This is a genomic window from Gemmatimonadota bacterium (assembly GCA_041390125.1).
Taxonomy (GTDB): domain Bacteria; phylum Gemmatimonadota; class Gemmatimonadetes; order Longimicrobiales; family Gaopeijiaceae; genus JAGQIF01.
The window spans coordinates 286275-339098 of the sequence record JAWKQN010000006.1; the positions used below are offsets into that span (position 1 = coordinate 286275).

Annotated in this window: 44 protein-coding genes (1 of these 44 cut by a window edge); 2 read left to right on the forward strand and 42 right to left on the reverse strand. The window is 71.9% G+C overall.

Features of this window, described 5'->3' with window-relative positions:
* The 6 genes in view from R3E98_07800 to R3E98_07825 are tightly spaced (at most 7 nt apart) and all read right to left on the reverse strand, a layout consistent with a single transcriptional unit that may run on beyond the window.
* Positions 1–39: the 5' portion of a hypothetical protein gene (locus tag R3E98_07800; GenBank protein MEZ4423294.1), read on the reverse strand. The gene continues 1833 nt to the left of window position 1, outside the view; only the first 39 of its 1872 coding nucleotides appear in the window; the start codon lies at positions 37–39; its stop codon lies beyond the left edge, outside the window.
* Positions 36–1052: an NAD-dependent epimerase/dehydratase family protein gene (locus tag R3E98_07805; GenBank protein MEZ4423295.1), complete on the reverse strand. Its 1017-nt coding sequence runs from the start codon at positions 1050–1052 to the stop codon at positions 36–38. The genes R3E98_07800 and R3E98_07805 overlap by 4 nt, the downstream gene beginning before the upstream one ends.
* Positions 1053–1059: 7 nt before the next feature.
* Positions 1060–2214, reverse strand: a complete 1155-nt coding sequence (locus tag R3E98_07810; GenBank protein ID MEZ4423296.1) for a DegT/DnrJ/EryC1/StrS family aminotransferase — start codon at positions 2212–2214, stop codon at positions 1060–1062.
* Positions 2211–2873 (reverse strand): acetyltransferase, encoded by a 663-nt coding sequence (locus R3E98_07815; GenBank protein MEZ4423297.1) that lies wholly within the window; start codon positions 2871–2873, stop codon positions 2211–2213. Before R3E98_07815 ends, R3E98_07810 begins: the two co-directional genes overlap by 4 nt.
* Positions 2870–4033 carry a glycosyltransferase gene (locus R3E98_07820; GenBank protein MEZ4423298.1) on the reverse strand — a complete coding sequence of 388 codons (1164 nt, stop codon included), beginning with the start codon at positions 4031–4033 and terminating at the stop codon, positions 2870–2872. Before R3E98_07820 ends, R3E98_07815 begins: the two co-directional genes overlap by 4 nt.
* Positions 4030–5301, reverse strand: coding sequence for an O-antigen polymerase (locus R3E98_07825; protein MEZ4423299.1), 1272 nt, complete (start codon positions 5299–5301; stop codon positions 4030–4032). The genes R3E98_07820 and R3E98_07825 overlap by 4 nt, the downstream gene beginning before the upstream one ends.
* 291 nt (positions 5302–5592) lie before the next feature.
* Here R3E98_07825 and R3E98_07830 point away from each other — a divergent pair, with 291 nt between their 5' ends.
* Both R3E98_07830 and R3E98_07835 read left to right on the forward strand, forming a co-directional pair.
* Positions 5593–6228, forward strand: a complete 636-nt coding sequence (locus tag R3E98_07830) for a polysaccharide biosynthesis/export family protein (GenBank protein ID MEZ4423300.1) — start codon at positions 5593–5595, stop codon at positions 6226–6228.
* A 16-nt stretch (positions 6229–6244) separates the two neighbouring features.
* Entirely contained in the window at positions 6245–8596 is a 2352-nt protein-coding gene (locus R3E98_07835) for a polysaccharide biosynthesis tyrosine autokinase (protein MEZ4423301.1), read from the forward strand.
* 6 nt (positions 8597–8602) lie between these two features.
* Here R3E98_07835 and R3E98_07840 read toward each other — a convergent pair whose 3' ends face one another.
* The 36 genes from R3E98_07840 to R3E98_08015 all read right to left on the reverse strand — a co-directional run.
* Complete coding sequence (locus R3E98_07840; protein ID MEZ4423302.1) at positions 8603–9646, reverse strand: glycosyltransferase; 1044 nt, start codon at positions 9644–9646, stop codon at positions 8603–8605.
* Positions 9643–11094 (reverse strand): CDP-glycerol glycerophosphotransferase family protein, encoded by a 1452-nt coding sequence (locus R3E98_07845; protein ID MEZ4423303.1) that lies wholly within the window; start codon positions 11092–11094, stop codon positions 9643–9645. Before R3E98_07845 ends, R3E98_07840 begins: the two co-directional genes overlap by 4 nt.
* Positions 11091–12296 (reverse strand): NAD-dependent epimerase/dehydratase family protein, encoded by a 1206-nt coding sequence (locus R3E98_07850; GenBank protein ID MEZ4423304.1) that lies wholly within the window; start codon positions 12294–12296, stop codon positions 11091–11093. The genes R3E98_07845 and R3E98_07850 overlap by 4 nt, the downstream gene beginning before the upstream one ends.
* 33 nt (positions 12297–12329) lie before the next feature.
* On the reverse strand, positions 12330–13574 hold the full coding sequence (locus R3E98_07855; GenBank protein ID MEZ4423305.1) for a glycosyltransferase family 4 protein: 1245 nt from the start codon (positions 13572–13574) through the stop codon (positions 12330–12332).
* A complete protein-coding gene (locus R3E98_07860; GenBank protein ID MEZ4423306.1) occupies positions 13571–15346 on the reverse strand; it encodes a hypothetical protein in 1776 nt (591 codons plus the stop codon). Before R3E98_07860 ends, R3E98_07855 begins: the two co-directional genes overlap by 4 nt.
* Before the next feature lie 14 nt (positions 15347–15360).
* Positions 15361–16401: a D-glucuronyl C5-epimerase family protein gene (locus tag R3E98_07865; protein MEZ4423307.1), complete on the reverse strand. Its 1041-nt coding sequence runs from the start codon at positions 16399–16401 to the stop codon at positions 15361–15363.
* Positions 16398–18563, reverse strand: coding sequence for a bi-domain-containing oxidoreductase (locus tag R3E98_07870; GenBank protein ID MEZ4423308.1), 2166 nt, complete (start codon positions 18561–18563; stop codon positions 16398–16400). Before R3E98_07870 ends, R3E98_07865 begins: the two co-directional genes overlap by 4 nt.
* The gene (gene asnB, locus R3E98_07875) at positions 18560–20593 is read right to left on the reverse strand and encodes an asparagine synthase (glutamine-hydrolyzing) (protein MEZ4423309.1); all 2034 of its coding nucleotides are present in this window, start codon (positions 20591–20593) and stop codon (positions 18560–18562) included. Before asnB (R3E98_07875) ends, R3E98_07870 begins: the two co-directional genes overlap by 4 nt.
* A gap of 69 nt (positions 20594–20662) precedes the next feature.
* Entirely contained in the window at positions 20663–21670 is a 1008-nt protein-coding gene (locus R3E98_07880; GenBank protein MEZ4423310.1) for a class I SAM-dependent methyltransferase, read from the reverse strand.
* The gene (locus R3E98_07885) at positions 21667–22377 is read right to left on the reverse strand and encodes an acylneuraminate cytidylyltransferase family protein (GenBank protein MEZ4423311.1); all 711 of its coding nucleotides are present in this window, start codon (positions 22375–22377) and stop codon (positions 21667–21669) included. Before R3E98_07885 ends, R3E98_07880 begins: the two co-directional genes overlap by 4 nt.
* A complete protein-coding gene (locus tag R3E98_07890) occupies positions 22374–24866 on the reverse strand; it encodes a zinc-dependent metalloprotease (GenBank protein ID MEZ4423312.1) in 2493 nt (830 codons plus the stop codon). Before R3E98_07890 ends, R3E98_07885 begins: the two co-directional genes overlap by 4 nt.
* Positions 24863–26728 (reverse strand): asparagine synthase (glutamine-hydrolyzing), encoded by a 1866-nt coding sequence (gene asnB / locus R3E98_07895; GenBank protein ID MEZ4423313.1) that lies wholly within the window; start codon positions 26726–26728, stop codon positions 24863–24865. The genes R3E98_07890 and asnB (R3E98_07895) overlap by 4 nt, the downstream gene beginning before the upstream one ends.
* Before the next feature lie 7 nt (positions 26729–26735).
* The gene (gene neuC, locus R3E98_07900; GenBank protein ID MEZ4423314.1) at positions 26736–27923 is read right to left on the reverse strand and encodes a UDP-N-acetylglucosamine 2-epimerase; all 1188 of its coding nucleotides are present in this window, start codon (positions 27921–27923) and stop codon (positions 26736–26738) included.
* On the reverse strand, positions 27920–28897 hold the full coding sequence (locus R3E98_07905; protein MEZ4423315.1) for an NAD(P)-dependent oxidoreductase: 978 nt from the start codon (positions 28895–28897) through the stop codon (positions 27920–27922). Before R3E98_07905 ends, neuC begins: the two co-directional genes overlap by 4 nt.
* The gene (locus R3E98_07910; protein MEZ4423316.1) at positions 28894–29901 is read right to left on the reverse strand and encodes an N-acetylneuraminate synthase family protein; all 1008 of its coding nucleotides are present in this window, start codon (positions 29899–29901) and stop codon (positions 28894–28896) included. Before R3E98_07910 ends, R3E98_07905 begins: the two co-directional genes overlap by 4 nt.
* Before the next feature lie 28 nt (positions 29902–29929).
* Positions 29930–30394 (reverse strand): ribosomal protein S18-alanine N-acetyltransferase, encoded by a 465-nt coding sequence (gene rimI / locus R3E98_07915; protein MEZ4423317.1) that lies wholly within the window; start codon positions 30392–30394, stop codon positions 29930–29932.
* Between the two features lie 32 nt (positions 30395–30426).
* Positions 30427–31131: a tRNA (adenosine(37)-N6)-threonylcarbamoyltransferase complex dimerization subunit type 1 TsaB gene (gene tsaB / locus R3E98_07920; protein MEZ4423318.1), complete on the reverse strand. Its 705-nt coding sequence runs from the start codon at positions 31129–31131 to the stop codon at positions 30427–30429.
* Positions 31128–31574 carry a tRNA (adenosine(37)-N6)-threonylcarbamoyltransferase complex ATPase subunit type 1 TsaE gene (gene tsaE, locus R3E98_07925; protein ID MEZ4423319.1) on the reverse strand — a complete coding sequence of 149 codons (447 nt, stop codon included), beginning with the start codon at positions 31572–31574 and terminating at the stop codon, positions 31128–31130. The genes tsaB and tsaE overlap by 4 nt, the downstream gene beginning before the upstream one ends.
* Positions 31571–33559 carry an excinuclease ABC subunit UvrB gene (uvrB, locus tag R3E98_07930; GenBank protein MEZ4423320.1) on the reverse strand — a complete coding sequence of 663 codons (1989 nt, stop codon included), beginning with the start codon at positions 33557–33559 and terminating at the stop codon, positions 31571–31573. The genes tsaE and uvrB overlap by 4 nt, the downstream gene beginning before the upstream one ends.
* An 8-nt stretch (positions 33560–33567) precedes the next feature.
* Entirely contained in the window at positions 33568–35775 is a 2208-nt protein-coding gene (locus R3E98_07935) for a bifunctional (p)ppGpp synthetase/guanosine-3',5'-bis(diphosphate) 3'-pyrophosphohydrolase (protein ID MEZ4423321.1), read from the reverse strand.
* A gap of 113 nt (positions 35776–35888) precedes the next feature.
* On the reverse strand, positions 35889–36653 hold the full coding sequence (gene radC, locus R3E98_07940; GenBank protein MEZ4423322.1) for a DNA repair protein RadC: 765 nt from the start codon (positions 36651–36653) through the stop codon (positions 35889–35891).
* Positions 36605–39925: a preprotein translocase subunit SecA gene (gene secA / locus R3E98_07945; GenBank protein ID MEZ4423323.1), complete on the reverse strand. Its 3321-nt coding sequence runs from the start codon at positions 39923–39925 to the stop codon at positions 36605–36607. The genes radC and secA overlap by 49 nt, the downstream gene beginning before the upstream one ends.
* Before the next feature lie 93 nt (positions 39926–40018).
* On the reverse strand, positions 40019–40606 hold the full coding sequence (gene nadD / locus R3E98_07950; protein ID MEZ4423324.1) for a nicotinate-nucleotide adenylyltransferase: 588 nt from the start codon (positions 40604–40606) through the stop codon (positions 40019–40021).
* A complete protein-coding gene (gene bamD, locus R3E98_07955) occupies positions 40603–41340 on the reverse strand; it encodes an outer membrane protein assembly factor BamD (GenBank protein ID MEZ4423325.1) in 738 nt (245 codons plus the stop codon). Before bamD ends, nadD begins: the two co-directional genes overlap by 4 nt.
* 100 nt (positions 41341–41440) lie before the next feature.
* Entirely contained in the window at positions 41441–42565 is a 1125-nt protein-coding gene (locus tag R3E98_07960; protein MEZ4423326.1) for a DegT/DnrJ/EryC1/StrS family aminotransferase, read from the reverse strand.
* The gene (locus R3E98_07965; protein ID MEZ4423327.1) at positions 42565–43488 is read right to left on the reverse strand and encodes a tetratricopeptide repeat protein; all 924 of its coding nucleotides are present in this window, start codon (positions 43486–43488) and stop codon (positions 42565–42567) included. Before R3E98_07965 ends, R3E98_07960 begins: the two co-directional genes overlap by 1 nt.
* The gene (locus tag R3E98_07970) at positions 43485–44183 is read right to left on the reverse strand and encodes a tetratricopeptide repeat protein (GenBank protein MEZ4423328.1); all 699 of its coding nucleotides are present in this window, start codon (positions 44181–44183) and stop codon (positions 43485–43487) included. The genes R3E98_07965 and R3E98_07970 overlap by 4 nt, the downstream gene beginning before the upstream one ends.
* 61 nt (positions 44184–44244) lie before the next feature.
* On the reverse strand, positions 44245–45198 hold the full coding sequence (locus tag R3E98_07975) for an SDR family oxidoreductase (protein MEZ4423329.1): 954 nt from the start codon (positions 45196–45198) through the stop codon (positions 44245–44247).
* Positions 45199–45235: 37 nt separating this feature from the next.
* Positions 45236–46198, reverse strand: coding sequence for a UDP-glucuronic acid decarboxylase family protein (locus R3E98_07980; GenBank protein MEZ4423330.1), 963 nt, complete (start codon positions 46196–46198; stop codon positions 45236–45238).
* Positions 46198–47514 carry a UDP-glucose/GDP-mannose dehydrogenase family protein gene (locus R3E98_07985; GenBank protein MEZ4423331.1) on the reverse strand — a complete coding sequence of 439 codons (1317 nt, stop codon included), beginning with the start codon at positions 47512–47514 and terminating at the stop codon, positions 46198–46200. Before R3E98_07985 ends, R3E98_07980 begins: the two co-directional genes overlap by 1 nt.
* A gap of 162 nt (positions 47515–47676) precedes the next feature.
* Positions 47677–48726 carry a dTDP-glucose 4,6-dehydratase gene (gene rfbB / locus R3E98_07990; protein ID MEZ4423332.1) on the reverse strand — a complete coding sequence of 350 codons (1050 nt, stop codon included), beginning with the start codon at positions 48724–48726 and terminating at the stop codon, positions 47677–47679.
* The gene (locus R3E98_07995) at positions 48723–49490 is read right to left on the reverse strand and encodes a sugar phosphate nucleotidyltransferase (GenBank protein MEZ4423333.1); all 768 of its coding nucleotides are present in this window, start codon (positions 49488–49490) and stop codon (positions 48723–48725) included. The genes rfbB and R3E98_07995 overlap by 4 nt, the downstream gene beginning before the upstream one ends.
* A complete protein-coding gene (gene rfbD, locus R3E98_08000; protein MEZ4423334.1) occupies positions 49487–50383 on the reverse strand; it encodes a dTDP-4-dehydrorhamnose reductase in 897 nt (298 codons plus the stop codon). The genes R3E98_07995 and rfbD overlap by 4 nt, the downstream gene beginning before the upstream one ends.
* Positions 50384–50567: 184 nt before the next feature.
* A complete protein-coding gene (locus R3E98_08005; GenBank protein MEZ4423335.1) occupies positions 50568–51842 on the reverse strand; it encodes a nucleotide sugar dehydrogenase in 1275 nt (424 codons plus the stop codon).
* Between the two features lie 544 nt (positions 51843–52386).
* On the reverse strand, positions 52387–52602 hold the full coding sequence (gene rpmB / locus R3E98_08010; protein ID MEZ4423336.1) for a 50S ribosomal protein L28: 216 nt from the start codon (positions 52600–52602) through the stop codon (positions 52387–52389).
* 16 nt (positions 52603–52618) lie between these two features.
* On the reverse strand, positions 52619–52824 hold a 206-nt coding region (locus R3E98_08015), incomplete at its 5' end, for a hypothetical protein (protein MEZ4423337.1).

Below are 52824 nucleotides of genomic sequence, written 5' to 3' on the forward strand. Positions count from 1 at the left end.
CGTGGCGGCGATGGCCGTCTCGACCCAGGCCCCGGTCACGTCTTGGCCACCTCCGCTCCCTCCAGCGTCGGATCGAGCACGTCCCGGTGCTCCCGCACCCAATCCGCCGTCAAGCGAACGGCGTCGTCCAGCTCGACGCGCGGACGATAGCCGAGCAGCGTCGTGGCGTTGCGCAGGCGCGGGACCCGCACGTCGATGTCCGAGAAGTCGATCTCGATGAAGCGCACCCGCGACGGGGAGTCCAGCAGACGCACCACGCGCTGGGCCAGGTCGTAGATGGTCAGCGTGTTGCGCGGGTTGCCCAGGTTGAACGTCTCCCCCACCGCCTCCGGCATGTGCATCACACGGATGAGGCCGTCGACGAAGTCGTCGATGTAGCACCAGGACCGGATCTGCGTGCCGTCGCCATGCACCTCCAGGTCCTCGCCGCGCAGCGCCGCGAGGATGAACCGCAGCATGGCGTGGTCGCCCAGGCGCAGGCGACCGAACACGTTGAACGGCCGCACGATGGCGGTGGGCATCCCGAGCTCGCGATGGTAGGTGTGCACGAGATGCTCACCCGCCAGCTTGGCGATCGAGTACGTCCAGCGCGCTTCGCTCACGGGACCGATGGTGGAGGGCGTGTCCTCCCCGGCCCGGAAGGCGCTCATCCCGAAGACCTCGCTGGTGGAGAAGTAGACGACCCGGTCCAGGTCGCGTCGCCCCTCCAACGCGCGTAGCAGGTTGGACGTGCCGGTGAAGTTGATCTCGATGGTATCGCGTCCGCGCGAGAGCACGTTCTTCACGCCCACGACGGCCGCCAGGTGCACGACCAGCGTGGCCCCTTCGGTGGCGCGCACCAGCGCGTCGGCGTCCATCACGTTGCCCTCGACCACCTCCAGGTTGGGGTGGCCCCACGCACGGCTGAGCGAGACGCTGCTCCCGTCGAAGCCGAGGTCGAAGAGACGGACCTGATTGTGCTCGACGAGCCGTTCGGCCAACGCGGCACCGATGAATCCGGCCCCGCCGGTGATCAGGATGCGGCGGCCTTGGATGGAGGGCGTGGGGGTCACGACGGTCTCAGTCCTCGAGCGAAGAGATGAAGGCGTCGACGACGAACGCCTGCTCGTCGTCGGTGAGCTCCGGGAAGATCGGGAGCGAGAGGGCCGTCTCGGCGAATTCCACCGCCCCGGGAAAGTCCACGTCCTCCCCACCCCGCCCGCCGAACACCCCCTGGCGGTGGAGCGGCGGATAGTACAGGCGATTGCCCACGCCCCGGCGCGTCAATCCGGTGCGCACGGCGTCGCGGCGGCCGGCTCCCTCGACGCGCAACGTGTAGAGCTGGTAGTTCGCGTCCAACGGCTGGCGCTCGGCGGGGACGACCACGCCGTCCAGCTCACGGAAGGCCTCGGTGTAGCGCCCCGCGATCGCGCGCCGCCGTTCGACCGCGTCGGGGAGGCGCTCGAGCTGCGCGAGCCCGATGGCGCCCATGACCTCCGGCAGGCGGAAGTTGAAGCCCAGCTCGGTCCACTCGAACTTGCCGGTGTCCCCGAAGTTGCGGAACCGGCGGCAGCGCTCGGCGAGCGTGTCGTCGTCGGTCACGACCATCCCTCCCTCGCCCGTGGTCATGGGCTTGGAGGGCGTGAACGAGAAGATGCCGATCTGCCCGAGCGTGCCGGTGGCGGCCCCGCCTCGGTAGCGGGCCAGGTGCGACTCGGCGGCGTCTTCCAGGACGGGGATGCCGTGGCGTTCGGCGATCTCCAGGATCGGCTCCATCTCGGCGCTGTGTCCCGCGTAGTGCACGGGCACGATGGCGCGGGTGCGCGGTCCGATCCTCCGCTCCAGGTCGGACGGATCCATCCCGTACCAGCGCATCTCGATGTCGGTGAACACGGGTCGGGCACCGAGGAACAGCGCGGCCGACGCGGTCGACACGAAGGTCATGTCCGGGCAGACCACCTCGTCGTCGGTGCCGATCCCCAGCGCGCCCATGGCCACCAGGAGCGCGGACGATCCCGAGTTGACCGCGATGGCGTGGCGGGCCCCGATCAGGGCGGCGAAGCGCTCCTCGAACTCGGCGACGCGGGCGCCCTGGATGAGCCAGCGCGAGGCCACCACGGCGCGGGCGGCGTCGGCCTCCTCCTCGCCGATCCACGGGCGCGCCAGGGGGACGCGCATCCCGCGCGCCCCCTCCACGTCGGGCCCGGCTGCGGCCCGGCCGGGCGCCGCGCTCACCGCGCCTCCCGGGATCGGGCGGGCACGCCCACCGCCGTCACACCGGCGGGGATGTCCCGCACCACCACCGCACCCGCGCCGATCACGGCGCCCTGCCCCACGGTCCGCCCGGGGATCACGACCGCACCCGTTCCCAGATAGGCCTCCGGCTCGAGGACGACACGCCCGGCCAGGTCCACGCCGGGCGACAGGTAACAAAACTCGCCGATCCGGACGTCGTGCGCGACGGTGCAGCCCGGATTGACCACGACGTGGCGCCCGAGACGGACCTCCACCGTGAAGGTGGAGCGCGCCATCACCAGGCTGCCCTCGCCGATCTCCACCCAGGGCGTGACCACGACCGTGGGGTGCACCCAGGTGGCCCAGGGGACCCCGAGCGCGTCCACCCGGGCCGCGAGGGTCCGGCGGGCCGCCGGCGCTCCCACGGTCAGGAGGGCCTGGACGTCCGCCGGGGCGCGCCGCTCCAACCAGTCCGTGCCGCCCAGGACCGGCACGCCCAGGACGGTGGTGCCCGCACGCCCGGGTCCGTCGTCGAGGAAGCCCACCACCTCCCAGCGCGGATCCTCGGCGTGCAGGGCGTGATGGACGGACAGGGCGTCCCTGCCCAGGTCGCCCGCGCCGATCAGCACCACCGGGCCCGGTCGGGACTCCCCCCTCACGACGCCCCCACGGCCACCGTGGCCTCGGGCGCGCCGACCGCAGCGGCGCAGGCGTCCACATAGCGCTGGAGGCGCGCCCGCCAGTCGGGCAGGGCGGCCACGGTGGCGAAGCCTTCGGCACGCAGCGTGGACCGGACCTGGGCGTCGGTGAGGGCACGCGCGAGGCGCTCCGCGAGCGCATCGGGGTCGAGGGGGTCCGCGTACAGGGCAGCGCGCCCGCAGATGTCGCGCGCGAAGTCGAGGTCGGAGGTGACCAGCGGAACACCGAAGTGCATCGCCTCCACGTACGTGGCGGAGAAGGACTCCAGCAGCGACGGCAGCAGCACCACGGCCGCGCCACGGTACAGCTCGCCCAGCTCCGCGTGCGGGACGGGCCCGACGCGGCGGATGTGGCGCTCCGCGTCCGGCGCGGCGGTGAGCGCAGCGTCGAACGGCGCCAGCCAGGGCCCGCCCGGGGGGCCCACGGTCACGATCATCTCCCACGGCGGCAACGAGCGTCGGCTCAAGGCGGCCGCGACGCGCGGGAGGATCTCCAGGTTCTTGGACGGCTTGGGCTCGCCGATCACCAGGATGCGGAGCGGATCCGCGCGCGGCGGCTCCGCTGCGGGCGCCTCGCCCACCAGGAAGGCGGACGGCCCGTTGGGGACGACATGGAAGCGCTCCGGCTCGATGCCCCACACCCGGCCCAGCCGCCGCGCCATGGTCGCGGTCTGCACGCAGATCCGGGCGGCGCCCTGCGCCGCGGCGGCCGCGTAGCGCTGACGGAGCGGCTCGACGGCGCGGAACCCCAGCGAGGCCTGACGCCACAGCGCCGATTCGGGATAGGCCACGGTGGAGTCGTGCCAGCCGATCACGCGGGGCACCGGGGCACGCAGCGGACCCGCACCCATGGGGGTGAACACCACGTCGGCGCCGAAGCTGCGCGCACGGTCGGGGATCCGCACGTTCTCCACGCGCAGGCGCGCCGGCAGGCCGCGGGCCTCCACGACCTCGAGGGTCTGGTGCGACCCCGTAGGCAGATGGTCGAATCCCACGCCCGGCCGCACGAAGGCGTGCCACTGGTGGTCGCTCCCGCTGCGTCCGATCTCGCGCCACAGGTTGAGCGCGTTCTGCAGCCCGCCGCCCCGGCTGACCGGCACCAGGTCCACCAGGATCCTCATACGGGCGAGGGCTCCCAGGCCCGCCGCTCCGCCGGGATGCCGCGACGGGCCGGCGCGGCGAGCACCTGGACCAGGAGCGCGACAGCCGCGAAGAAGATCAGGCTGTTGCCGAAGAAGCGATGGGTCCGGAACGCGAGGGCGGTCGCGAGCAGGAAATCGATGTGCACGATGATCCAGAACACCGAAGGCCGCTGGCGGAAACGGTCGTAGACGTAGGCCACGACGGCCCCGTAGAGCGCGGGGATCAGCAGCAGACCACCCCAGCCGAAGTCGAAGTACAGGAAGGACAGGAAGGTCGGCGTGTTGTGCGTGCCGAAGAGGTAGCTGAACTCCCGATCGATCTCCCGCGCCGGCGGATGGATCGTCTTGGGCAGGTCGTAGCTGGTGATGCCCATGTAGAGGGGCGAGGGACGCTCGAGCGTGAACTGCAGGTTCTTGAAGCTGGCGGCGGAGTGCGCCCAGGCGGTGGCCTGGGGGCTCAGGTCCAGCCGCGGGTTGGCCAGGGTCGGATCGAGGCGGATGGTGGAGCGCCGGTACTGCTCGATCACGCCGAAGACCAGCAGCACGGCCACCGCGGCGAACACGATGCGACGCACGCGCAGGCGACCGGGGCGGTACGTGAGGAAGATCACGACCCATGCGAGAGCCGTCAGGGGCGAGACCCGCACCGCGCCCGCCATGAGCAGGAGCGTGGATGCGATCGCCAGCCCGGACCAGGCGAGCCGCGCACCGCGTCGGCTCCATGCCGCGAGCATGGTCGCGAAGAGCGCCACGGCGTAGTGCAGGTCGTAGAGGTAGCCCCACAGCGGCAGCTTGAATTCCAGGCGCAGCTCGTTGATCCGCGGAGAGAACAGCGGCACCTCCCCCAGGCGGGCGACGAACCACACCGTGGTGGCGGTCGCCACGCCGAACAGGGCGAGGGTCACCAGACCGAGGCGCCGCGGATCCAGCGTGGCCTCGAGGCGGTCCTCCCAGGCGTTCCGCTCGGCGGGCGTGGGGCGCACGAGCCCGGGTCGCGCCAGGAAGAACCCGGCCGTGAACGAGAGCAGACCCGCGAAGACCGCCAGGTAGGCCACGGCGCCGAACGGCTGGGCGTAGTACGGCTCGTCGTAGGCGCGGGGGACGTTGAAGTGCGCGAAGGCGAAGACCCCGAGCCAGGCCGCCCAGAACACCGCCAGCGGGTGCAGGGCGTCGCCGGAACGGTGGGCGATGACACCGTAGCCGACGAGCCCGAGCGCGAGGACCCAGAGTCCGACGAATCCGTCCACGTGAATCGAAGCGTTGCCTTGCCGAAGTCCGGCGTGTGGGCAGGCCGGCGCCCCGCCCGCCGTCCGGCGATGCGGGAGGCCCTGCGAGCCCCAGGCCGACGAGAAACGGCACGAGACGTGCGGCGCGCGAGGCCTCGGCAATGTGGACGACCCCGTACGGAGCGTCAACGGCCGGGCTGCCGGATTCCTTGATCGGACTCCCGGTGGCCTGTAGCTTCCCGGCGGCTCGCACCCCTCGTGCGCGCACACCCCTTCGGACCCGACCGCGGAGGTCCAGGCACACGCCGGATCGTGAACCCGAGAACGCTCTTCTTCGTTTGCGCGGCCCTCCTGACCGGGGCCTCCGGCGCGAGCGCCCAGACCCAGGCCGGAGGCGGCCCCTCCTCCCCCACCATCTCGCTCCTCCCCGGCGACGTGATCAACGTCGAGATCTGGCGTGAGGAGGACCTGTCCGGACAGTTCCAGGTCGGAGAGGACGGCAGCGTCGTGCTCCCGCTGCTCGGGCGGGTGAACGTCCTGGGGATCTCCACCGAGCGTCTGCGCGAGCAGCTCACCGAGGACTACGACGAATACCTCGTGAATCCCTCGGTCAACGTCACCCTGCTCCGCCGTATCACGGTGCTGGGGGAGGTCCGGCTCCCGGGCAACTACCTCGTGGACGCGACGGTCAGCGTGGCCCAGCTCATCGCCCAGGCGCAGGGGGTCACCCCGGACGGCGACATCGGCAAGCTGAGCCTGCAGCGCGACGGTCGCGTGATCATCGGGGACCTGTCGAGCACGCAGCTCCTCACGGAAGCCGGGATCCGCAGCGGCGACCAGGTCTCCGTGGGCAAGCGCAGCTGGCTGGCCCGCAACCTGACGAGCATGGTGGGGCTCCTCTCCATCGTCTCGAACGTCGTCTCCGTCATCATCATCACCAGCTCCTGAGGGCCCCGCCCCCGTCATGAACACGAACGGCACGCACGGGCACGGCGAGCAGGAGCTCCACCTGCGTGACTTCCTCAACCTGGTGCGCCGGAACCTGGGGCTGATCGCCGTCGTGGCCGCGCTGGTCATCGGGGGCACGGCCTGGTACACCTGGCGCTCGGCGCCCGTCTTCGAGTCGCGCGCCACCATCCACGTCGAGCAGGACCGGCCCACGGCCATGCCCGACCTGGAGCTCCTGACCAACGTGCTCCGCGGGGGGAACGTGGAGACGGAGATGGCGCTGCTTCGCGCCCGCCACATCGCCGAGGCGGTCGTGGACTCGCTCGCGCTGCAGGTCCGGCTCGAGCGCCCCCACGGCATCCCGCGCGACTCGCTGTTCTCGTTCGTCAGCGCCAGCGAGATCACCGAACCGGCGGCGTACCGTCTCGAGCTGCGGGACGGCGCCTACGCCGTCCTGGACGACGACGGCGGCGAGGTGACCACGCTGGTGCCGGGGCAGGCCATGGTGTTCAACGGGCTGCGCCTCGTGGTCCGCCCGGACCCGCCCGGTGGAGAGCTGCTCCCCTCCCTGCGCCTGCGCGTGAGCAGCCGCTTCGACGCCGTGCAGGACCTGACGCAGCGGCTCACGGTCGGACGTCCCTTCCGCGACGCCGACCTGATCGCGGTCGGCTTCCAGGGCACCGACGCGGCGCTCGTACAGGCCATCCCCAACACGGCGGCCACGCTGTTCATCGCCCAGCGCCGCGAGGCCAAGAAGACGGAAGCCATCAGCATGGTGGACTTCCTGAACGAGCAGATCGCCACGTACTCCGAGCAGCTGCAGGAAGCCGAGAACGCGGTCCTGGCGTTCGAGACCGGCCAGCAGGTCGTGAACCTGGAGGCGGAGGGCGCCGCCCAGGTGGAGCGGCTCGTGCGCCTGCAGGCGGACCGCGACGAGCTGGCCTCGGAGCTCCAGACCCTCACCGGCATCCTGGACGAGATCGAGCGCAACCCGGAAGGCGGGGACGGTCGTCCCTCGGCCTTCAACCGGTTGGCGGGCTTCTCCACGTTCCTGCAGAACCAGGCGGTGACCCAGCTCCTGACCGAGCTCAACACGTTCCAGAACCGACTCAACGACGAGCTGCAGCTGCGCGAGCGCACGCACCCGGACGTGGTCGTGCTGGAGCGTCAGATCCGGCAGATCGAATCGCAGCTCGAGGAGCTGGCGAGCAGCTATCGGTCCAACCTGCAGAACCAGGTCGCCTCGCTCGATACCCGCCTGGCGTCGTTCGGGGCGGAGCTGGAGCGCATCCCCCAGAAGGAGGTGCAGCGGCAGCGCCTGACCCGGCGCAAGACGACGCTGGAGACCCTGTTCAACCAGCTGCAGACGCGGCTCAAGGAGGCCGAGATCGCGCGGGCCGTCGAGCCCGGGGACGTGCGCATCTCCGACCTGGCCATCTACCCGCGCGATCCCATCCGGCCCCGCAAGCTCCGGAGCCTCATCCTGGCCACGTTGCTCGGGCTGTCGCTGGGTCTCGGTCTCGCAGCGCTGCGCGACTACCTGGACGAGACCGTCCACACGCGGGAAGACCTGTCGCGCGTCACCGGTCTGCCCGTCCTCGCGCTCATCCCGCGCATCGAGGGCGCCGCCAACGGCAACGGGCGCGTGTCGCGGACGGTGAAGAACCGATTGGTCACCCGCTTCGACGCCCACAACCCCGCGTCGGAGGCGTACCGGGCCTTCCGCACCAACATCACCTTCCTCGACCTCGAGCGTCGGGCCCAGGTGCTGGTGCTGACCAGCCCGGGGCCGTCGGAGGGCAAGTCCACCAGCGCGGCCAACCTCGCCATCACCCTCGCCCAACAGGGCAAGCGGGTGCTGCTCGTGGATTGCGACCTGCGGCGTGGGATCGTGCACAAGGTGTTCGAGGGCCGGAAGGAGCCGGGGCTGACGAACGTGCTCCTCGGCGGCGCCTCCCTGGAGGAGGCGGTGCACGTGGTGGAGCTCGAGGAGGGCAAGGCGCTGCACGTGCTGTCCACCGGGACGCTGCCGCCCAACCCCTCCGAGCTGCTGGGCTCCACGCCCATGGCCACCGTCATGAAGACCCTGCGTGAGCGGTACGACCTCGTGCTGCTCGATTCGCCGCCGTTGAACGTGGTCACGGACGCGGCCGTGCTGGGCACGCTCGCGGACGGGGTGATCCTCATCGCGCGGGCCGGCGCCACCGCGCGCGAGTCGCTGCGGTTCGCCACGGATCAGCTGCGCGCCGTCCAGGCCCCCGTGAGTGGCGTGGTGCTCAACGACGTCGACCTGAGCGGGCGGGATCGCTACTACGGGTCGGGTGCGGGCTACCGCTACACGTACCGGTACGACCGGGTGGACGCGTAGCGGAGCTCACCACTCCGGGAACAGGATCGCCCGCAACCGCGGGTACTGCACGTCCGCCCAGATCGACGCATCCACCACCGCGCGCGCCTCCCTGCCCCGCTCCGTGCGCAGCACGGGATCGTCGAGCAGGGCTTCGATCTCCTGCCGCCACTCCTCGGGCTCCTCCGCGAAGCGCACGCCGCGCGTCCCGCAGAGGGTCTCCAGCCCGCCTCCGGGCGCCGCCACGACGGGCACGCCGGCGGCCATGGAGCGCAGCACCGACACCCGACCACCGCGGGCCCGGCTCCACACAGCGCCGTCCATCGGAGAGATGGCCACGTCGAAGCGCGCCGTCGCCTCGCGCTCGGCCGCCTCCGACCACGGAACGAACTCCAACCGCTGCGCGAGCGGCCCCGGCAGCTCGGGCGGACGGGACGAGCAGACGCACAGGCGCAGCCCGGGACGGCGGGCGAAGATCGGCGTCAGGACCGGGACGAGGGCCAGCAGGTAGCGCTGGCTCTGGTCGTTGCCGATCCAGCCCACGCGCAGCGTACCGTCGTCGGCGCGGGGGGCGGGGGTCCCGACGGCCTCGCGATCCAGGCTGGGATACAGCACCTCCACCGCGCGAGCGTGCGCGCGGGCGTAGTCCGCGAGCGGCGGCGAGCCGGCGATGACGTGGTCGGCGGCGAGCAGCATGCGGTCCAGCCGCGCGCGGCGGCGTGCCACGGCCGCCTCGTCCTCCCCCCACGGCACGGGCGCGAAGAGCGCGTCATCGAAGTCGTAGACGATGCGGTGCCGATCGGCGCGCCAGCGCTCCAGGAGCGGCCCGGGCAAGAGGACCTTCTGCACGAGCACCGTCGCGCCCGGAGGGACGGGCAGGAGCAGGCGCCCGAGGAAGGCGGCACGCTCGCGTGCCGCGCGCAACGGGCTCTCGGTGCGTCCCCCCTCGTATTCCGTCCACCGGAGCTCGACCCCGTCCGCCTCCAGGAAGGGCCGGTAGTTCCAGAGGCGGTGGCGCGTGGACGCGGTGGTGCGCGTCCCGCCGGCCACGACCCACAACCGACGGGTCAAGCGGAGCGGCTCGCCAGGGCGGGCGCGCCCGTCGGCAGGGGGAGGCCGATCTCGCCGAGGATGGCTTCCGCCACCCGCCGGCCGGACCGTCCGTCCAGACGGTGGCACAAACGCTCGACCAGGCGGGCCCGGCCTTCGGCATCCCGGTCGGGATCGTCGAGATAGGCGCGCACGGCGGCTGCCATGGCATCCAGGTCCGGGGCCATCGCCACACCGCCCGAGCGCACGACGTTCTGCTGGTGCGTGAAGTCGAAGTAGCGCCGCACCGAGCGGTCGTACGGGACACCCTCCTCGGCATCGAAGGCGATGGCGACCACCGGCGTGCCGACCGCGGCCGCGTCGATGGAGATCGACGAGGCGGCATTCAACACCACGTCGGCGTGGTAGAGCGTATCCGCCAGCCGCCGGAGCTCGGCGTGGTCGAAGTCGCGATCGCGATACGCTCCCACCGCCTGCCGCCCCGCCGTATCGAACACCAGACCGGGTCGGTCGCGCAGGAAGGCATAGCGCTCCAGGCGATCGAGCTGATGGAGGCGCACCAGCAGCTGGGTGTCGGGCAGATCGTTCTGCAGGCGGTCGTGGATCCGCGCCACCAGATCCGGCTCGGCCGGGATGGTGCCTGCGGTCTGCGTCGTGTAGACGATCAAGCGACGTGCGGGGTCCAGGCCCAGATCCCGGAAGAAGCGGTCGCGCGCGCGGTGGGGCGCGCCCGCGTAGACGTCGTGCTGCGGCGCGCCGGTCACGGTGATCCGCTCTTCCGGGATGTCGTGCAGGTCGACCGCCTCCTGACGCATGATCGGATTCCACACCGTCAGGCGGGCCACGGGCGCGGGCAGGAAGCCCTTGCTCGTGAGGTTGTCCCAGCTCGAGACGAGCACCATGGCGGGGACCCGATGCCGGGCCGCCGACATGACGAGGTAGCGATCCAGGTACGCGCCGGCGTCGGGTCCCCCGGGCGCGGACATGGTCAGCACCCGGGTCCCGATCACCAGGTCGGGCCGGAGGCGCCGGAAGACATCCTCGTAGAGATCCGGCGCCAGGCGGAGCACGAGGTCACGGGCCCGGCGCACCAGCGCGCTCTGCCGGGCGCGTCCCGCGGCCAGCAGGGCGCGGCGGGCCAGGCGCGCCAGCGGGTTCCGGCGCAGCGTGCCCTGCACCATGATGTGGGCCGTCTCGCAGCGCAGGGAGAGCACCAGCACGTAGAGCTTGAGCACGGCCGCATCCAGGGTCCGGAAGAGCCGACCGCGCGGAGGGCGCAGCGGATGGAGCGTCACTCCGCTGTGCCCGAACTCCTCCACGAACCCCGGATCCTGGGCCGCGGCCGAGAACAGGTGCACGTCCAGGCCGGCCTCGCGCAGCAGCGGCAACACGTCCGAACGCAGGACGTCCCGGACGTTGATGGCCATCGGCACGCCCAGGAAGACGACCGGCCTGCGGCCCTCGCTCATGGGCGATCCCCCGCGCTGCCGAGCAGGCCGTGGGCGCTCATCTCGGCCAGCGCGTCGGCGAGCCGCGAGCGCGGGCGCTCGGTCGCGCGGATCCACTCGACCAGCCGGCGCACGCCCTCCTCGAACGAGACGGAGGGCACCACCCCCAGGCGCGCGGCCAGGACGCCGGGGTCGGCGGACGCGTGCCGGATGTCCCCGAGCCGGTATTCGCCGGTGACACGGACGGCCTCCTCTCCCCGCTCCAGGAGCGTCGCCAGCGTGCGCGCGACCTCGAGCACCGACACGCGGCGGCCGGTGCCGACGTCCACGGGCACGGGTGCTCCGGGCGCGGCCGCGGCCGCCAGGAGAGCGGCGACGACATCGTCGACGAACACGAAGTCGCGGCTCTCGAGGCCGTCCTCGAAGACCCGGACCTCGTCCCCCTCCAGCAGAAGCACCGAGAAGATGGAGAGGATGCCGGTGTAGGGATTCCGCGTGCTCTGCCCCGGGCCGTAGACGTTCTGGAGCCGCAGCACCCATGGTTCGACGCCCAGCGGCGGCAACACCAGGCGGAACAGCTCCTCCTGGGCGCGCTTGGTCTCGCCATAGACGGACGAGGGCGCGAGCGCGCAGCCGGGGCCCATCGGCAGCGGGACCAGCGGGGTGCCGTCCGGAGCGACCGGATCCCAGCGGCCGCGCGCGAGGTCGGCCTCCGTGCGGGTGCCGGGGTGGCGGGTGCCGTGCGCGTCGGCCCAGGGCCCCTCGCCGTACACGGCGCGCGAGGAGGCCAGCACCGCCCGGCGTGGGCGCGACGCGGCCCGCCCCAGCGCGTCGCAGAGGAGCGCGGTGCCGCCCACGTTCACGTCCACGTAGCGATGGGCCCGGTACATCGACTCGCCCGTGCCCGTCTCCGCCGCGAGATGGTAGAGGAGGGTGCAGCCTTCCAGGGCCTGCTCCAGCGCGGCGGGGTCGCGGACATCCGCCCGGATCCGCTCACAGCCCTCCAGCTCGGACGGCCACACCGGCTCCGGTCCATGGACCGACGCGACCAGGGCGTCCAGCACCCGGACCCGGGCGCCCGCAGCCTGGAGCGCCCGCACCAGATGCCGGCCGATGAAGCCGGCGCCGCCGGTGACGACGACCAGGTCGTCCGGCCCGGGAGGGTGCACCTCGGGCCCGGAGGGCGCGCGCGCGGGCGAGGGCGGGATCAGGTTCGAGGCCACGGGGGGCAAAGCTAGGCGCACGCACCGGGCGGTTCAACGGAAGGGGTCCGGATCGGCGCTCCCGGTCACCTTTGCCAGGGCCTCCAGGAAGCGGTCCGCCTGGGCGGCACGCTGGAAGTGTCGCTCCACCCACTGCCGCCCTCGACGGCCCTCGGCTCGCCCCCGGTCGGGGTCGTCCGCGTACGCCAGGGCGGCGCGGGCGAGCGCGTCCGGATCTCCCGCGCGCACCCAGCGCCCCGCGCCGCCGTCCTCCACCACCTGCCGGATCACGCCGTCGATGGCCAGCAGCACGGGCCGTCCCGCCGCCATGTAGTCGAAGACCTTGTTGGGATAGACCGTGCGGAAGAGGGCCAGGGGGGCCAGGATCGCCAGCCCCACGTCCGCCGCCGCCAGCACCTCCGGCATGTCCGCCTTGGGGATCGGGGGCAGGAACCGCACGCGCTCCAGCCCCCGCCGGCCGGCCTGTTCGACCAGACGCGCCTTGTCCCGGCCGTCGCCCACCAGCACCCAGTGCAGGTCGGGCCGGTCCCGCGTCCGGTCGGCGGCGTCCAGCACCACGCCGAGGTCGTTGGGCGGCCCGTGCGCGCCGGCGTACAGCACCAGCGTGTCCGAGGGGGCGAAGCGATGGCGCTCCCGGAACGCGGTCCCGTGCGCGTCGGGATCGAAGTCGTCCGTCTCGACCCCGTTGGGGACGACCGCGACGGCGGAGGCCCCGCGGGCGCGCACGTGCTCCACGAAGCCCGGTGAATTGACGACCACCCGGTCCGCGGCGCGGTACAGGCCGCGCTCCAGGGCGCGGGACAGCCCGATCAGCGGCCGGCTGCGCAGCACGCCCAGCTCGATCGCGAAATCCGGCCAGAGATCGCGCACCTCGAGCACGAAGGGAACGCCGCGCAGGCGCGCGCCGACCGCCGCCGCGAGCGCCTGGAAGAGCGGAGGGGTGGTACCGACCACCACGTCGACGTCCGGAATGCGCAGCGCCGTCCACAGCGCCAGCACCATGAACGAGACGAAGTTGGCGATGCGGGCCAGGAATCCTCCGCCCGCGAAGGGAAGCGTGCCGACCCGCACCACCTCGAGCCCGACAGGCAGGGCTTCGTCGACGTCGTGGACGGCCCCCGACAGGTAGCTTCTCCGGCCGGTGACGACGCTCACGCGGTGCCCCGCCGCCACCCAGCGGCGAGCCAGCTCGAAGTGCCGCGTGCCGCCGGCCTGGCCGTGGGTCACGAAGAGCTGGTGGATCAGCAGGATGTGGAGCCCGCCCGAGGGGGCCGTCACGGGAGCGGGTCCGCTCCGGCCAGGGCCGCGGGAGCCGCGGCGGGTGCACGCCGCGCCACGGGCCAGGCGCCCGCCAGGCCGGCCAGTCCTTGGAGGGCCAGGGCCAGCACCGAGGCCGCTCCCAGGGGCGCGGTCCCGCCGAGCAGGGTCGCGAGCCCATCGCGGAAGAACAGGACGGCCCACGCGCCCACCAGCGCTCCGGTCAGCGTCCGCCCGAGCGAGCCGAGCAACAACCACCGCACGCTCCAGCCCCGGGTCGCGCCCACCGCCCGGCGGACGCCGAGCTCGTACGTGCGCGCCCGCGCCAGCAGGCGCGCGCCCAGCGCCGCGGTGAGCGTGGACAGCGCCACCGCCGCCACGAGCGCGAGCAACAGGAGGCGGGAGATCCACGCGATCGGCGCCCGATCGAGCGCCCGCCGGCCGGCCAGCGGAGCGACCTCGACGGTCGCGCCGGCCGGAAGGAGCGATTCCAGCGCGCTGCGCACCGCCCCCGGATCCGCCGCCCCCTCCACGCCGAGCTCGAGGGCTCGGACCGGATGCTGGAGCAGGCTCACGAAGACCTGGTCCGCCGCCGGCGGGGCCGCGCCCGCCGCGAGGACGGGCAGGCCGGCCCCGGTGACGCCCTCGACCGCGTACCAGCGGTCCAGGTCGCGCCCCACCAGGGCGGACCGGCCCGCCCAGCGCCCGCGCTCGAACTGGCGGGCGGCGAACCCCTCGCTGACCCACACGGCGGGCGGATCGGCCGCCGTGATCGCGGAAGGCCCCCGCCCCGCGACGAGCGGGACCCCCATCAGGTCCAGGGCCGCGCCCGCCACCCCCACGACCCGCGCCCAGCCGCCCAGCATCGGGGTGGGCAGCCCGCCGATCCAGCAGTCCCCACACTCGGTGGCGACGTGGCTGTCGATCCCGAGCCGGCTCCACCCGCCGGGCGTGGTCGCGCCGACGCGGGTCACCCCGGGCAGGGCCGCCAGCCCGTGCAGCAAGGAGGCGGTGTCCAGGGCGGACGGCGCGGTCACCGACGCCCAGGTCAGGTCGGGCGGGCCCGCTGTGGACGCGTCCGGACGCTCCGCGCCGAGGAGCACGAACGCCAGGATGCACACCAGGGTGGAGGCGGCGCCGCCGGCGACCACGAAGCCGTCCTGGGCGCCCGGGATCCGACCCCGCTCGGACGCGGGCGCCAGGAGGCCGCCCCCCCACCAGAGCAGCATCGCCCCGACGGCCGTGGCCACGACCGCGCCCGATCCGAGGAGACCGGAGGCCGCCCACGGCCCCAGGGTCCCGCTCCACACCCCCGGCCACGCTCGCGCCAACCACGGCAACAGGACCGCGGCCCCGACGCCCGCGACCGTGCCCGCGGCGCCGACGAACGCCACGGTGCGCTGCAGGAACGCCCGTCGCAGCAGGCGGGCGGACGCGCCGACGTCCCGGTGCACGTGCAGCTCCGGGCGGGCGGCCCGCCCGGCCAGCAGAGCGCCCAGGAGCACGGGCACCACGGCCGCCAGGATCACCAGCGCACAGGCCAGCCGCAGCAGCCCGACCCAGCGGGCCAGCGCCCGGGCGCGGGCCACGTCCGGGAGCTCCGTCCGGGGCGACCACTGGAGACCCAGCGTCTCGACCGGGAGCGGCGCCAGCGAAAGGGCGCTCCCGGCGGGACCCGTCCCCGTGAGCCACGCCAGCACGCCCAGGGAGAGCAGCCCGGCCGCCAGGGCGCCGGCGAGCGCGAGCCACCCGGGTCGCCCGTGTCCGTCCGCGAGGTGCAGCGGTACTCGCATGTGACCTCCGCCCGTCAGTAGTAGCGCAGCTTGAAGAGCGCCTTGTGCAGCCAGGCCCGACGCCGCTTCAGCGGGCTCCTGCGGTAGCCGTCCCAGCGCTCGGCCCAGGCCAGGAAGCGGGCATCGTCCGTGAGTCGGTGCATGATGCGCAACTGGACGACGTGGAGGGCGTGGTAGAAGCCGCTGGCGGCATTGCTGAGCGCCGTCCCGGCCTGATCGTAGAGCGACCAGTACCCGATGTCGAAGCGGGGCAGATGGGCATGCAGCGTCTCGATCGATGCCTGCCAGAGCGCGCCCGCGCGCGCGTCGCCGTCGTGGAGCCAGAGGTCGTACAGGCCCCACGCCGCCCACATGAAGCCGTTCAGGATGTGGGTGGGCGGCTTGACCACGGTCTCCTCGAACCAGACGTGTCCGTCGTCGAGGACCTGCACGCCGCCCTCGTCGATGTGCAGCGTGAAGCTCTCGAACGCGGCGCGGGCCGCGTCGAGGTAGCGCTGCTCCTCCGTGACCTTGTGCGCACGCACGAGCAGGCTGATGCCCTGCCCCTGGCTGAGACAGGAATACCAGGGGTTCTTGAGCGGCGTCCGGTACTCCCAGTCGAAGCGGTGATTCCAGACCGCGACACCGGCGGCGTTGGGTTCGAGATTGTCCACCAGCCAATCCGCCACGTCCAGGAAGCGCTGCTTGCGGTCCGGGTCGTCCTCCTGACGCCAGCGGTTGTAGTTGCCCAGACCATACTGCGCGATCGCGATGGGGTTGTACTGCAGACCCACGTGCCCATGGTAGTCCAGCATCGGGATGCCGCGCGCGTCGCGCGGGCCCGGGTAATCCGCCTTGACCGTGAAGCGCTGCCAGTACTCGTCCACCGTCCCCGCCCGGGCGCGCTCGTTCACCTGCGGCGTGCCGTGCCAGAACGTGAGGTGGCTCTGGCGGCTTCCGCCGTACGCCGAGAAGATGCGACGCCAGTAGCGCAGGCGCGCCCCTACCCCGATCGGGGCCCCGGGGACGCTCTCGGGGATCTCCACGCGCGGGGCGCTCGCGTCCGCGCGCGTCATGCGTGCTCCCCGGCCACGAAGACGTCCCGCCCGGTGCGCAGCGCATCCGCCGCCGCGAACGAGGCGCGCATCGTGCCCACCAGCGAGGCGAACGGCGTGGGCGAAGGGCCTCCGCTACGGAGCGCCGCTCCGAGCCGCTCCATCTCGGCGCGGTGGCCCTTGTCCTGCCGCAACCGATCGCGGCGCCGCCGGGTCCGTCCCCCGTCGTGGAGCGCCAGCTCCCGGAAATCGTCGAGGACGGCGCTCCGTCCGCCGCCCGACACCTCGATCCGCTCCTTCCCCAGAGCGGCCGCGCCGTTGGCGTGATAGCTCACGATGGCCACATGCCCGCCCTCCATCTCCAGCGTGATGCTCACGTTGTCGCGCGGGCGGGCACCCGCGGCGGGCAGACCGGCAGTGCGTACCCGCACGGGGGCGGCGTCGCAGAGCCAGAGCGCCCAGTCGAGGAAGTGGCAGGCCTCTCCCACGATCCGTCCGCCGCCGACGCTCGGGTCGTGCAGCCAATGGTCGGGGGGCAGCGCTCCGGCGTTGACCCGGTAGTGCACGAGGAGCGGATCTCCCACCGGCGCGAAGTGCCCGGCCAGCGCGTCGCTCATCGGTGCGAAACGGCGATTGAACCCGACCATGAGCAGACGATCCGCGCGCGCGTGCGCGACCCCGATCCGCGCCAGCTCCGCGTCGTCGAGGCAGAGCGGCTTCTCCACGAAGACGTGCTTGCCCGCATCCAATGCGCGCTCCACCTGCTCCGCGTGCAGGTTGTGGCGCGTCAGCACGAACAGCACGTCCACGTCCGGGTCGGAGAAGAGCGCATCCGCATCCGTGGAGGCCTGCGCGAAGCCGAACTTCTCCGCGGCGTGGCGGCTGGAGATCCCGCTGGTCGTGCAGACGGTACGCAGGTCGAAGCCGCCCGCGGCCTGCAGCGCCGGCAGCAACGTGCGGGTGGCGAAGAGCCCCGCGCCCAGCACGCCCACGCGCGGTGCATCGACCGGGGCGCGCCCGGTTCCGGCGGCGGCCACCGGCACGACGCGCGTGGGCGGAGCCGGCGCGGGTGTGTCGGGATACGACAGGACGACACCGAGCGGCTGCGGACCGTCTTCGCCCAGCGAGCCGTACAGGTCCAGCGCGTCCGCGAACGCGACCCGGTCGGTGACGAGCGGCGCCGTATCCAGCCGCCGGTCACGCATGAGGTCGAGCACCGCCTCCAGGTTGCGCTGCTCCGTCCAGCGCACGTAGCCCAGCGGGTAATCGATCCCCCGATCCTCGTACTGGGGGTCGTAGCGACCGGGCCCGTAGGAGCGCGAGATCTTGAGGTCGAGCTCCTTCATGTAGAACGGACGGCGCGGCACCTCCAGCCCGACCGCGCCCACTGCCACGACGCGGCCGCGGTCGCGCGCGATCTCGGCCGCGAGCTCGATGGGTGCGGAGCTGTCGGTCGAGGCGGTGACCAGCACGGCGTCGACCCCGCGCCCACCCGTCCACTCCTGCACGAGCGCGAGGGGATCGTCAGCGCCGATGCGCCCGCCGCGCTCCGCGCCCAGGGCGCGTGCGCGCTCCACCCGCCCCGGATCCAGATCGAAGCCGCAGACGGCCAGCCCGGCGGCGCGCGCGAGCTGCACGGTGATGAGCCCGATCAGCCCCAGCCCCACCACCGCCACCCGCTCCCCGAGCTGGCACTCCGCGAGGCGGAGCCCGTGCAGCGCGATCGCGGCCACCGTGGCGAAGCAGGCCGACTCCGCCGGGACGCCGTCGGGGACGCGGGCCAGCAGGTTGCGGGGCACGCACAGCACCTCGGCATGGCCCGCGCCGGCCGCGGCGACCCGGTCCCCGACCTCGAGGCCCTCCACGCCCGGCCCCACCTCCACGATCACCCCGGCGGCGGAGTACCCGAGGGGCATCGGCTGATCCAGGCGGGCGCGGGTGGCGTCGAGCGCGGTCAACACGCCTTCGGTACGCGCCTTCTCCACCACCTTGCGCACGAGATCCGGACGGGAGCGCGCCTTGGCCAGAAGGCTCTTGCGGGCGAAGTCGACCAGCATGCGCTCGGTCCCGATGGAGACGAGCGACGCCTCGGTACGGACCAACACGTGGCCCGACCGCACGATGGGCGCGGGCACGTCGGCGAGGCGCGTCTCCCCCGCCGGGTACTGCAGAAGCTGCTTCACGTCGTGTCCTGTCCAGGCGCGGGGGCCGTCCGACCCGGCTCCGGCCCTTCCGGGGCCGGGAGCGGCGGCCGCTCCCCGTCCACGAAGGCCCGCATCCACAGCTCCAACGTCAGGAGCTGCCAGACCGGGTAGGCGAGGTCGGCATCCCCCGCGCGGTGTGCCTCGATCCGGGTCCGCACCGCCTCCGGGCGCAGGATCCCGCGGCGCCGAATCTGATCGAACGACAGCAGATCGTCCACCATCCCGGCGAGGTCGTGCGTGAGCCAGTGGTCGTGGGGCGCGCCGAAGCCGGCCTTGGGCTGGTGGAGCACCTCGTCGGGCACCCGCCCGGCGAGCGCCCGGCGCAGGACGTACTTGGTCACCGGGCGCAGCCCGCCGTGCAGCTTCAGGTCCGGAGCCAGGTGCTGGAAGGCGAACTCCACCAGCGGCCGATCCAGCAGCGGCACCCGCACCTCGACCGAGGACGCCATGCTCATCTTGTCGTTGTAGTCGAGGTTGAGGCTGGGGAGGAACGTCCCCAGATCCACCGCCATGCGCTGCTCCAGCGGGTCGGCGTGGGCGTGCTCCTCGAACAGCGCGCGATGGTGCACGTAGGGGTCCACGGCGCCGCCTGCTTCGATCCAGCCGGGCGTCAGCAGCGCGCGGCGCGCGGGCTCGTCGAGGTAGGTGGCGTCGCGGAGGAACGCCTCGACCGGCGGCAAGGAGGCGCTGCGTCCGAACTTCCGGGCCAGCCGCGTCCACCCCATCCACCGTGTGCCGCGCAGCGCCGGCAGATGGGTGAGCAGCGGTTCCAGCGCGAGACGCCGGAGTGGCGCAGGCAGCCGGCGGTAGCGGTCGCGCAGCCGTTCGACCGCGTACTTGCGGTACCCGCCGAACACCTCGTCGCCGCCCACACCCGAGAGCAATACGGTGACCTCGCGCCCGGCGGCCCGGCACACCTCGAACGCCGTGAGGATCGCCGGGTCGGCCACCGCGTCGTCCATCGACCACACCAGCCCCGGTAGCGAAGCCGCCACGTCGGGCTCGACCACGATCTCCTGGTGGCGACAGCCGAAGCGCTCCGCAGTGCGGCGCGCCACGGCGGGATCGTCCAGGGTGGCCTCGCCGCGCCGGTGTCCGGCCGGGAAGGTGATCGTGAACGTGCGTACGGGCCCGTCGGAGTGCTCGACCATGGCGGCCACGATGGCCGTCGAGTCGAGCCCGGCGCTGAGGAAGGCTCCCACCGGGACGTCGGAGACCATCTGGCGTCCCACGGCCGCCTCCAGTTGGTCACGCACGGCCGCCACGGCGGCACGCTCCGGAAGCCGCGGCCGGGCGGGGTCGGCGATCCGCAGCCGCCAGTAGCGCTCCTGCCGCCAGCCGCCGTCCTGCGCCAACGCCCAGTGGGCGGGGGGCAGCTTGTCCACCCCGGCGAACAGCGTGTCCGGCTCGGGCACCCACAGCAACGCGAGGTAGCGTTGCAGGGCCACGGGATCCACGGTGGCGTCGAAGTCGGGCAGCTCCACGAAGGCCTTGGCCTCGGACGCGAACGCCACGCTCCCGCTCCGGCGCGTCACATAGAGTGGCTTGATGCCCAGCGGATCACGGGCGAGCAGCAGCGCCGGGCCGCCGTCGACGCGACCGAACCGTTTGCCACCCAGATCCACCGCAGCAAAGGCGAACATGCCGTCGAGCTGCGCCACCGCGTCCGTACCCCAGGCGTCCAGCGCGTGCAGGACCACCTCGGTGTCCGACGTGGAGCGGAAGCGCGCGCCCCCGCCCTCCAGGCGGCGTCGCAGCTCCGCCGCGTTGTACAGCTCGCCGTTGTAGGTGAGGTGCAACTCGCCGTCCGCGCTCCGCATGGGCATGTGGCCGGCCGGCGAGAGATCGCGGATCGCGAGCCGCCGGTTGCCGAGCCCCACGAAGCCGGTCCGTTCGCTGCGGTGCGTCCACAGGCCGCTGTCGTCGGGTCCGCGATGCTGCAGGCGCGCGGTCATGCGCGCGAGCGCCGCCTCGTCTCCCCGGCCCAGCAGTCCGACGATGCCGCACATCTCAGGCGCCGTCCCGCAGCACCCGGCCGCTCCGTCCCGCGCCGGGGCGCGGGCCTGGACCGGGGCGCATCACGCGGGCTTGCGGGCCAGGATCCGCAGCCGGTAGCCCAGGCCCGCCGCTTCGATCCAGCGGTCCATGCGCGCGCGCTCCTCCGGCGCCTCCAGGCGCTGCGCGAAGGCCGGCGGGAGTCGGTCGGTCGCCGGTGCGGCGAACGGATCGTATCCCTGCAGGTGGTTCAGCACGGAGTCGAGCACCGACACCGCGGAGAGGACCTCGACCACCTCGAAGCCCACGGCGGCGAGCAGCCGTGACAGCGTGCGCGCGTCGTAGTAGACGAGGTGGTTGCGATTGAAGGTGCGGGCCAACGGACCCAGGACGAGCACGCCCAGCGACGCCACGTTGGGGACGCCCACGAGGAAGGCGCCACCCGGAGCCAGGATGCGGTGGATCTCCTCCAGCAGGGCGCGCGGGTCGGGTACGTGCTCGAGCGTCTCGATCAGCGTCACGACGTCGAAGGCGCCATCGGCGAACCCGCACACCTCCAGGCGCTCCTCGCGTACCGGCAACCCGTACACCTCGCGCGCGTGGCGCGCCGCCCGCGCGCCCAGCTCCAGACCCAGGACGTCCCACCCGCGCTCGCGGGCGATGCGGGGCAGCCGTCCGATCGAGCAGCCCACGTCCAGGAGCCGTCCGGAGGGCCGCACGGTGGCCACCCGCTCCAGCAGGTGACCGAAGTCGCGGGACTGGAAGCGCTCCTCGGCCTCGGTGAGCAGGACATCCACCCAGGCATCGTTGGCGGCGGACTCGTACTGGTAGAGACGCTCCAACGCGTCCGCGTTCGGGCGCGGATCCATGTACACCAGGGCGCACTCCGCACAGCGTACGAAGTCCAGCCCGGCCTTCGTGAAGAGGGGCTCGGGACGGTCGGCGCCGCAGACGACGCACGGCACGTGCTCGCCCACCTCGGGCCGCATCCGGCCGCTGACCGGGTCCAGCAGCACCTCCATCTCGCGGTCCAGGAGCGCGAAGAAACGGTCGCGGCCGCTCTCCTTCTCGTAGCTCGCCCGTCCGCTCACAGCCGTCCTTCCTCCCACGCCCGCACCAGCGTATCGGCCACCAGCAGGTCGCGTTCGTCGTCCACGTTCGCCAGCCACGCGGTGGGCATCACGAGCGCGGCCGGCCGCGCCCCCATCACGCGTCCGTCGCGCACCAGGGTGTCCCGCCGCACGGCGTAGACGGCCCCGTTGCGGTAGTAGACCGGGGGCAGGTCCTGGCGGTTCAGGCGCTCGCGCTCGGGATCCAACGGCACGAGGCGGTCGTCCGCTTCCAGACGATACATGCGGGCCGGGTGCACGTCGTCCATGCGGCACACACCGATCACGCTGTCCGCGGCCGCGTCGCGGGTCAGACGCTCCACCGCGGCGTCGATGTCCGTACCCCGCCGGATGGGCGACGTCGGCTGCAGCAGCACCACGACGTCGAAGCGCGCTTCCGTCCGCCGCTCCATCTCCTCGAGCGCATGCACGAGCACGGGCACCATGGGCGTGGCGTCTTCCGCCAGCCCGGCGGGCCGCTCCACCACCGGCGCGTCCAGCGCACGGGCGGCGTCCAGGATCTCGGGGTCGTCGCTCGTCACCGCGAACGCGTCCAGTCGCCGAGCCGCACCCGCGGCGCGCACCGCGTGCTCCAGCAGCGTGCGGCCGCCGGCCAGGCGCAGGTTCTTGCGCACGACTCCCTTCGATCCCCCGCGGGCGGGGATGAGCCCCAGGGCTCGCAGCGTCAATCGCCCTCCAGGACGCGCTCCACCCGCGCGACGATGTCGTCCAGGTGGAGACGGGTGGGTACGTCCTCCACGGTGCCGCGATAGAGACGCGCCTGTCGGGCGATCTCGGTCAGCTCGGCCCGGGCCAGCGCCGGCAGGTCGGACTGCTCCACGTCCAGGGCCCGACGGCGCTGGAAGCCTCCGCCTCCTCCGTTCGACTCGACGGGCGCCCCCTCCAGGAGCCACGCCAGGCGCTCGACGTGGGCCCGCTGCAGGGATCGGCGCCAGGGGTCGATGGCGCGACGCTCCCGCAGCTCGGTCCAGACCGCTCCCCGGACGTCGGCCATCAGCTCGGCCGGCGCATACGCGGTATTGGCGAACGCGCGTGCTTCCATCACCCGCTCCAGGCGGGCCGGATCGAGCAGCTGGTCGAGGACGCCCGCCTGGATGGCGCGCAGGCGCTCCATCGCGCCGCCCTCCTCGATCCGTCGCAGCAGGTCGGGATCCACCAGCCAGCGCGGCGTGGTGAACACCTGGTCCGAGAGGAACTGCACGGCAGCGCGTTGGCGCTCGCGGGTCACGGGTCGGTACGGCGCCCCGGGCTGATCCGCCGTGCGTGGTTCGAACCACACCCCTCCGACGAGGGTCACCACGTGCCCGACGTAGCGGCGCCACTGCCCCACCAGCTCGCCGTAGAGCTCCTCCAGGTCCTCGTAGCCTTCCCCGTCGGTGCGCGTCCACTCCACCAGGCGGGGCGCGACGCGCTTCAGGTTCTCGATGGCCAACGTCGAGGCCCGCACGGGGTCGTCTCCCATGTCCTCGGTCTGGGCCCAGGGGTTCACCCCGTCCGCCGATCCGAAGCGATAGACCGGATCCCCCGCGTGCGCTTCGATCATGCGATCCAGGATGGCCTTCTCCGCCTCCGGCGTCGGTGCCGACGGGAACACGCGATACCCGAACTCGACGGCGTAGTGGTCGTAGGGTCCGATCTTGCGGATGAAGCGCCGCACGCCGTCGCCGGGCTGGGCGATGTAGTTCTGGCGGGCGTAGTCCATGATGCTGGGGGCCACGCCGTAGCGGTCCGTGAACGACGGCGAGCGCAGCGAGTCCACCGCGAACGACGAGGACGCGATCATGTTGTGCGGTAGCCCGATCGCGTGTCCGACCTCGTGCGCGATCACCTGCCGCATGGTCTCGCCGATGGTGGCGTCCGCGATCCGCAGGGAGCGGGCCTCCGGGTTGGACGCGCCGGTCTCGATCAGGAGCCGATTGCGGTAGGAGCGCATGTGGTTGTGGTACCAGATCACGTCGCTCTCGATGATCTCCCCGGACCGTGGATCCGACACGCTCGGTCCCACGGCGTTGCGGGTGAGGTTGGCCACCCAACGCACCACCGAGTAGCGCACGTCCTCCGGGCTCCAGTCGGGATCCTCCTCCGGCGACGGCGGGTCGGCAGCGCGGATCGCGTTGCGGAAGCCCGCCGCCTCGAACGCCGCCTGCCAGTCCTCGATCCCCTGCCGCACGTAGGGGCGCCACTTCTCCGGGGTTGCCGGATCCAGGTAGTACACGATGGGCTTCACGGGCTCGACCGGCTCGCCCCGCGCGTACGCCTCGGGATCGCTGGGCTCCAGGCGCCAACGGCGCAGGATCTCCTGGGTGGCGGCCTTCTGCTCGTCGAGGCCGAAGTTGACCTGCTCGATCGTGAACCATCCCACGCGCGGGTCGGCGTAGCGCACACGCATGGGCTCGGCGGGGAGCAACACCATCGAATGGTGCATCTGCAGCGTGAGGCTCCCGGTCGCGGCCTCGCTCGGCGGTTGGTCCGCGTCGAACGTCATCGTGGCCCGCACGTCCACGTTCAGCGGGAATGCTCGCGCGTACTCCAGGAACGTCCGATCCGGATCCAGGCGGCGGACGCTCCACTGCTGGCGCTGCTGCCGGGACAGCCCGCTCAGCGCCCGGACGTCGCCGCGGTAGAAGTCGGAGACGTCCACCACCACGCTGCCGGGGTCGGACCCCAGCGCCTGGATGGGGAACGAGCCCAGCACGACCGGCAGGTTGTTCATCCGCACGGACTGCGCGATGGGAAGCGAGTCCTCGGCCACGTTCCCGAAGGACAGCTTGCGCAGGAGCACCCGATCGGAGCGGCGCTCCCACCGGACGACCTGCTCGGCCACCTTGGAGCCCGCGTTGATGAACGGGCTCAAATCGGGCGGCGTGCCGGCGATGCGCGAGACCAGCAGCATGTCCCGATCGAACAACGAGTCGGGGATCTCGAACAGGACGCGCGGGCCCTCCGTGTGCACGGTGAAGAGTCCGGAGTCGCTGCGCATGGCGGGCGTGACCACCTCGGCGTACGGACGTGGGCCGGCGGCGCCGTTGCGGGCCGGCTGGGGCCGCGGCGCCGTCGGGCTCGTGGCCCCTCCACCCCCCGCACAGGCCGTGAGCACCAGAAGCGCCGTGAGCGCGCCCCCACCCCGGACGAACCTCCCCCCGATCCCTCGCTTCATCGAAACCACTCCTGGTGCGCGACCATGATCCATTGCCAGACGAAGAAGGCGTTGTCGCCCTCACCGGCCCGGAAGCGCTCGAACTCCGTCTGCGCCCGGTCGGACCGGATCCATCCCTGCGCGCGGAAGGTCGCCGATTCCAGCGCGTCGCGCACCACGTCGGCGAACGGACCGCGCAGCCATTCGCGCTGTGGCGTCACCACCGCCCGCTTCGCGGCCTGCCGGACGTCGGCGGGCAGCACGTCCCGGAATGCATGGCGGAAGATCCGCTTCTGCTGGCCTTCGCCCACCTTCCAGGCGCCCGGCAGCCGGAAGCACAGCTCGACGATCCGGTGGTCGAGCCAGGGCTCACGCAGCTCCCGGCCGTGGGCCATCGACAGCCGGTCGTTCATGCGCAGCACACGCGGCAGCTTCGTGTGCACCAGGTCCCGGTACTGGGCGTTGCGCAGGTGGTCCGGAAACGGGCGCTCGAAGCGCGGGGGCTCGGGCACGAGCCGCGCCAGCTCCGGGTCGACGCAGTCGGGACGCAGGTGGGAGGACCCGTCCTGGTACACCGCCGCCGCCGTGCCCCGGACCTCGGCGCGCGCCCGGGCAAGCGCGCGGGCCGGATCGTCCCCGAACGCCTCGGCCTCGCGGGCCACGGCCGCCTCGTCCTCGTCCGCGAGCCGGTCCAGCCAGGCCAGCGGCCGGAAGTAGGCGTATCCCGCCAGCAGCTCGTCCACCCCCTGCCCCTCGAGCAGCACGGTGACGTCCTGCTCGCGGGCGCGCGCGTGCAGGGCGTGGTAGCCGATCGTGGCCACACCGCCGTAGGGAGCGCCCTGGTGGGTCGCGACCTCCTGCAGGAGCGCGCGGCAGCGCTCCACACCCACGCGCTCCACGGAGCGCATCCAACGGGCGTTGCGCGGCACCGCCCCCGCGAAGACGGTCTCGTCGTAGGCCGGATCGTCGAAGGCCGCGGTGAAGGTCGCCACCGGCGCGTCCGCGGGCACCAGGGCGTCGAGCGTGGCGCTGAGCGCCGCGGAGTCGAGACCGCCGCTCAGGTTCACGCCGACCGCGACATCGCTGCGCATGCGCAGCCGCACGGCCTCCTCGGCGTGGGCGCGCAGGGCGTCGGCCGCCTCGTCGAACGTGCCGGTCCATGGTTCGGCGGCCCGCTCGCCCAGCGACCACCAGCGGCGGATCCGCGCGCGTCCCGGCGCCGGTGCCCGCAGCGCGTCCCCTTCCAGCACCAGCGTCCGACCGGGCTCCAGCGCGAAGACGTGCTCGAAGAACGTATGGTGATCGTGGTCGTAGACGCCGTGCACCAGGTACGTGGCCCAGGCCTCCAGACACGGCGCGGAGGACACCCCGGCCGCGAGGAGCGCGCGCACCTCGGACCCGAAGGCGAAGGTGCCGTCCGGCCGCCAGCCGTAGTGGAACGGCTTGATGCCCAGGCGGTCGCGCGCGCAGAACAGGCGTTGGCGCTCGCGGTCCCACAGCGCGAAGGCGAACATGCCCACGAAGCGCTCCACACACGCATCGCCCCAGCGCTCGTAGGCGGCGAGCAACACCTCGGTGTCGGTTCCCGTGCGGAACGCGCTCGCGCCGCCCAGCTGGGAGCGTAGCTCCAGGTAGTTGTAGATCTCGCCGTTGTGCACCACCACCGAGCGGCCGCTGGCCGATGCCATGGGCTGCAACCCGGCGTCGGAGAGGTCCAGGATGGAGAGGCGCGCGTGCCCCAGCCCGACCCGCACACCGTCCGCGCGCGGCGCGTGCACCGCGGTCCCACGGGCGTCGGGGCCCCGGTGGCGCAGCGCACGCACCATGGCGTCGAGCTCGCGCTCGTCCCATCCCTGCCCCACCAGCCCGGCGATGCCGCACATCGATGCGTCAGTAGCTGATGCGCTTGTCGGTCCGGAGCGGGGCCGTCGCGAGCAGGTCCGCTACGCGCTCGCCCGCCGTTCCGTTCCCGTACAGCTCGCTGGTCGCGTAGCGCCCGTGCGCGAGCTGCCGCCGCGCCGCCTCCAGGATGGCGTCCTTGTCGTAGCCCACGTCGGCCACGTTGCCGGCGCGGTCCCGACCCTGCTGCCGCCCCCCCACGTTGACGACCGGCACGCCCAGGAAGGCCCCCTCGCGGATGCCGACGCTCGAGTTGCCGATCAGGCAGCGCGCGCGGGCCAGGAGACGCAGGAAGTCCTCGGGCGCGAGGTTCTTGAAGAAGTACGTGTGCGGGATGTCGTGCGTCTCGCGGAAGTGCCGGATCCCCTTCGAGATGCCGTCGGAGCCCGCGTCCACGTTCGGCCAGAACCAGAAGGTGGGCATGTCGAGCGCCTCGACCGCCAGCAGCGTCTCGCGCACCTCGTCCAGCGCGTTGGCGTACTCGGTGGTCACCGGATGCTGCATGACGACCAGGTAGTCCTCGGAGCGTGGATCGAAGCGGCTGCCCACCCCGGCGTACGACTCGAAGGGATCGAACGGCGGCGTCCCGTCGGCCGTCACGCGCGCGGCCAGGTCCACCGAAGGACAGCCCGTCACGAAGACCGTCGCGGGATCCTCCCCCATGCGCAGCACGCGCTCGCGGGCCGGCTCGTTGGACACGAAGTGCAGGTTGGACAGCTTGGTCACGGCGTGACGGACCTTCTCGTCCACCGACCCGGTCACCTCCCCGCCCTGCAGGTGGGCCACCGGCAGGTTCAGGTAGGAGGCCGCGATCGCGGTCGCGATGGTCTCGTAGCGATCGGCCACGCTGACCACCACGTCGGGACGCAGGTTGTCGAAGATGGTGGCCAGCTCCACCACGCCCAGCCCGGTGGACTTGGCGGTCGTCACCAGGTTCTCGCCTTCCACCACCATGTAGACGACCGCGTCCGGCTCGAAGCCGTCGTCGCGGATGACGTCCACCACGGGCCCGTAGCGCTCCAACAGAGCCGAGGCGCCCACCACGAGCTGCAGCTCCAGATCGGGATGGTCGCGGACCGCCTCCATGACGCTCTTCACCCGTGCGTAGCTGGGTCGGGCGGTGATGACGATGCAGACGCGCCGCCGTCCGTCGCGGCTCCCCGCGGTGCGCAGGATCACGCTCCCTCCTTCCCGGCTGCGGCTCCCATCAGCGCGGCCTCCAGCTTCTCCGCCATGAACACCTCGGTCTTCTCCATCGACTCCCAGGTCGCCCCTCCGATGTGGGGCGTCACCACCAGACGGTCTCCCCCCCGGGCGCGCTCGAGCAGCGCGGGCCGGAGCGGCCGTCCCTCCTCCTCGCCCTGCAGGACATCCAGGGCCGCCCCTCCCAGCCGCCCCGTATCGAGCGCGGCCAGCAGGGCGTCCTCGTCCAGGACCCCGCCCCGGGCGGTGTTGATCACGAAAGCACCTTCGGGAAGCAAGCCCAACTCGTTGCTCCCGATCAGGTTGCGGGTCTCGTCCGCCAGTGGCACATGAAGGCTCAGGACCTGGGCCCGCCCGAGCAGGTCGGCCAGGCTGGACGCCCGCTCGACCGTCCCGGGCCAGCCCTCCCGGAAGGGATCGTACGCCAGCACCGGCATCCGGAAGGCGGTGCCCAGCTCGGCCACCGCGGTGCCGATCCGACCCAGCCCCACGATCCCGAGCGTGCGGCCGGCCAGCTCGTGCCCCCGGAAGCGGTCGCGCTCCCACCCCCCCGCCTCCACGTGGGCGGAGGCCCGGTGGGTCCGACGCAGCAGGGTCAGGAGGAGCGCGAACGTGTGCTCCACCGTGGCCCGGATCCCCTCCAGGAAGGCCCGCTCACCGCGGAGGCTGAGCACGGCCACCCCCGCCGCCTCCGCCGCCCCCAGGTCGACGTGGTCGAGCCCGGTCGTGGCGGTCACCACCGCCTGGAGGCGCGAAGGCCGGCCGAGTACCTCCGCATCGACGCGGTGGCCCAGCCGCACGATGAGCGCATCGACCGCGCGGGCCCGCTCGACGAGCGCGGCGCGGTCGACGGGCCCGTCCTCGACGTCGGCGAAACGCTCGAGCACGCGTCGGGCGCGCGGCGAGTACTCCCACGGCTCCGCGTTCAGCACCCGCGGACGCCGACTCACGCCTCCACGTCCTCGACCGCGATCCGCTCGTCGCGCCGGACGTCACGCGCGAGTCGCCGCCCGACCAGGTCGTCGAGGCGATCGGGCGGCAGCCCCCCACCGGGCTTCTTGGCCACCAGGTCACGCGCGGTCAGCACGGCGCCGCGGGCCAGGTCGCGCCCAGCCACCACGCTGCGGCCGAACACGGTGCGCAGCGGTGCCAGCTCCTGGGCCACGGCGTCCTTGTCCACCGGGTGCGCGCGCGCGCGCTCCAGGAAGCGGATGCCCCGGACGAGGAGGGCCAGTTCCTCCAGCGTGACGCTGGCGGGCACGTCGGGCCCGAAGGTGGCGCGCGAGAAGCAGACGTGCACCTCCACCACATCCACGCCGAGCGCGACCGCCGCGAGGCCCGGGAAGATGGTGCCGGAGTGGTCGGAGAGACCGATCGCACAGCCCGGATGGGCGGTGCGGAGCTCCGCCAGGAGGTTGAGCCCGACCTTCTCCGGAGGCGTGGGATACAGGGACGTGCACTGGAAGACGGTCACGGCGGCGGAGGCCGCCCGCAGTCGTTCGACGGCGGTGTGGACCGCGCCCCGGTCGCTCATGCCGGTCGACAGCCAGACGGGCCGCCCGCTCGCGGCCATGCGGTCCAGCAGGCGCACGTTGCCCACCTCGCCCGACGCGACCTTCCAGGCGTCGACGCCGACGCGCTCCAGCAGCTCGAAGGCCTCCTCCGAGAAGGGGGAGCTCACGAACCCGATCCCCCGCTCCCGCGCCCGCCCCGCCAGCAGCGTCCACTGCGGCTCGGTGAACTCCATCCGACGCCAGTAGGCGTAGCGGCTCTCGTCCTGCGGGCTGAAGCGCACCCGCCAGGGCTCGTCGGGCGTGCTCTCGGCCGCGGCGATGTGCGTCTGGAACTTGACCACGTCGGCGCCCGCCGCCGCCACCGCGTCCACGTAGGCCAACGCGTTTCCCAGGCTCCCCTCGTGGGCCTGGGCCACCTCGGCCACCACCGTCACCCCCACGGACCGATCCTCCCCGGACGCACCCCGCTCACGAGGCCTCCTCCTCCGCGCCCGCGAGGCGCAGCAGCATCACCCGCGCATCCTCGACCGGCCGGGAATAGTAGCCCTTGCGGACTCCGACGGACTGGAAGCCGCGCGCCTCGTACATCTGCTGCGCCACGAGGTTGGACCGTCTCACCTCGAGGAACAGGTGACGCAGCCCGCGACCGATCGCCGCCGCGATGACGGCGTCCAGCAGGATCGACCCCAGCCCCTGGCCCCGCAGGTCCGCGCGGATGGCGATGTTGACCAGCTCGCCCTCCTCCTCGACGAAGCGGAGCACGGCGTATCCGGCCAGGAGGGGCTCATCGTGATCGGACACCTCCGCCTCGAGGACGAGCGCCTCGCACCGGTCCGTCCAGCGCAGGAGGTTGGCGAACGTCGCCGCGGTCCACGGCGTGGAGAAGGCCGCGCGCTCGATGGCCTGCACCGCCGCCACGTCGGCGCGCCGCATGGCACGCACGCGGGCGGATCCAGGCACCGGGCTCAGCGAGCGCCCGACGTCCGGCCGGTCCACGGTTTCAAGTACTCGGGTTGCCATCGCGCGGGATTCTCGACCCGCGATCCATCCGGGTCAAGACGCGCGAGCGCCACCAGGGCGGCCGCCGAAGGCAGTCCCGCCGCGGCCTGGACCCGGGCCCCGCTCGCCTCGAGGCGCGCGCGGTGCCGGAGCGCACCCGAGCCGGCACACAGCGGAGGGGGTCCCACCCAGCCGGCCAGATGGGCGCACACGTCGTCCAGTTCCCCGGCGATCGGCGCGACCACCGACACGAGCCCGCCCGGGCCGGCGCGGACGTGCGTCCAGAAGACCCGCTCGCCCCGGGCATCGAACAGGACCAGGCGGTGCTCGGCATCCTCCCACGCCGGGCCCCAGGCGGCCGCCTCGAGGCTCGAGCGGCTGAGCAGCGGGATCCCGAGCACGTGCACGAGCGCCTTCGCGGTGGCGGCCGCGACCCGCACGCCGGTGAAGGAGCCGGGCCCCGCCCCCACGACCACCGCGGTCACCTCGGCGAAGGAGCGGCCCGCCTGCCGCAGCAGATCCTCGAGCGCGGGCACGACCGTGCGCGCGTGGGTCCGGGCCTCGCCCAGCGCGACCTCCCGCGGAGGCGTGTCGCCTTCGGCCAGGGCGACGGTGCCGCGGTCGGTCGCGGTGTCGAGCGCCACCTGCAGCGTCGGGCGCGCGTCGGTCACGCGTCCCCCACGAGCGCGCGCCCGCGCAGCGTCACCAGGCGCTGCTCCGGGGCCCCCGGCACCAGGGCCAGCTCGATCTCGGTCGCCTGCTCGGCGGGCCAGCGCGCGCCCGCCCGTTCGGGCCACTCGACCAGCACCATCTCGTCCCCGTCGGGAAGCTCGTCCCACCCCAGCTCGTCGAGGTCCTCGGGGGCGGCGAGGCGGTAGAGGTCCATGTGGACGAGCGAACGCCCCTGCGGAGCGGCATAGCGGAACAGCAGGTTGAACGTCGGCGAGGGCATGGTCGCGCGCACGCCGATCCCCTCGGCGAGCGCACGCGCCAGCACCGACTTGCCGGCCCCGAGCGGGCCGCGCAGACCGATCCAGGCGGGCCCGGACACCCGCGCGCCCAGCTCCCGCCCCCACGTCGTCAGCGCCGCCTCGTCCCAGGGGCCCAGGATCACCGGATGCCCGCCTTCAACTCCAGGATCTCGTCCCGCAGCAGCGCCGCCCGCTCGAAGTCCAGGGCCTCGGCCGCAGCGGCCATCTCCGCCTCGAGGATCTTGAGGGTCTCCTCGATGTCCAGCTCCTGGGCATAGCTGCCGGCCCGCTCCGCCACGCGCGCCTGGGGGCGCTCCCGCGCGTCCGCGACCCGCGTGGACAGCTCGATCTCCGTGATGGACTTGGTCACCGTCTGCGGAACGATGCCATGCTCACGGTTGAACTCGAGCTGGATCTCACGACGCCGGTTCGTCTCGTCCATGCACTGTTGCATGGAGCCGGTCACGCGGTCGGCGTACATGATCGCCCGCCCGTTCACGTTGCGGGCAGCCCGCCCGATCGTCTGGATCAAGGAGCGGGCGTCGCGCAGGAAGCCTTCCTTGTCGGCATCCAGGATGGCCACGAGCGACACCTCGGGCAGGTCCAGGCCTTCCCGCAACAGGTTGATCCCCACCAGCACGTCGATCCGCCCCAGACGGAGCGAGCGCAGGATCTCCATGCGCTCGATGGCGTCGATGTCGGAGTGCATGTAGCGCACCCGCACCCCCACCGACTGGAGATACTCCGACAGGTCCTCCGCCATGCGCTTCGTGAGCGTGGTGACCAGCACCCGCTCCCCCCGCGCCTCGCGCGTGCGGATCTCGGCCAGCAGGTCGTCGACCTGACCGCGCACGGGCCGGACGTCCACCTCCGGATCCACCAGTCCCGTGGGACGGATGATCTGCTCCACGACGACGCCGCCCGACTGCTTGAGCTCCCACTCCCCGGGCGTGGCGGAGACGAACACGGCCTCGTGGATGAGGGACTCCCACTCCTCGAAGGTGAGCGGGCGGTTGTCCACCGCGCTCGGCAACCGGAACCCGTGCTCGACCAGGGTCTCCTTCCGCGAGCGGTCGCCCCGATGCATCCCGTGGATCTGGGGAAGCGTCACGTGCGACTCGTCCACGATCAGCAGGAAGTCCTCGGGGAAGAAATCGATCAGACAGGCCGGACGCTCGCCCGGCGCCCGTCCGCTCAGGAACCGGGAATAGTTCTCGATGCCGGGGCAGGTGCCGATCTCCAACATCATCTCGATGTCGAAGTTCGTCCGCTGCTCCAGCCGCTGCGCCTCGAGCAGACGGCCCTCCGCGCGGAAGCGCGTGAGCTGATGGTCGAGCTCGGCACGGATGTGCGGCATGGCCTGTTCGATCGTGCGACGGCGCGTGACGTAGTGGCTGGCGGGGTAGATCGCAGCCCGCTGCAGCACGGCGATGGTCTCACCCGTCAGCGGATCGAAGCGGGTGATCCGCTCGACCTCGTCGCCCCAGAGCTCGATGCGGATCGCCTGTTCCTCGTACGCCGGGAAGACCTCCACCACGTCCCCACGCACGCGGAAGGTGCCGCGCTCGAAGGCCATGTCGTTGCGGTGGTACTGGATGTCCACGAGCGCCTTCAGGATCTCCCGCCGGGGCCGGGTCTGGCCCACGTCCAGGACCACCATCAGGGCCCGGTAGTCGGCGGGGTTGCCCAGGCCGTAGATACAGGAGACGGATGCGACCACGATCACGTCGTCGCGTTCGATCAGCGAGGACGTGGCCCGCAGCCGCAGGCGCTCGATGTCCTCGTTGATCGACGAGTCCTTCTCGATGTAGGTGTCGGTGGACGGGACGTAGGCTTCGGGCTGGTAGTAGTCGTAGTACGAGATGAAGTACTCGACCGCGTTGCGCGGGAAGAGCGCGCGCAGCTCCCCGTACAACTGGGCCGCCAGCGTCTTGTTGTGCGACATGACCAGCGTCGGCCGACCGTGGCGCTGGATGACGTTGGCCATCGTCAGCGTCTTGCCGGTGCCCGTCGCCCCGAGGAGCGTCTGGAACCGATCTCCCCGCTGCAGTCCCTCGGACAGCTCGTCGATCGCCCGCGGCTGGTCGCCGGCGGGCCGATGCGGTCCTTCGATGATGAAGTCGGCCATGCGATCGGTCAGGGCTCCACCAGGTCGCTTTCCTGGATGTGCTCGCGCCGCTCGACGCTGAGGACGCCTTTCACGCGGCGCACTGCGTTCATGACCTTCGTGAGATGGGGCAGATCCTGCACCTCCACGACGAACTCCCCGATCATCCCGTGGGCCACCCCCCGGATCTGGGCGTTCTGGATGTTCGTGCCGGTGTCCGCGATGGCCGTGGCGATGTCGGACAGCAGCCCGCGCCGGTCGCTGCCCTGGAGGTACAGCTTGACCTGGAAGCGGTCGTCCTTGACGGACCGCCACTCGATCGGGACGCGGCGGTCTGCGTCGTCGGACATGCCGAGCACGTTCGGGCAGTCCCGCCGGTGGATGGACACGCCCCTTCCACGGGTCACGTAACCCATGACCGGATCACCCGGAACCGGTTGGCAGCATTGAGCATAGCGGACCATGACGTTGTCCACGCCCGCGATCCGCACGCCCCGGTCCACGCCCTTGAGCCGATCGGCGATCTTCTGCAGCGCCGTCGGTGGCGGGGGCTCGGCCTGTGGATCGTGCTCGGGGTAGAGCTGCCGGATGACCGCGCCGGGCCCGACGTCACCCCGGCCGAGCGCCGCGTGCAGCCCCTCCACATCCCCGTGGCCCAGCTCGGTCGAGGCCGCGGCCAGCTTCGCGTCGCTCGCCCGCTCCAGGCGGGCCCGGCGGATCTCCCGTTCCAGGAGGTCCTTGCCCAGCCGCACCGCCGACTCCTGCTCCTCCTTGCGGATCCACTGCCGGATCTTCTGCCGGGCGCGGGCGGTCTTGGCGAAGGCGAACCAGTCGCGGTTGGGCCTCTGCCGCGGATTCGTGATGATCTCGATCGTATCGCCGCTGCGCAGGGGCCGGGACAGCGGCGCGATGCGTCCGTTCACCTTCGCGCCCGCGCAATGCGTGCCCACCTCGGTGTGCACGGCGAACGCGAAGTCGATCGGTGTGGATCCGGTGGGCAGCGGCTTGACCTCGCCCTTGGGCGTAAAGACGAAGATCTCGCCCTGGAAGAGATCCATCCGGAGGAACTCCATGAACTCCTCCGGCTCCTTCGTGTCCTGCTGCCACTCCAGGACCTGCCGGAACCACGTGAGGGCCTCGTCCACCTCGGACTCGCCGGCCCGCCCCTCCTTGTAGCGCCAGTGGGCCGCGATGCCGTACTCGGCCGTGCGGTGCATCTCCTCGGTGCGGATCTGGATCTCGTAGCGCCGCCCCGCCGGCCCCACCACCGTGGTGTGGATGGACCGGTACATGTTCGACTTGGGGGTGGCCACGTAGTCGTGGAAGCGCTCCGGGATCGGGGTCCAGAGGCTGTGGATGATCCCGAGCGCCGCGTAGCAGTTCTGCAGCGAGTCGGTCATGACCCGCATGGCCATCAGGTCGTAGATGTCCTCGAAGGACGTCCCGCGCTTGCGCATCTTGCGGTAGATCGACCAGAGGTGCTTGGGCCGTCCGGTCACCTCGGCCACGATCCCCTGCCGGCGCAACGCCTCGTCCAGGGGACGCTTCATCTCGGCGATCTCGCGCTCCCGCTGACGCCGCGTCTGCTGGATCTTCCGGCTCAGGTCGGTGAAGGCCTCGGGCTCCAGGAACTTGAACGCCAGATCCTCGAGCTCCCAGCGGATGCGCGCCACCCCGAGCCGGCCGGCCAACGGCGCGTAGATCTGCCGGGTCTCGCGCGCCACGCGCAGCCGCTTCTCCGGAGGCAGGTGCTCCAGGGTCCGCATGTTGTGCAGGCGGTCCGCGAGCTTGACCAGGATGACGCGCGCATCCTGCGCCATGGACAGGAGCAGCTTGCGGTAGTTCTCGACCTGGGCCTCGGTCTGGGTCTGGTAGCGGACCTTCCCGATCTTGGTGACCCCGTCGACGATGGTGGCCACATCCTGGCCGAAGGTGGCCCGGATGTCCTCGAGCGAGACGGCCGTGTCCTCGACGACGTCGTGGATCAGGGCGGCGGCCAGCGAGGCCGTATCCAGCTTCAGCTCGGCGAGGAGGGTGGCCACCTCGACCGAATGGTTGACGTAGTCCTCCCCCGAGGCCCGCTTCTGGCCCTGGTGGGCCTCGGCCGCCAGCTCGTAGGCCCGGACGATCATGTCCACGTCCAGACGATCGGCGTACGCCTCCAGGGTCCGCGCGAGCGGACGCGGGAGACCCCGGATGGTGCGCGGGGTGGGATCGGGCGTCTGGACCTGAGGCATGACGACGTCAGCGGGAGACCGATCGAAGGGGTCCGGCCGCGGGGCACGGAGGCCGGATCTCCCCAGTCTGGCGGATTCCGTCCCGTCCCGCCATGTGGGGGCCGAACCGTCTGCTACACCGCCCGGTCCGCCGTGAGCCGTCCCGCGTTCCCCGTCCCGAGCGAGCGATAGCCGCGCTCGGCGATCACGACGTGGTCGAGCACCGGGATCCCCAGCGCCTGGCCCGCGGCGCTCAGCGTGGCCGTCACCGCCCGGTCCTCTGGAGAGGGCGTCGGGTCACCGGAGGGGTGGTTGTGGACCAGGATGAGAGCGGCCGCGCGCTCCAGGACGGCTTCGCGGAACACCTCGCGCGGGTGGATCAGGGAGGCGTCGAGCAGGCCACGCGTGACCAGCACGTCCCGGATCACACGGTGGCGTCGATCCAGCAGCAGGGCATGGAACTCCTCCTGCAGCAGCGGACGCAGGAGCGGGCCCAGCAGGCGTTCCACGTCCGCGGGCCCCTGGATGGCCACGCCGGCCTCCAGGCGCTCGGCCTCCGCCCGGCGGCCCAGCTCGGCAGCGACGACGATGCGGGCGGCGGTGGCCATGCCCACGCCCGGGATCCGCTCCAGGTGGGCCGGGGAGAGACGAGCCAGCTGCCGGAGCGAGCCCCCCGCGGCCTCCAGCACCCGGTCCGCGATCACGGACGCCGAGCCGGAGCGCCCCCCGCTGCCGACCAGCGCGGCCACCAGCTCGCGGTCGGTGAGCCCGCGGCCCCCCAGCGCGCGCAAGCGCTCCCGGGGGCGTTGCGCCTCCGGCAGCCTCGATCGGGCGGCCGTGGCGCCGTCGCTCAGCTCCCTCGTCCGTGGCACTTCTTGTACTTCTTGCCGCTCCCGCACGGGCAGGGATCGTTGCGGCCGGGCTCGTCGGCGACACGCACGGGCTCCGCCGCGCGCTCCTCCGCGGCTCGGTTCGTCACCATCGTCCGGGTGGGATCCGCCATGGGAGCCGCCACACCCGTGGGTGCCGGCTCGGGTGCCCGCGCGCGCGCGGCCACTCCGGTCTCGGGGTCCACGGTCGGGCGCGGGGCCGGGGCCACCGCGCGGCGCGGCGCGGGCGCCGCCGCGCCGGGCGCTCCGATCCGGGCGCCCTGGAAGGCCGACGCGGCGGACGGGGCCGGCGCCGTGAGCTGGGCCCGGAAGAAGTGGTTGGTCAGCGTGCCCCGCAGGTCGCTCATGAGGTCCACGAACATGTCGTAGGCCTCCTTCTTGTACTCGACCAGCGGGTCCTTCTGCCCCCAGCCCCGATAGGTGATGGACGACTTCAGGTGATCGAGGTCGTACAGGTGGTCCTTCCACTTGTGGTCGATCACGTTGAGCATGATCCACCGCGCGATCTGCTCGGCATGCTCTCCGAAGGACTCCAGCTTGCGATGGAACTGGTCGCGGGTGCCTTCCACGACCGCGTCCACCACATCCTCCCGGTGCTCGAAGGACGCGCCGTCGCCAGCGGAAAGCGGCAGCGCCTCCACCGGAACGAAGTGGTCGAGCAGGATCCGCTTGCGCAGCGCAGGCAGATCCCACTCCTCGGAGTCACTGCCACCGGGAATGGCTTCGTCCAGGAGCGCGTGGGTGGCCCCCTCGATCATCTCCCAGATCTCGCCCTTGAGGTCCTCGCCGCCCTCCAGCGCGAACAGGCGCAGGTCGTAGATCACCTCGCGCTGCTGGTTCATGACGTCGTCGTAGTCCAGCAAGCGCTTGCGGGCTTCGAAGTTGTTGCCTTCCACCCGCTGCTGGGCCCGCCCGATGGAGCGCGTCACCAGCGTGTGCGTGATCACCTCTCCCTCTTCCGCTCCGAGCTTCTCCATCACGCCGGTCACGCGCTCCGACATGAAGAGCCGCATCAGGTCGTCTTCCAGGGACAGGAAGAACTGCGAGGCACCGGGATCGCCCTGACGGCCGGAGCGCCCGCGCAGCTGCCGGTCGATGCGGCGGGACTCGTGCCGCTCCGAGCCGATGATGTGCAGCCCACCCATCTCGATCACGTAGTCGTCGCCGGCGGCGTCCAGGTCCGATCCGGCGCCCTTCAGGAGCTTCTCGCCCAGCACGGGATCCACCGGCAGGAGCTCCTCCACCTTCAGCTCGTGCGCGCGGGCCCACCCTACCGTACGCGGCTCCTTGACGCCCTCACCCAGCTTGATGTCGGTTCCGCGACCGGCCATGTTGGTCGCGATGGTCACGGCGCCCGGCTGTCCCGCCTCGGCCACGATGTCCGATTCGCGCTTGTGATGCTTGGCGTTCAGGACGTTGTGCGTGATCCCCCTCCGCTTCAGCATCCGGGACAGCTTCTCGGACACCTCCACGTTGGTCGTGCCCACGAGCACCGGCAGCCGCATCTTGTTGAGCCGCTCGATCTCGTCCATGATCGCGTTGAACTTCTCCCGCTGGGTGCGGAAGATCAGGTCGTTGCGATCGTCGCGCACCACCGGCCGGTTGGTCGGGACCACGGAGACGTCCAGCTTGTAGATCTGGTGGAACTCGTTCTCCTCGGTCTCCGCCGTACCCGTCATGCCGGCGAGCTTGTCGTACATACGGAAGTAGTTCTGGATGGTGATGGTGGCGAGCGTCTGCGTCTCGCCCCGCACCTCCACGCCTTCCTTGGCCTCCACGGCCTGGTGCAGTCCGTCGCTCCAGCGCCGACCCGGCATCTGGCGACCGGTGAACTCGTCGACGATGACGACCTGACCGTCCTCGCCGATGATGTAGCGCTCGTCACGCTGGAAGAGCGTGTACGCTTTGAGGAGCTGATGGATGACGTGGATGCGCTCGCTCTTGTCGGCGTACTCCTTCTCGAGCGTCGTCCGCTGCTCCCGCTTCTGCTCCAGCGTCAGGGCTTCGTCGTCCTCGATGCGGCCGATCGCCTCCGACAGGTCCGGCACCACGAAGGCATCCGCGTCACCCGGGCTGAGGTCGTCGAGCCCGCGATCGGAGAGGTGGACGTTCTGGCCCTTCTCGTCCATCGCGAAGAGCAGAAGCTCGTCCACCTCGTGCAAGCGCTTCTCGCGCATGAAATCCGCCTCGACCCTCTGCACCAGCTTCTGGATGCCGGGGTCGTCCGCGAAGAGCTTCATCAGGCGCTTGTGCTTGGGAGCACCCCGCTTGGCCGCCAGGAGCTTCTCCCCCGCGGTGTCCTGATCTCCGCCCTCGAGCGCCCGCTCCGCCTCCGCCACCAGCTCGCCCACGATCCGGGTCTGCTTGCGATAGAGGTTCGACACCAGCGGATTGAACTGCCGGAACGGCGTGGACGTGTCCTTGCCCACCGGACCGGAGATGATGAGCGGCGTGCGGGCCTCGTCGATGAGGATCGAGTCCACCTCGTCGATGATGGCGTAGTGGTGGCCGCGCTGGACGCGTTGCTCCAGCGACAGCACCATGTTGTCGCGCAGGTAGTCGAACCCGAACTCGTTGTTGGTCCCGTACGTGATGTCGGCGCGGTACGCGGCCCGACGCTCCGGCGTCCCTGGATCGTGTTGGTCGATGACCGCCACGGTCAGGCCGAGGAAGGAGTAGATGGTGTTCATCCACTCCGCGTCGCGCTGGGCCAGGTACGAGTTCACCGTGACGAGGTGCGCGCCCCGCCCCGCCAGCGCGTTCAGGTACAGCGGCATGGTGGCGACGAGCGTCTTCCCCTCACCGGTCGCCATCTCCGCCACGGCGCCGCGGTGGAGCGCGATACCGCCCAGGAGCTGCACGTCGTAGGGCACCATGTCCCACACGAGGCGGTGACCGGTGACGACGATCTCCCGACCGCGCAGGCGCCGGCAGGCCTCCTTGACGACGGCGAAGGCCTCGGGGAGCAGCTCCTCCAGCACGTCCTCGATGCGCTCCTTGAGCTGCTCCTCCCTCTGCGAGATCTCGAGGCTCAGCCGCTCCCGCTCGCCCGAGTCCTCCGAGTGGCGCTTCCGCTCCTTGAGGTCCGCGATCGCGTCCTCCAGCTCGCGGCATCGCTCGGCGAGCGTCGCCCGGAACTCGTCGGTCTTGGCCCGCAGCTGCTCGTCCGGGAGGGACGACAGGGCCTCGGCGTTCTCGTTGATCTCGGCGATGAGCGGCTGGAGCTTGCGCGCCTCCCGCTCGTGCCGGTTTCCCAGGAGCTTCTTGATCAGGGTCTTCATGGCCTACGCTGTCTTCACCTTGGACGCCGACGCCTGGATGCGGCGCGAGCGTCCGTGATCGGAATCGATGGCGGCCGGTGGCCTCCCGGCGCCTCAAACATACAAGTCCTCGGCCTCAACGATCCGGCGCACCGGCTCCGGCACCAGGTAGCGGATGGAGCGCCCTTCCTTCCTCCGGCGCCGGATCTCGCTGGAGGAGATGTCGATGCGGGGGATGGCCACGGCGTGGAACGGGAACCGGGGCTCCCCCGGAGTGATGCCCGCCCCTTCGCGCGAGACCACGGCCAGGCGCGCCAGGCGCGCGACGACCTCCGGCTCCCGCCACTCCCCGAACGCGCGGTACTGGTCCGCGCCGATGATCAGGGTCCACTCGGTCGGCTGAGGGGCCGCCTCCGCCAGCGCCCGCACGGTGTCGACCGTCCACGACGGACCCGCGCGGCGGGTTTCCCCGTCCCAGACCCGGAAGCCGTCGTGGCCCTGGATGGCGGCCTCCGCCAGCCGGACCCGCACGTCGGCCGGCGCCACCGGTCCCTCGGGACGGTGGGGCGGGCGTCCGGCGGGGATCCAGAGCACCTCGTCCAGCTCCAGCGCGTCGCGCACTTCCTCGGCCGCGATCAGGTGCCCCAGGTGCGGGGGGTCGAACGTTCCCCCGAAGAGCCCCACGCGGCGGACGGCACTCACCCCTCCCCGGTCCCGGTCGGCACCGCCTGGGCGGCCTCGCTGTCCGGATACTCCCGCAGCAGGCGGTCCCGGGCTTCGGCCGCCAGGTCGTCGTAGCCGATCTCGGTGAACAGCTCGAAGAGACGGAGCAGCGCCTGGGGCGCGAAGGACGAGCCCGGCCAGGCCTCGAGGATGCCCTCGTAGTAGACGCGCGCCGAATCGAAGAAGTCGCGGCTGAAGTAGAATTCCCCGGTCTGGAAATCCTTGGCGGCCAGCTTCTCCACCATGGCCGTGGCCAGGGAGTCCGCGGTCTGACCCGACGGATCGGCCGGATAGTCCGCCGCCGTGTTGCGACACGAGCCCAATGCCTGGACCGTGTGGCTCTGGTCGCGCTGCGGGATCGGCGACAACCCCACGTAGGACCGGCACACCCCCAACGCGGCGCGGGGCTCCAGGTCCGTGCCCGGATACCGGCTCAACACGCGGATGTACTCGGACGCGGCCGTGAGGTAGTCCTCCTGCTGGAAGTAGGCGTCGGCCAGCAGCAGGCGCGCCTCCCCCAGTCGGGGATAGTTGGGATCGAACGAGACGAGAAGCTCGAGCGCCTCGATCACGTCCCCCCATTCCTCGGCGGCATACGAACGCTCACCGAACGCCAGCAGCTCATCCGCAGTGTATCCCTGGAACCGGGGCGTGCTGCGACATCCGGCCAGAGCCAGCAGCAGCGCGCCGATCAGCAACCCTTTGATCCGCATCCCTTCCTCTACCCCCTCCCAACTTCTCGGGTTTCTGGCGCGCCACCATGGAGGAAACGGCCGACGACGCAGGATCGGAGCGGCATCCGGGGTCCCCTGCTCAGGCCGGGTGCCCGTAGAAGGCGCGGATGGCCATGGCCACCTCCTCCAACCGGGTCGCGCCCAGCTCGGGGAAGATGGGCAGGCTCAGCACCTGCTGGCAGAGGGTCTCCGACACGGGGAGGTCCCCGGCGCGGTAGCCCAGCTCCGCGAAACACGCCTGGAGATGCAGGGGCACCGGGTAGTAGATGCCCGACCCGATGCCCCGGCTGTCGAGGAAGGCCTTCAGCTCGTCGCGGCGCCGCACCCGCACCGTGAACTGGTTGTAGACGTGATGCGCCCCGGGCTCCTCCACGGGGAGGATCACCTCGGGCACGTCCTCCAGGGCCTCCAGGTACCGGGCGGCGTTCTCCCGCCGGCCGGCCGCCCATCCGTCCAGATGCGGCAGCTTGGCGGACAGCACGGCCGCCTGCAGGGCGTCGAGCCGGGAGTTGGTCCCCACCATCTCGTGGTGGTACATCTGCCGGCCGCCGTGGACCCGGAGCTTGCGGATGCGCTCGGCCAGGGCCGCGTCCCCGGTGGTCACCAGCCCCGCGTCGCCGAAGGCGCCCAGGTTCTTGGTGGGGAAGAAGCTGAAGGCACCGGCCCACCCCGCCGCCCCGGCCTTGACCGGTCCCCGGCCCTCGTCGCGCCACGCGCCGATCGCCTGTGCGGCATCCTCCAGCAGGTGGATCTCCCGGTCGCGGGTGAGCGCCGCCAGGGGTGCCATCGACGCCATCTGCCCGAACAGGTGCACCGGGATCACCGCGCGGGTCCGGGGGCCCAGGGCGGGCGCGACCGTGTCGGCGCTGACGTTGAAGCTCTCCGGCTCCACGTCGCAGAAGACGGGGCGGAGCCCCGCGTTCCACACCGCGCCGGCCGTCGCGAAGAACGTGAAGGCCGGCACGACGACCTCGGCGCCCGGCGCGGCGTCCAGCGCCTTGAGGGGCAGGAGCAGGGCGTCGGTGCCACTGGCACAGCCGATCGCGTGCGGCACGCCCAGGTACGCGGCCAGCTCGGCCTCCAGGCGCTCCACGGCCGGACCCAGCACGAACTGCTGGGCATCCACCACCCGCGTGACCGCCTCCGCGATCTCGTCCCGGATGGTCTCGTGCTGTGCCTTCAGGTCGAGGAGGGGGACGCGCATCAGCACCGGCTTTCCGGCGGACGGGCGCTGCCCGGCCGGCCGAAACGGATCTCGTCGATGCGCTGCTCGGCGCGGGCCACCAGGGGGCTCGCCCGGGACGTGCTCTCGCGCACCACGCGGCTGAAGGCCTCCAGCGCCGCCGTGCACTCTCCCAGCTCCGCCAGGGCCTCGGCCCGGTCGAACCACGCCTGCGCCAGCAGGTTGCGCGGCTCGCCCCGATCCAGCGTCATGGACAGGTAGCGCAGGGCATCCTCGGGACGGCCTTCCCGGCGCAAGCGGCTGCCCAGCTCGAAGGCGCAGTTGCCGATGTGCCAGTCCGCCTCGCGCCGCCCGGCGCGGTCGGCCTTCCCGGAGTACTGCGCGAAGAAGGACAGCGCCCGCTCGCAGTCGCCGACCTCTTCGTACGCGAGCCCGATCTCGAGCAGCACCGGGGTCGTCTGCGACTCCGGCATGGTGCCCAGGGCGCGCTGGAAGAGCGGAAGCGCGCGTTCGAACTCGCGCAGCCGCACGAGGTGGCGGGCCAGCGGGAGCGCCAGGTCGCCCATGCCCACGCCGGGCTGGAGCTCGGACGCCAGCTCCAGCGCCTGGGCCACGCCGTATTGGTCTCCCCGGCCCTCGGCCTGTCGGGCCAGCCAGAGGAGGTCGGCCACGGCCTGGTCGGCCAGCTCCGGGCGGCCGGTCACCGCCGTGCGGTAGACCGTGGAGGCTTCGTCCACGCGGCCGAGCTCCGTGTAGGCATGCGCGACGCGCATCAGGACGGCCGGATCCTCCTCGCCGCGCGCAGCGAGCCGATACTCCGCCAGCGCCCGCTCGTAGTCGCCCTCGGCCCAGGCGACGTCGCCGCGTTCCACGGCCCCGTCTCCGGAGACGCCTCCGCCGCAGGCTCCGATCGCGAGCAGGATGCCCCAGACCGCGCGCCTCACCGGGCCGACGCCTCCTGTCCCACGGCGGCCAGGTAGGCCCGGGCGCGCAGGTCGGCGGGGTCGTCCTCCAGGCAGCGGGACCACTCGCGGCGGGCCCGCTCCGGCTCCCCCATCCGGTAGTGCACGATCCCGAGGTGCAGGCGCACCCCGGGCAGATCCGGATTGCGGGCGAGGATCGATTCCAGCTCGGAGCGGCTGCGGGCCAGCTGATCCAGTGCCAGGTACGTCTCGCCCAGACGGGCCCGGATGTCGAGGAAGGCGGGACGGAGCTCCAGCGCCTGGCGATACTCGTGCGAGGCCCGCTCGTGCTGCCCGGCGGCGCGGTAGAGATCCCCCAGCCGCGCGTGGGCGTCGGCGATCCGCGAGCCGAGCGGCCCCAACGGTTCGTCCTGCGCGGCCGCCAGGGCGGAGACGCGGGCGAAGGCCGTCGCGGCCTCCTCGTAGCGTCCCTGTTCCCCGAGCACGATGGCGCGGTTCAGGTGGGCTTCCAGGTACTCGCCATTGATCCCGAGGGCCTCGTCGAAGGCGGAGACCGCTTCGTCCAGGCGATCCAGGAGGGCCAGGCAGATGCCCGCCCGGTTGTGCAGGTCGGCCCAGGAGGGATGCCGGGCGAGGGCTCGCTGGGCCTCGCCCAGGACCGCCAGGAGATCCTCCCGGTCCCAGGCTCCGTCCAGAGGTGACGCCGCCCCGGTCATGCCCACATCCTGCGCTGGAGTCCCACGCCCGCGGGGGGGTCCGCGGAACGACGGTGGCGTGCTACCCCCGGAACCAGTCGCAGGTCCGCCGGAGACCCTCCCGCAGGCCCACCGTCGGCTCGTACCCGAGCCGCTCCCGGCTCTTGGTCAGATCGGCCAGCGAGTCCCGTACGTCCCCGGCCCGCGTGGGGCCGTGGACCGCGTCGACCGCCGCACCGGTGGCCCGCTGCACCTCCCGCCAGAGCTCGGCGATGGAGATGCGCTGTCCACCTCCCACGTTGAACACCTCGCCGGCCACGTCGTCCGTGGCGCGCGTGCACGCGAGGAGGTTGGCCTGGACCGCGTTCTCGATATAGGTGAAGTCCCGGGTCTGACCCCCGTCCCCGTGGATGGTGGGCGAGCGACCATCGAGGGCCAGGGTGATGAAGAGGGGGATGACGGCGGAGTACTCCGAGTGGGGGTCCTGGCGGGGTCCGAAGATGTTGAAGTAGCGGAGCACGACGGTCTCCAGGCCCATCACCCCGGCGAAGACCCGGCAGTAGAGCTCGCCCGTGTACTTGGACACGGCGTAGGGAGACAGCGGATCGCCGGGCATGTCCTCGTGCTTCGGCAGCACGGGCGTGTTGCCGTACGCGGAGCTGGAGCCCGCATATACGAAGCGCTGCACCCCGGAGGCGCGCGCCGCCACCAGCAGGTTCAGGGTTCCGGTCGCGTCCGCCGCGTGCGTGCCGAGCGGATCGCGGATGCTGCGCGGCACCGACGGCAAGGCGGCTTGATGGAGCACGTAGCTGACGCCCCCCGTGGCCCGCACGCACAGCTCCGGGTCCACGATGGACCCCTCGATCAACTCGATGCGGTCCCTCCAGGGCTCCAGATTCTCGCGCGTACCCGTCGAGAAATCGTCGATCACCCGCACGCGGGCGCCCCCGGCGAGCAGGGTCTCGACGAGGTGTGAGCCGACGAAGCCGGCTCCGCCGGTGACCAGGTAGAGCGCGTCGGGTCGGACGAGTGTCATGCTGGGACCGATGCCTTCATGGGTCGGGGCGCGGCCCTCAACCGAGTGTACGGGCGCGCGATTCCTCGCGCTCGAGCAGACTCTGGAAATACGGGATCGTGCGCTGCAACCCGGTGCGCAGGTCGGTCTGCGGCTCCCAACCGAGCACGCGGCGCGCGACCGCGATATCCGGCTGCCGCACCTTGGGGTCGTCCGTCGGAAGCGGTAGCGAGACGACGGAGGAGCCGCTGCCGGTCTCGGCCAGCACCAGCTCCGCCAGCTCGCGTACCGTGAACTCGACCGGATTGCCGATGTTGGTCGGCTCGCTGCGCTCCGAGTGGAAGAGCCGGTAGATGCCTTCGACCTCGTCCTCCACGTAGCAGAACGAGCGGGTCTGGGAGCCGTCGCCGTAGACGGTGAGCGGCTCTTCGCGCAGGGCCTGCACGATGAAGTTCGACACGACCCGTCCGTCGGCCGGACGCATGCGCGGTCCGTAGGTGTTGAAGATCCGCACGATGCGCGTCTCCAGGCCATGGACCCGATGGTACGCCATGGTCATGGCCTCGGCGAAGCGCTTGGCCTCGTCGTAGACCCCGCGCGGTCCCACCGGGTTCACGTTCCCCCAGTAGGTCTCGGGCTGCGGGTGGACGAGAGGATCGCCGTAGACCTCCGACGTGGAGGCGAGCAGGTAGCGGGCGCGCTTGGCCCGGGCCAGCCCCAGGGTGTTGTGCGTGCCGAGGCTGCCCACCTTCAGCGTCTGGATGGGCAGCTCGAGGTAGTCGATCGGGCTGGCGGGCGACGCGAAGTGGAGTACACCGTCCAGCGGTCCGTCCACGTAGAGGGGGCGCGAGACATCCTGCTGCACGAACGAGAACCCGCTCTGCCCCCAGAGCCTTTCCACGTTGGCGCGCGAGCCGGTGACGAAGTTGTCCACGCCCACGACCTCGTGGTCGTCGGCGAGGAACCGGTCCACCAGGTGTGATCCCAGGAACCCCGCCGCTCCCGTGATCAGGACCCGCATCAGACCCGACCCGCCGACGGACGGCCGACCGAGTGGTACTCGAACCCGGCGCGGGCCATCGCCTCCGGCCGATACAGGTTGCGCCCGTCCACCACCACCGCGGTCTTCAGCAGGGAGCGCATGCGCCCGAAGTCCGGATGCCGGTAGGGATGCCACTCCGTGTGGATCAGCAGCCCGTCCGCGTCCGGGAGCGCTTCGTAGTTGGTCCCGGCGTAGGTGATGCGGTCGCCGAGATGGCGGCGGGCCTCGTCCATCGCGACCGGGTCGTGGGCCACGATCGTCGCCCCGCGCGCCAGCAGCCGCTCGATGGTCACCAGGCTCGGGGCCTCCCGCATGTCGTCCGTGTTGGGCTTGAAGGCCAGGCCCCAGACCGCGAAGCGACGTCCCGCGAGGTCGGTCCCGTACCGTTCCTCGACCACGTCGCTGATCCACTCCTTCTGGGTCTGGTTCACACCCTCCACGGCCTCGAGGATCTCGGGATCGAGATCGAACTCGCGCATGGTGCGCACCAGCGCCTTCACGTCCTTCGGGAAGCAGGAGCCCCCGTACCCGACACCGGGAAACAGGAACGACGAGCCGATGCGCTTGTCGGAGCCGACGCCGAGGCGGACCATGTCCACGTCCGCGCCGGCGGCCGCGCAGAGCCGGGCCACGGAGTTCATGAACGAGATGCGCGTCGCCAGCATGGCGTTGGCCGCGTACTTGGTGATCTCCGCCGAGGCGATGTCCATCGTCAGGATCTCGTTCCCGGTCCGGACGAACGGCGCGTAGAGGTCACGCAGCAGGTTGGCTGCGTATTCGCTGTCCACGCCCAGCACCACGCGGTCGGGCTTCATGAAGTCCTCGACCGCCGCGCCTTCCTTCAGGAACTCGGGATTGGAGCACACGTGCACCGGGATGTCGGTCTCGGCCTGGATCGCGTCGCGGACCCGGGGTGCCGTGCCGACCGGCACCGTGCTCTTGGTGATCACGACGGTCTCGTGCTCCATGGCGCGACCGATCGTGCGGGCCACCGCCAGGACATGCTGGAGATCGGCGGAGCCGTCCTCACCGGGGGGCGTGCCCACCGCGATGAACACGATCCTCGACGCCTTCACGGCCGCAGCCACGTCGGTGGTGAAGCGCAAGCGACCGCTGGCGAGGTTGTGCTCGACCAGCGCGTCGAGGCCGGGCTCGTAGATGGGGATCTCGCCCCGCTTCAGCGCATCGATCTTGGAGTCGTCGATATCGGCGCAGATGACGTCGTTCCCGGTCTCCGCGAGGCAGGCCCCCACGACCAGCCCGACGTACCCGGTCCCGATGACGGCGATGTTCATGTCGTGCAATCCCTTCGCGGCTCAGATCGAAGCGCTGGAACGATCGGCTGGATGGCAAGTTTGGTGCCGCATGGATCCAACAGCCCCGGCTCCCGGGGGCAGCCTCCGCGTCCGATGGGAGACCCCGTCGGACCCGCCGGTCCGGCGCCCCGGATCCATCCCTCAGGCGCCCAGGGTGGAGCGCCCGCCGGGGCCATAGAGGGCCTCGTAGTACCGCTGGTAGCGCCCGTCCCGGACCCGGGTCCACCATTCGACGTTGCCCCGGTACCAGTCCACCGTCTCGGCCAGGCCCTCGTCGAAGCGGCGGAGCGGACGCCACCCGAGGGCCCGTTCCGAGCCGCTCCAGTCGATGGCGTAGCGCCGGTCGTGTCCGGGCCGATCCGGGACGGACCGGATCCGCTCCGGGCCCACGTCCAGGTGCCCGGCCAGCCCCTCGACGACCGCCCGGTTGGTCCGTTCCGCGTCCCCGCCGAAGAGGTAGACCTCCCCGGCCCGCCCCCGCTCCAGGGTGGCGACGATGCCCCGGCAGTGGTCGTCCACGTGGATCCAGTCGCGGATGTGGAGGCCATCGCCGTAGACCGGCAGATCCCGTCCTTCGATCCCGTTCGTGATCATCAGCGGGATGAGCTTCTCCGGGAACTGGTAGGGGCCGTAGTTGTTGGACGCCCGTGTGACCCGGACATCCACCCCATGGGTGCGGTGGTAGGCCAGCGCCAGGAGGTCGCCCGCGGCTTTGCTGGCGGCATAGGGCGAACGGGGCGCCACCGGCGTGCCGGCCGTGAACCGCTCCCGGGGACCCTCGGCCTCCGGGTCCTGCCAGGGCAGCTCCCCATAGACCTCGTCGGTGGAGACGACCACCACCGTCAGGCCGGGGCGGCGGCGGGCGGCGGCCAGGAGGGTCTCCGTGCCGACCACGTTGGTGCGGACGAAGTCCGTGGCCGACGCGATGGAACGATCGACATGCGACTCGGCGGCGAGGTGCAGCACGGCGTCGACGTCGGCCAGCGCGGCCTCGACCGCATCGGGGTCGGCGACGTCCCCGTGCAGGAAGGCGTAGCGGGGGTCGGCGTCGACGCCCTTGAGGTTCTCCAGATTCCCGGCGTAGGTCAGCGCGTCCAGATTGCGGACCTGCCAGTCCGGTCGTTCGCGCAACAGCCAGCGCACGAGGTTGGACCCGATGAAGCCGGCGCCCCCGGTGACGACGACCCTCACGACGGGTCCCCCAGACCGGGGATGGGGCCGCGCACCACGGGCTCGTCCGACTCGGCGACGCGACGCGTGGCGCGGTAGAGCGAGCCGACGGTCCCCGCGTCGGTCCACCACCCCTCCAGCGTGCGGAAGCGCAGTTCGCCCCACTCGATGTAGCGGTTGTTGACGTCGGTGATCTCGAGCTCACCCCGCTCGGAGGGCGAAAGCCCGTGGATGATCTCGAAGACCCGGGCGTCGTAGAAGTAGCACCCCGTGACGGCCAGATTGGTGGCGGGCTCGGCCGGCTTCTCCACGATCCGCACCACCCGGTCGCCCTCCAGCTCCGCGACCCCGAAGCGCTGCGGGTCGTCCACCTCCTTCAGGAGGATCATGGCGCCCGCCCGCGCCCCGCGGGCCCGGAACGCGTCGACGGCCGGCGCCAACGACTCGCCGAAGAGATTGTCCCCCAGCAGGACGACCACCGGCTCGCCCTCCGCGAAGTGCTCCGCGAGGCCCAACGCCTCGGCGATGCCGCCTTCCCCCTCCTGGTAGGCGTAGTGCAGTCGGTTCAGCCCGAACTCGCGGCCGTTCCCCAGCAGGCGGAGGAAGTCCCCCGCCGAGCTGCCCCCGGTCACGACGAGGATGTCGCGGATGCCCGCGTGCACGAGCTGCTGCAGGGGGTAGTAGATCATGGGCCGGTCGTAGACCGGCAGCAGGTGCTTGTTCGTGACCCGCGTCATCGGGAGCAGGCGCGTGCCCAGTCCCCCCGCCAGCACGACTCCTCTCATCCACGGCCTCCACTCACGAGGTCGGCGCCGGAAGCGAGATAGCCCTCCAGCGCGCTGCGCCAATCCGCGAACGGACGTCCCAGCGCCCGCTCCGTCCGCTCCAGGTCCAGCACCGAGTAGGGGGGCCTCGGTGCCGGCGCCGGCCAGTCGCCCGTGGCGACCGGCGTCAGCTCCGGAGTCAATCCCGCCAACCGGCACGCCTCGCGCGCCAGCTCGAACCAGGTCGCCTCTCCGCCATCGGCCACATGCCAGATCCCGGTGGCTCCGAGGTCGTCCAACGCCCGGAGCGTGTCCGCCAGGCCGGGGGCAGCCGTGGGGCGACCGCGCTGATCGGCGACCACCCGCAGGGGCTCGCCGGTCCGCGCACGTTCCAGGATCCGGTCCACGAAGTTGCGGCCGCCCCGGCCGTACAACCACGACGTCCGCACGATGGCCCAGGCTCCGCCGGCGCGACGCACTTCTTCCTCACCGGCGTGCTTCGAGGCACCGTAGACCCCGAGCGGACGCGTGGGATCCTCCGGCCGGTAGGGACGACGCGCCCGACCGTCGAAGACGAAGTCGGTGCTGATGTGGATGAGCCGGGCGCCACAGCGGGCCGCTGCGCGCGCCACCGAACCCGCGCCGTCGCGATTGACGGCGTACGCGGCCTCCGGCTCCGACTCGGCCCGGTCGACCTGCGTGTAGGCGGCACAATTGACCACCACGCCGGGGCGCACGTCCTCGAAGAGGGCGGACACCGACGGCGCGTCGGTGATGTCCAGCGTGGCCCGCTCCACCGCCACGACATCACGCCCGGCGCGCCGGAAGGACGTCACGACCTCGGAGCCGAGGAGTCCGCCGGCGCCGGTGACCAGGATCGGGCGACCACCGTCGGATCGCGCTGCAGATGCCATGGGCTAGCATACCGACGCGGGGAGCGATCTCAAAGACCGCAGGAGAGCGGGCGTCCCACGACGGGACCGGCGCGCGCCCTCCCCGCCGGGCACCCGGCGCCCGACGAGAACGGGGGCCGGGGCGTTCGCCCCGAGCCCCCGTGTGCCTCGTCCACCCGCGGCCCCTCGGACCGCTGCGCGATCCTCAGCCCTTCACGATCCAGCGCTGTGGCTGACCCGAGGACGCCGCCACCTTGGACGTGGCGTTGCGCGTGTCGATCAGCACGGGCGCGAGGCGCACGATGCGGTCATAGTCGAAGTCGCTGTGGTCGGTGATGATGACCACCGCGTCGGCCTGCGCGAGCGCTTCGTCCGTGAGCGGCACGGAGGTGTGGTGCTCCCCGTCCTCCCGCACCTCGGGCACGTAGGGGTCGTGGTACTTCACGTGCGCGCCTTCCTTCTCCAGGAGCCGGATGATGTCCAGCGCCGGGGATTCACGGACATCGTCGATGTCCTTCTTGTAGGCGACGCCCAGCACGAGCACGGTGGATCCGTTCACCGCCTTGCGATTGCGGTTCAGGGCCTCGCGCACCTTGCCTACGACAAAGAGCGGCATATCCGAGTTGATCTGCGATGCCAGCTCGATGAAGCGCGCCGTGTAGTTCAAGGAACGCATCTTCCACGACAGGTAGAGCGGATCGATGGGGATGCAGTGTCCGCCCAGGCCGGGGCCGGGTGTGAACTTCATGAAGCCGAACGGCTTGGTCGCGGCGGCGTCGATGACCTCCCAGACGTCCACGCCCAGCTTGTCGGCGATCAACGCGATCTCGTTGACCAACCCGATGTTCACCGCGCGGAAGGTGTTCTCCAGCAGCTTCGTCAGCTCGGCGGCCTCGGCGGAGCTCACCGGGACCATGTTGTCGATGAAGCGGCTGTAGAAGGCGGCGCCCCGCTGCGCACACTCGTGCGTCATGCCGCCGATCACCTTGGGCGTGTTCTTGGTCTTCCAGACCTCGTTGCCCGGGTCGACCCGCTCGGGGGAGAAGCAGAGGAAGAAGTCCTCGCCCACCTTCATCCCGTCGCGCTCGAGCGCAGGGAGCAGGACCTCACGCGTCGTGCCCGGATACGTCGTCGACTCCAGCACGACCAGCTGGCCCTTGCGCAGGGCGCCGGCCACGGCCTCCGTGGCCGCGATGATGAAGGAGACGTCGGGATCCCGGGTCTTCGAGAGCGGCGTCGGAACGCAGATGGAGATGGCCTCGCACTCGGCGAGGCGGCTCATGTCGGTCGTGGCCTCCAGCAGGCCCTGTTCGCGCACCCGGGCCACATCGGCATCGGTGAGATCCTGGATGTGCGTACGGCCGCTGTTGATGATGTCGACCACGCGCGGGTTGACGTCGAAGCCCAGGACGCGGACGCCGGCGCTGGCGGCCTCCACCGCGAGGGGGAGTCCGACGTAGCCGAGACCGAGGACGCCCATGGTCCCCGCAGCGGGAGCGGTACCCTTGTTCACTGACAGCCCTTGTGTTCGAGTGGCCCTGATTTCACGTGTGGTCCGCCGGGACCGGCCGGAATCTGTCGCTTCCCCTGAAGGGGTTCAATCGGCTTCCGTCGCGGCGTTCCCGCCGCGGCCCGGGCCGGTCGCCACGACCTCCTGCAACGCGAGGACGGGACGGCCGACCGGTCACGCACCCGGCGCGGCGAGGGTGGTGCAAGAACCGGGCACGCCGCTCGATGCTCTTCCGGGCGCGGTTCCCGGATCCGCGGCTCTGGACCCAGGCCCCGGGGTTCGACCGCGGAAAGGGCGCGGCCGCGCGGGAAATCCGTGGAGGTCCACCTCGCGGGCCCCCGCACCGGTCCCGCCCGATGCAGGCCACCGCGCGATCCGGTTGAAGCGTCGACGCCACGCCGCCTCTCGGCCGCCACGGCCCGCGCCCCACACACACCCGCCACCTGGAACGGCGTCGCCCCCGCGACCCGAGGGCCGCGGGGGCGAGGATGTCCGCCCAGGTCGACGGCGCCGCTCAGACCGAGGCGGTCTGGCCGCGCGGCGCCTTCTGGATCTTGCCGGCGTGGATGCAGGACGTGCACACCCGCACCCGGGTAGGCTGACCATCCGGCCCGACCACCCGAACGGGCTGCAGGTTGGGCAGCCAGCGCCGCCGCGACTTGTTGTTCGCGTGGCTCACCTTGTTCCCGGTGGAGGGGCGCTTGCCGCAGACTGCACACACTCTGGCCATGATCTCCTGGATCTCCTCAGCTTCCGCTCCCCGCGGCGTCCGCCGGCGCTGCCGCGCCCGCAGTGACCCGGGTGGCGTCGATATAGCTCTCCGCGAACTCGGCTTCGATCCGGTTCACGTCGTTGGCGAATGATCCGCCGGCCTGCCAGGCGTCGAGGACGCTGTCCGACATCATGCGGACCGTGCCGGTCACGGTGGCGGTGCCGCCGGACGTCAGCTCGA

Bases quoted from the DNA above. Each gene is read 5' to 3' on its own strand.
- rfbD (MEZ4423334.1), bottom strand. From the start codon at position 50,383: ATGGCATCTGCAGCGCGATCCGACGGTGGTCGCCCGATCCTGGTCACC.
- asnB (MEZ4423313.1), bottom strand. From the start codon at position 26,728: ATGTGCGGCATCGCCGGGCTGGTGGGGCAGGGATGGGACGAGCGCGAG.
- uvrB (MEZ4423320.1), bottom strand. From the start codon at position 33,559: ATGGCCGACTTCATCATCGAAGGACCGCATCGGCCCGCCGGCGACCAG.
- secA (MEZ4423323.1), bottom strand. From the start codon at position 39,925: ATGAAGACCCTGATCAAGAAGCTCCTGGGAAACCGGCACGAGCGGGAG.
- R3E98_08005 (MEZ4423335.1), bottom strand. From the start codon at position 51,842: ATGGGCGTCCTCGGTCTCGGCTACGTCGGACTCCCCCTCGCGGTGGAG.
- R3E98_07960 (MEZ4423326.1), bottom strand. From the start codon at position 42,565: ATGCGCGTCCCCCTCCTCGACCTGAAGGCACAGCACGAGACCATCCGG.
- asnB (MEZ4423309.1), bottom strand. From the start codon at position 20,593: ATGTGCGGCATCGTCGGACTGCTGGGCCGGGGAGACGAGGCGGCGCTC.
- R3E98_07845 (MEZ4423303.1), bottom strand. From the start codon at position 11,094: ATGAGCGAGGGCCGCAGGCCGGTCGTCTTCCTGGGCGTGCCGATGGCC.
- R3E98_07980 (MEZ4423330.1), bottom strand. From the start codon at position 46,198: ATGCGGGTCCTGATCACGGGAGCGGCGGGGTTCCTGGGATCACACCTG.
- R3E98_07860 (MEZ4423306.1), bottom strand. From the start codon at position 15,346: ATGCGAGTACCGCTGCACCTCGCGGACGGACACGGGCGACCCGGGTGG.
- R3E98_07865 (MEZ4423307.1), bottom strand. From the start codon at position 16,401: ATGACGCGCGCGGACGCGAGCGCCCCGCGCGTGGAGATCCCCGAGAGC.
- R3E98_07835 (MEZ4423301.1), top strand. From the start codon at position 6,245: ATGAACACGAACGGCACGCACGGGCACGGCGAGCAGGAGCTCCACCTG.
- R3E98_07995 (MEZ4423333.1), bottom strand. From the start codon at position 49,490: ATGAGAGGAGTCGTGCTGGCGGGGGGACTGGGCACGCGCCTGCTCCCG.
- bamD (MEZ4423325.1), bottom strand. From the start codon at position 41,340: ATGCGGATCAAAGGGTTGCTGATCGGCGCGCTGCTGCTGGCTCTGGCC.
- R3E98_07985 (MEZ4423331.1), bottom strand. From the start codon at position 47,514: ATGAACATCGCCGTCATCGGGACCGGGTACGTCGGGCTGGTCGTGGGG.
- rpmB (MEZ4423336.1), bottom strand. From the start codon at position 52,602: ATGGCCAGAGTGTGTGCAGTCTGCGGCAAGCGCCCCTCCACCGGGAAC.
- rimI (MEZ4423317.1), bottom strand. From the start codon at position 30,394: ATGCGGCGCGCCGACGTGGCGGCGGTGCAGGCCATCGAGCGCGCGGCC.
- R3E98_07820 (MEZ4423298.1), bottom strand. From the start codon at position 4,033: ATGAGGATCCTGGTGGACCTGGTGCCGGTCAGCCGGGGCGGCGGGCTG.
- R3E98_07935 (MEZ4423321.1), bottom strand. From the start codon at position 35,775: ATGCCTCAGGTCCAGACGCCCGATCCCACCCCGCGCACCATCCGGGGT.
- R3E98_07975 (MEZ4423329.1), bottom strand. From the start codon at position 45,198: ATGACACTCGTCCGACCCGACGCGCTCTACCTGGTCACCGGCGGAGCC.
- R3E98_07890 (MEZ4423312.1), bottom strand. From the start codon at position 24,866: ATGAAGCGAGGGATCGGGGGGAGGTTCGTCCGGGGTGGGGGCGCGCTC.
- R3E98_07970 (MEZ4423328.1), bottom strand. From the start codon at position 44,183: ATGACCGGGGCGGCGTCACCTCTGGACGGAGCCTGGGACCGGGAGGAT.